Origin of the sequence: Vibrio hangzhouensis (assembly GCF_900107935.1) — a bacterium.
In the GTDB taxonomy this organism is placed as follows: domain Bacteria; phylum Pseudomonadota; class Gammaproteobacteria; order Enterobacterales; family Vibrionaceae; genus Vibrio; species Vibrio hangzhouensis.
The window spans coordinates 115,344-173,014 of sequence record NZ_FNVG01000003.1 but is presented as its reverse complement, the minus strand read 5'-3'; the positions used below and the strand labels follow the sequence as shown (position 1 = coordinate 173,014).

General features: G+C 46.9%; 53 protein-coding genes and 2 tRNA genes (1 of these 55 only partly in view). 12 read left to right on the top strand and 43 right to left on the bottom strand.

All coding sequences use genetic code 11. From position 1 onward, the window contains the following. Positions 1–42: 42 nt before the first annotated feature. The 16 genes from C4S60_RS04425 to rlmE form a co-directional block, all read right to left on the bottom strand. Entirely contained in the window at positions 43–453 is a 411-nt protein-coding gene (locus tag C4S60_RS04425) for a MarR family winged helix-turn-helix transcriptional regulator (RefSeq protein ID WP_103879124.1), read from the bottom strand. A gap of 108 nt (positions 454–561) precedes the next feature. Then, positions 562–1,497, bottom strand: a complete 936-nt coding sequence (nlpI, locus tag C4S60_RS04420; RefSeq protein WP_103879123.1) for a lipoprotein NlpI — start codon at positions 1,495–1,497, stop codon at positions 562–564. A 147-nt stretch (positions 1,498–1,644) separates the two neighbouring features. Continuing rightward, positions 1,645–3,771: a polyribonucleotide nucleotidyltransferase gene (gene pnp / locus C4S60_RS04415; protein WP_103879122.1), complete on the bottom strand. Its 2,127-nt coding sequence runs from the start codon at positions 3,769–3,771 to the stop codon at positions 1,645–1,647. Between the two features lie 311 nt (positions 3,772–4,082). Continuing rightward, a complete protein-coding gene (rpsO, locus tag C4S60_RS04410; RefSeq protein ID WP_005380094.1) occupies positions 4,083–4,352 on the bottom strand; it encodes a 30S ribosomal protein S15 in 270 nt (89 codons plus the stop codon). Between the two features lie 118 nt (positions 4,353–4,470). After that, positions 4,471–5,424: a tRNA pseudouridine(55) synthase TruB gene (gene truB / locus C4S60_RS04405; RefSeq protein WP_103879121.1), complete on the bottom strand. Its 954-nt coding sequence runs from the start codon at positions 5,422–5,424 to the stop codon at positions 4,471–4,473. Next, a complete protein-coding gene (gene rbfA, locus C4S60_RS04400) occupies positions 5,424–5,840 on the bottom strand; it encodes a 30S ribosome-binding factor RbfA (protein WP_103879120.1) in 417 nt (138 codons plus the stop codon). Before rbfA ends, truB begins: the two co-directional genes overlap by 1 nt. A gap of 108 nt (positions 5,841–5,948) precedes the next feature. Further along, the gene (gene infB, locus C4S60_RS04395) at positions 5,949–8,660 is read right to left on the bottom strand and encodes a translation initiation factor IF-2 (RefSeq protein ID WP_103879119.1); all 2,712 of its coding nucleotides are present in this window, start codon (positions 8,658–8,660) and stop codon (positions 5,949–5,951) included. A gap of 22 nt (positions 8,661–8,682) precedes the next feature. Then, complete coding sequence (gene nusA, locus C4S60_RS04390) at positions 8,683–10,170, bottom strand: transcription termination factor NusA (protein ID WP_103879118.1); 1,488 nt, start codon at positions 10,168–10,170, stop codon at positions 8,683–8,685. A gap of 33 nt (positions 10,171–10,203) precedes the next feature. After that, complete coding sequence (gene rimP / locus C4S60_RS04385; RefSeq protein WP_042496578.1) at positions 10,204–10,659, bottom strand: ribosome maturation factor RimP; 456 nt, start codon at positions 10,657–10,659, stop codon at positions 10,204–10,206. A 236-nt stretch (positions 10,660–10,895) separates the two neighbouring features. After that, positions 10,896–10,972, bottom strand: a tRNA-Met gene (locus C4S60_RS04380). Between the two features lie 55 nt (positions 10,973–11,027). Then, positions 11,028–11,111 (bottom strand) — tRNA-Leu (locus C4S60_RS04375). A gap of 34 nt (positions 11,112–11,145) precedes the next feature. Continuing rightward, positions 11,146–11,481 carry a preprotein translocase subunit SecG gene (secG, locus tag C4S60_RS04370; RefSeq protein ID WP_042496574.1) on the bottom strand — a complete coding sequence of 112 codons (336 nt, stop codon included), beginning with the start codon at positions 11,479–11,481 and terminating at the stop codon, positions 11,146–11,148. 279 nt (positions 11,482–11,760) lie between these two features. Beyond that, entirely contained in the window at positions 11,761–13,098 is a 1,338-nt protein-coding gene (gene glmM / locus C4S60_RS04365) for a phosphoglucosamine mutase (RefSeq protein ID WP_103879117.1), read from the bottom strand. A 20-nt stretch (positions 13,099–13,118) separates the two neighbouring features. Continuing rightward, on the bottom strand, positions 13,119–13,949 hold the full coding sequence (folP, locus tag C4S60_RS04360) for a dihydropteroate synthase (RefSeq protein ID WP_103879116.1): 831 nt from the start codon (positions 13,947–13,949) through the stop codon (positions 13,119–13,121). 55 nt (positions 13,950–14,004) lie between these two features. Next, positions 14,005–15,993, bottom strand: coding sequence for an ATP-dependent zinc metalloprotease FtsH (gene ftsH / locus C4S60_RS04355; RefSeq protein ID WP_208623244.1), 1,989 nt, complete (start codon positions 15,991–15,993; stop codon positions 14,005–14,007). 106 nt (positions 15,994–16,099) lie between these two features. Further along, positions 16,100–16,729: a 23S rRNA (uridine(2552)-2'-O)-methyltransferase RlmE gene (rlmE, locus tag C4S60_RS04350; protein WP_103879114.1), complete on the bottom strand. Its 630-nt coding sequence runs from the start codon at positions 16,727–16,729 to the stop codon at positions 16,100–16,102. 112 nt (positions 16,730–16,841) lie between these two features. Between rlmE and yhbY the strand changes: the two genes are divergently transcribed. Then, entirely contained in the window at positions 16,842–17,138 is a 297-nt protein-coding gene (gene yhbY / locus C4S60_RS04345) for a ribosome assembly RNA-binding protein YhbY (RefSeq protein ID WP_103879276.1), read from the top strand. Between the two features lie 147 nt (positions 17,139–17,285). Here yhbY and greA read toward each other — a convergent pair whose 3' ends face one another. Then, positions 17,286–17,759 carry a transcription elongation factor GreA gene (gene greA, locus C4S60_RS04340; RefSeq protein WP_103879113.1) on the bottom strand — a complete coding sequence of 158 codons (474 nt, stop codon included), beginning with the start codon at positions 17,757–17,759 and terminating at the stop codon, positions 17,286–17,288. A 433-nt stretch (positions 17,760–18,192) separates the two neighbouring features. On the opposite strand from greA, the gene dacB reads away from it, so the two are divergent. Continuing rightward, positions 18,193–19,632 carry a serine-type D-Ala-D-Ala carboxypeptidase gene (dacB, locus tag C4S60_RS04335; protein WP_103879112.1) on the top strand — a complete coding sequence of 480 codons (1,440 nt, stop codon included), beginning with the start codon at positions 18,193–18,195 and terminating at the stop codon, positions 19,630–19,632. Positions 19,633–19,654: 22 nt separating this feature from the next. Here the strand turns inward: dacB and C4S60_RS04330 are convergent, their stop codons facing one another. Beyond that, positions 19,655–20,503 carry a magnesium transporter gene (locus C4S60_RS04330; RefSeq protein ID WP_103879111.1) on the bottom strand — a complete coding sequence of 283 codons (849 nt, stop codon included), beginning with the start codon at positions 20,501–20,503 and terminating at the stop codon, positions 19,655–19,657. A 344-nt stretch (positions 20,504–20,847) separates the two neighbouring features. Here C4S60_RS04330 and C4S60_RS04325 point away from each other — a divergent pair, with 344 nt between their 5' ends. Further along, on the top strand, positions 20,848–22,737 hold the full coding sequence (locus C4S60_RS04325; RefSeq protein WP_103879110.1) for a BNR-4 repeat-containing protein: 1,890 nt from the start codon (positions 20,848–20,850) through the stop codon (positions 22,735–22,737). A gap of 40 nt (positions 22,738–22,777) precedes the next feature. Here the strand turns inward: C4S60_RS04325 and ispH are convergent, their stop codons facing one another. The 6 genes from ispH to murJ all read right to left on the bottom strand — a co-directional run bounded on the left by ispH (position 22,778) and on the right by murJ (position 30,411). Then, positions 22,778–23,734, bottom strand: a complete 957-nt coding sequence (ispH, locus tag C4S60_RS04320; protein WP_103879109.1) for a 4-hydroxy-3-methylbut-2-enyl diphosphate reductase — start codon at positions 23,732–23,734, stop codon at positions 22,778–22,780. A 32-nt stretch (positions 23,735–23,766) separates the two neighbouring features. Further along, positions 23,767–24,198, bottom strand: coding sequence for an FKBP-type peptidyl-prolyl cis-trans isomerase (gene fkpB, locus C4S60_RS04315; RefSeq protein ID WP_103879108.1), 432 nt, complete (start codon positions 24,196–24,198; stop codon positions 23,767–23,769). Between the two features lie 120 nt (positions 24,199–24,318). Continuing rightward, positions 24,319–24,822 carry a signal peptidase II gene (gene lspA, locus C4S60_RS04310; protein WP_103879107.1) on the bottom strand — a complete coding sequence of 168 codons (504 nt, stop codon included), beginning with the start codon at positions 24,820–24,822 and terminating at the stop codon, positions 24,319–24,321. Positions 24,823–24,952: 130 nt separating this feature from the next. Beyond that, positions 24,953–27,781: an isoleucine--tRNA ligase gene (gene ileS / locus C4S60_RS04305; protein ID WP_103879106.1), complete on the bottom strand. Its 2,829-nt coding sequence runs from the start codon at positions 27,779–27,781 to the stop codon at positions 24,953–24,955. Positions 27,782–27,843: 62 nt separating this feature from the next. Further along, complete coding sequence (gene ribF, locus C4S60_RS04300) at positions 27,844–28,779, bottom strand: bifunctional riboflavin kinase/FAD synthetase (RefSeq protein ID WP_103879105.1); 936 nt, start codon at positions 28,777–28,779, stop codon at positions 27,844–27,846. A gap of 69 nt (positions 28,780–28,848) precedes the next feature. Next, positions 28,849–30,411, bottom strand: coding sequence for a murein biosynthesis integral membrane protein MurJ (gene murJ, locus C4S60_RS04295; protein ID WP_167390955.1), 1,563 nt, complete (start codon positions 30,409–30,411; stop codon positions 28,849–28,851). Positions 30,412–30,669: 258 nt separating this feature from the next. On the opposite strand from murJ, the gene rpsT reads away from it, so the two are divergent. Further along, positions 30,670–30,930 (top strand): 30S ribosomal protein S20, encoded by a 261-nt coding sequence (gene rpsT, locus C4S60_RS04290; RefSeq protein WP_103879104.1) that lies wholly within the window; start codon positions 30,670–30,672, stop codon positions 30,928–30,930. Between the two features lie 66 nt (positions 30,931–30,996). Here rpsT and C4S60_RS04285 read toward each other — a convergent pair whose 3' ends face one another. Then, the gene (locus tag C4S60_RS04285; protein WP_103879103.1) at positions 30,997–31,296 is read right to left on the bottom strand and encodes an ArsR/SmtB family transcription factor; all 300 of its coding nucleotides are present in this window, start codon (positions 31,294–31,296) and stop codon (positions 30,997–30,999) included. 175 nt (positions 31,297–31,471) lie between these two features. Continuing rightward, positions 31,472–32,365 carry a transcriptional activator NhaR gene (nhaR, locus tag C4S60_RS04280; RefSeq protein WP_103879102.1) on the bottom strand — a complete coding sequence of 298 codons (894 nt, stop codon included), beginning with the start codon at positions 32,363–32,365 and terminating at the stop codon, positions 31,472–31,474. A gap of 408 nt (positions 32,366–32,773) precedes the next feature. Between nhaR and C4S60_RS04275 the strand changes: the two genes are divergently transcribed. After that, positions 32,774–33,919, top strand: coding sequence for a Na/Pi symporter (locus C4S60_RS04275; RefSeq protein ID WP_103879274.1), 1,146 nt, complete (start codon positions 32,774–32,776; stop codon positions 33,917–33,919). A 51-nt stretch (positions 33,920–33,970) separates the two neighbouring features. On the opposite strand, the gene C4S60_RS04270 is transcribed toward C4S60_RS04275, so the two are convergent. Continuing rightward, a complete protein-coding gene (locus tag C4S60_RS04270; protein ID WP_103879101.1) occupies positions 33,971–34,534 on the bottom strand; it encodes a Slp family lipoprotein in 564 nt (187 codons plus the stop codon). Between the two features lie 228 nt (positions 34,535–34,762). On the opposite strand from C4S60_RS04270, the gene C4S60_RS04265 reads away from it, so the two are divergent. Beyond that, the gene (locus C4S60_RS04265; RefSeq protein WP_103879100.1) at positions 34,763–35,083 is read left to right on the top strand and encodes a hypothetical protein; all 321 of its coding nucleotides are present in this window, start codon (positions 34,763–34,765) and stop codon (positions 35,081–35,083) included. A 118-nt stretch (positions 35,084–35,201) separates the two neighbouring features. Next, the gene (locus tag C4S60_RS04260) at positions 35,202–35,942 is read left to right on the top strand and encodes an SDR family NAD(P)-dependent oxidoreductase (RefSeq protein WP_103879099.1); all 741 of its coding nucleotides are present in this window, start codon (positions 35,202–35,204) and stop codon (positions 35,940–35,942) included. 57 nt (positions 35,943–35,999) lie between these two features. On the opposite strand, the gene C4S60_RS04255 is transcribed toward C4S60_RS04260, so the two are convergent. Genes C4S60_RS04255 through rppH form a run of 5 tightly spaced genes read right to left on the bottom strand, consistent with a single transcriptional unit; the run spans position 36,000 to position 41,295 of the window. Further along, positions 36,000–36,851, bottom strand: a complete 852-nt coding sequence (locus tag C4S60_RS04255) for a thymidylate synthase (protein WP_103879098.1) — start codon at positions 36,849–36,851, stop codon at positions 36,000–36,002. 11 nt (positions 36,852–36,862) lie between these two features. Continuing rightward, positions 36,863–37,678: a prolipoprotein diacylglyceryl transferase gene (lgt, locus tag C4S60_RS04250; RefSeq protein ID WP_103879097.1), complete on the bottom strand. Its 816-nt coding sequence runs from the start codon at positions 37,676–37,678 to the stop codon at positions 36,863–36,865. 32 nt (positions 37,679–37,710) lie between these two features. Then, positions 37,711–38,502, bottom strand: coding sequence for a sulfite exporter TauE/SafE family protein (locus C4S60_RS04245; RefSeq protein ID WP_103879096.1), 792 nt, complete (start codon positions 38,500–38,502; stop codon positions 37,711–37,713). Positions 38,503–38,524: 22 nt separating this feature from the next. Then, positions 38,525–40,774, bottom strand: a complete 2,250-nt coding sequence (gene ptsP, locus C4S60_RS04240; protein ID WP_103879095.1) for a phosphoenolpyruvate--protein phosphotransferase — start codon at positions 40,772–40,774, stop codon at positions 38,525–38,527. Positions 40,775–40,776: 2 nt separating this feature from the next. Then, positions 40,777–41,295, bottom strand: a complete 519-nt coding sequence (rppH, locus tag C4S60_RS04235) for an RNA pyrophosphohydrolase (RefSeq protein WP_103879094.1) — start codon at positions 41,293–41,295, stop codon at positions 40,777–40,779. A 626-nt stretch (positions 41,296–41,921) separates the two neighbouring features. Here rppH and mutH point away from each other — a divergent pair. Next, positions 41,922–42,587 (top strand): DNA mismatch repair endonuclease MutH, encoded by a 666-nt coding sequence (gene mutH, locus C4S60_RS04230; RefSeq protein WP_103879273.1) that lies wholly within the window; start codon positions 41,922–41,924, stop codon positions 42,585–42,587. 7 nt (positions 42,588–42,594) lie between these two features. Here mutH and C4S60_RS04225 read toward each other — a convergent pair whose 3' ends face one another. Then, on the bottom strand, positions 42,595–42,900 hold the full coding sequence (locus C4S60_RS04225; RefSeq protein ID WP_103879093.1) for a DUF6482 family protein: 306 nt from the start codon (positions 42,898–42,900) through the stop codon (positions 42,595–42,597). A 154-nt stretch (positions 42,901–43,054) separates the two neighbouring features. On the opposite strand from C4S60_RS04225, the gene C4S60_RS04220 reads away from it, so the two are divergent. Further along, on the top strand, positions 43,055–44,089 hold the full coding sequence (locus tag C4S60_RS04220) for an NADP(H)-dependent aldo-keto reductase (protein WP_103879092.1): 1,035 nt from the start codon (positions 43,055–43,057) through the stop codon (positions 44,087–44,089). Between the two features lie 57 nt (positions 44,090–44,146). On the opposite strand, the gene C4S60_RS04215 is transcribed toward C4S60_RS04220, so the two are convergent. The 8 genes from C4S60_RS04215 to xerD form a co-directional block, all read right to left on the bottom strand. Then, positions 44,147–44,398 (bottom strand): DUF1127 domain-containing protein, encoded by a 252-nt coding sequence (locus C4S60_RS04215; protein ID WP_103879091.1) that lies wholly within the window; start codon positions 44,396–44,398, stop codon positions 44,147–44,149. Between the two features lie 111 nt (positions 44,399–44,509). After that, complete coding sequence (locus tag C4S60_RS23845) at positions 44,510–44,635, bottom strand: hypothetical protein (RefSeq protein WP_279626934.1); 126 nt, start codon at positions 44,633–44,635, stop codon at positions 44,510–44,512. A 335-nt stretch (positions 44,636–44,970) separates the two neighbouring features. Then, positions 44,971–46,299, bottom strand: a complete 1,329-nt coding sequence (locus C4S60_RS04210; RefSeq protein WP_103879090.1) for a sigma-54-dependent transcriptional regulator — start codon at positions 46,297–46,299, stop codon at positions 44,971–44,973. 217 nt (positions 46,300–46,516) lie between these two features. Then, complete coding sequence (gene lysS / locus C4S60_RS04205) at positions 46,517–48,049, bottom strand: lysine--tRNA ligase (protein WP_103879089.1); 1,533 nt, start codon at positions 48,047–48,049, stop codon at positions 46,517–46,519. Positions 48,050–48,084: 35 nt separating this feature from the next. Continuing rightward, positions 48,085–49,183, bottom strand: a protein-coding gene (prfB, locus tag C4S60_RS04200; RefSeq protein WP_103879088.1) for a peptide chain release factor 2 whose coding sequence is annotated in 2 segments (ribosomal slippage) — positions 48,085–49,107 and positions 49,109–49,183 — 1,098 coding nt in all. Because the reading frame shifts where the segments join, the coding sequence is not laid out codon by codon here. A 104-nt stretch (positions 49,184–49,287) separates the two neighbouring features. Then, entirely contained in the window at positions 49,288–51,027 is a 1,740-nt protein-coding gene (gene recJ, locus C4S60_RS04195) for a single-stranded-DNA-specific exonuclease RecJ (RefSeq protein WP_103879272.1), read from the bottom strand. 42 nt (positions 51,028–51,069) lie between these two features. After that, positions 51,070–51,864, bottom strand: coding sequence for a bifunctional protein-disulfide isomerase/oxidoreductase DsbC (dsbC, locus tag C4S60_RS04190; protein ID WP_208623243.1), 795 nt, complete (start codon positions 51,862–51,864; stop codon positions 51,070–51,072). Between the two features lie 31 nt (positions 51,865–51,895). After that, the gene (gene xerD / locus C4S60_RS04185) at positions 51,896–52,810 is read right to left on the bottom strand and encodes a site-specific tyrosine recombinase XerD (RefSeq protein ID WP_425275107.1); all 915 of its coding nucleotides are present in this window, start codon (positions 52,808–52,810) and stop codon (positions 51,896–51,898) included. 240 nt (positions 52,811–53,050) lie between these two features. Here xerD and fldB point away from each other — a divergent pair, with 240 nt between their 5' ends. After that, on the top strand, positions 53,051–53,569 hold the full coding sequence (gene fldB, locus C4S60_RS04180) for a flavodoxin FldB (protein WP_103879271.1): 519 nt from the start codon (positions 53,051–53,053) through the stop codon (positions 53,567–53,569). Positions 53,570–53,632: 63 nt separating this feature from the next. Here fldB and brnQ read toward each other — a convergent pair whose 3' ends face one another. Continuing rightward, positions 53,633–54,943, bottom strand: a complete 1,311-nt coding sequence (gene brnQ, locus C4S60_RS04175; protein WP_103879085.1) for a branched-chain amino acid transport system II carrier protein — start codon at positions 54,941–54,943, stop codon at positions 53,633–53,635. A 297-nt stretch (positions 54,944–55,240) separates the two neighbouring features. Between brnQ and C4S60_RS04170 the strand changes: the two genes are divergently transcribed. Continuing rightward, a complete protein-coding gene (locus C4S60_RS04170) occupies positions 55,241–55,963 on the top strand; it encodes a tRNA1(Val) (adenine(37)-N6)-methyltransferase (RefSeq protein ID WP_103879084.1) in 723 nt (240 codons plus the stop codon). Positions 55,964–56,062: 99 nt separating this feature from the next. Continuing rightward, positions 56,063–57,292 carry an ATP-dependent RNA helicase SrmB gene (srmB, locus tag C4S60_RS04165; protein WP_103879083.1) on the top strand — a complete coding sequence of 410 codons (1,230 nt, stop codon included), beginning with the start codon at positions 56,063–56,065 and terminating at the stop codon, positions 57,290–57,292. A gap of 78 nt (positions 57,293–57,370) precedes the next feature. On the opposite strand, the gene yaaA is transcribed toward srmB, so the two are convergent. Further along, on the bottom strand, positions 57,371–57,671 hold the end of the coding sequence (gene yaaA / locus C4S60_RS04160) for a peroxide stress protein YaaA (protein WP_103879082.1). The gene runs 476 nt beyond the window's last position; the window shows 301 of its 777 coding nt (coding positions 477–777); its start codon lies off the right edge, out of view — the gene reads right to left on this strand; it ends in the stop codon at positions 57,371–57,373.

The following is a 57,671-nucleotide window of genomic DNA, read 5'->3' as shown; positions in this document are numbered from 1 at the left end:
TTGTTTTAGTTATCCTAGCTAACTAAATCCTCAAAAAAAACGTTAACGCAGCGCCTTAGTCAACAGCGTATTCAGTGCGTCAAATTCTTGCTCACTCAGGTGAACTTTAAGCTTTTGTGCAATGATGGTATATATTTCAGACTCCGACTCTAAAGGTGCCCGTGCTTTCTCTGTCAGCATCACACGCTTTGAGCGCGCATCTTCGCTACAGGACACTCTGAGAACTAATCCCTTGCGCTCCAGTCGTTTCACCATATTGGTGGCCGATGGCTTGGTTACTTCCAGTTCTTTGGCAAGATCGGTCAGACGAATCGGCACTCTCGCCGCCTGTATCGCTTTCAGATAGTCATATTCATTGAAGCTCAAGTGACCCAAAGGATCTTCTTTGCTGTAGCTGCGCCACACTTTCGAAGTCAGACGCTCAATTTTCTCTAAATTTGCTTCTATAGACATTCATAACAACTATTAATTAGCCTGGCTAACTATTCTAGAGCAATTACACGCAGAGTTCAAAGCAAAAAAAAACACCAGCTAAAAGCTGGTGTTTCGTTACTCTCTAAGCTATTGCGAGTCTGAGGAGCCTGCCTCTGAATTTTGCTGTTCTTGCTTGGCTTTCTCAGCCTGCTCCGCGCGAACAATTTCAAAGATTTTAGTTAGCTCCAGAAAGGCGTATTTATGCTCTGCGTAATCATACACATTTTGTGCAATGGCCAGCTTGTAAAGTGATACGGCAGCGGGATAATTGCCTTCAATCTGATGACGCTTCGCCAAATAGAAATACACTTCGGTCAATCTTTCTGCCAATACATTGTTGTCTCGACTGCTGGCCAATATAGCCTTAAACGCTTGTTCTTCGGTTACTTTGTCTAACATCAAGGCCACTAGAATCCAACCCCAGTCGTTGTTTCTGGACTGGTAGCGTTTCTCTAATGTAATGGCTGCATCAAGTGGTCCGGCTTCGCGGGAGATAATATAAAGCCAAAGTGCTCGATAAGGGTCGCTAGGGTTTTCCTGATAGTAACGTGTCATGCCTTCGATCGCGAGAGGAATACGGTCACCGTAATACAGTGCGATAGAACGATTTCTCAGTGCATACGAATTAGCAGGGTCCAACTCTAGACTGGAGTCAAAGGCCTCATAAGCCGAATCAAAATCGCCGATTTGCGTGAAGTACTGACCGACCTGGTTAAATACCACTGGCTGTGCGGGGTTCAGTTGTAGAGACTGGTTAAAGTCTAACTGAGCAAGATCTCTCAGTCCCAGGCTGTTGTAATAGGAGCCACGTTCAAAGTGCATTTTTGCTCTGACGTCATTTTCCAGATCGCTGCGCTGAAGAAGCTGAGTCAGTCTCGCCACCTGCACTTCATATTGAACATTCGCTTGCAATGGCACCGCCATTGGAGGATTTAACCATTGTTCTTCTTGAGTCGAGGAGTTGGAAGCACAGCCCGTCACAGCAACCACTATGCTCAATCCTAAAATTCGAAACAACTTCACTATATTATTCTCCTTGCTCCTGCCTATAAGCTTAGCATCGGAACATGCTGTTTTCTGGGCAGGAATTTTCCTTCGCGCATAAAAAAAAGGGGGCATTGCCCCCTCTTTTATAGCACGCTTTTCAACTGAATGGTTCAGAAATGCGAATTATTCTGCGTCTGGTGTAGCTTTTTCTTCCGCAGCTGGTTTTTCCATTGCCTCTTTCATACTTAGACGTACGCGGCCCTGGCGGTCGATTTCAAGTACTTTAACCTGAACTTCCTGACCTTCTTTCAGGTAATCTGTCACTTTCTCAACACGCTCGTGAGCGATTTGAGAGATGTGTACCAGACCATCTTTACCAGGAAGAACCGTTACGAATGCACCGAAGTCTGCCAGACGAGCCACTTTACCAGTGTAGATCTTGCCCACTTCCACTTCAGCAGTGATAGCTTCGATACGAGCGATCGCATCTTTCGCTTGGTCACCGTCAGTCGCAGCGATCTTGATAGTACCATCATCTTCGATCTCGATAGTCGTACCAGTTTCTTCAGTTAGCTGACGGATAACCGCGCCACCTTTACCGATAACGTCTTTGATCTTGTCTGCGCTGATCTTCATTGTGTGGATACGTGGAGCAAATTCAGAGATGTCTTCACGAGCACCAGAAATAGCTTCATCCATTACAGATAGAATGTGCTTACGTGCACCTTGCGCTTGGTTAAGAGCAATTTGCATGATTTCTTTGGTGATACCTTCGATCTTGATGTCCATTTGCAGAGCAGTAATACCTTCATTGGTACCCGCTACCTTAAAGTCCATGTCGCCCAGGTGGTCTTCATCACCAAGGATGTCAGAAAGAACAACGAAATCGTCGCCTTCTTTAACAAGACCCATTGCGATACCAGCAACAGAAGACTTGATTGGTACACCAGCGTCCATAAGAGCTAGAGACGTACCACATACCGAAGCCATTGAAGATGAACCGTTAGATTCTGTGATTTCCGATACTACACGTACTGTGTAAGGGAATTCGTCAACAGAAGGCATTACTGCCGCGATACCACGCTTAGCTAGCTTACCGTGACCGATTTCACGACGCTTAGGAGAACCTACAAAACCAGTCTCACCTACACAGTATGGAGGGAAGTTGTAGTGTAGTAGGAAGTGATCTTTACGCTCACCCGTTAGCTCGTCGATAATTTGAGCATCACGTTGTGTGCCTAGAGTCGCCGTTACGATTGCCTGAGTTTCACCACGAGTAAACAGTGAAGAACCGTGAGTACGTGGAAGAACGCCAGTACGAACGTCTAGTGCACGAACCATGTCTTTTTCACGACCATCAATACGTGGGTTACCAGCAATGATACGGCTACGTACAACGTTCTTCTCTAAAGAGCCTAGCATGCCACGAACTTCACGCTCATCCAGCTCTTCGTCTTCCGCTAATAGAGACTCAACCACTTCGTTCTTAATGGTGCCTACTTGCTCGTAACGCGCCATCTTTTCCGTGATTTGGTAAGCTTCTGTGAAACGAGCTTCTGCCAGTTCAGCAACGCGAGCTTTAAGCTCTGTGTTTACTGCTGGAGCTTCCCATTCCCAAGCAGGAGTCGCTACTTCAGCTGCGAACTCGTTGATCGCTTTAATAACAACTTGCTGTTGGTCGTGGCCGTAAACCACCGCAGATAGCATCTCTTCTTCAGTTAGGTTGTCAGCTTCAGACTCAACCATCAGAACAGCGCCTTCAGTACCTGCAACTACTAGGTCTAGTTTAGAGTTTTCTAGCTCAGTGTTGCTTGGGTTCAGTACAAGTTGACCGTCGATGTGACCAACACGCGCTGCACCGATAGGACCGTTGAACGGAATACCAGAGATAGCAAGAGCAGCTGAAGTGCCGATCATTGTTACCATGTCTGGTTGAACGTTCGGGTTTACAGACATTACTGTCGCGATAACCTGAACTTCGTTTTTGAATGCGTCTGGGAAAAGAGGACGAATTGGACGGTCGATTAGACGTGCAGTCAGTGTTTCGCCTTCAGAAGGACGACCTTCACGTTTGAAGAAACCACCTGGGATTTTACCTGCAGCGTAAGTACGCTCTTGGTAGTTTACTGTTAGCGGGAAGAAGTCTTGACCTTCTACTGCTTCTTTCTTACCAACAACAGAAACGAATACGGCTGTATCGTCCATTGTTACCATTACAGCTGCAGTAGCTTGACGTGCGATAACGCCAGTTTCTAGCGTCACAGTGTGGTTGCCGTATTGGAACGACTTAACAACTGGTTTTTCGAACATTGTATTTCCTTTTTTCTGGAATCATTCCAGATAATTGATTGTGCGCTCAATGCATTACAAATCGCGACTAGTTCAAACAAACTTCACTTGAAAAAAGTAAGTGTGCTTGGAATAGTCGCGACCCTGAGGTCGACTAAATGGACTGTAATGTACTGAACAAATTGTCACTAAACGTACTTGCTCTTCACAACTCAGTTTAGACGGGACGTAGTATAAACTACTTAGTGGAAGTTTTGCTATTAACTAAGAAATTTAGCTAACAAAAAAGGGGCATATAGCCCCTTTTAACAAACTTTCTATGCAGACGCTGATTAGCGACGTAGGCCTAGACGTTTGATTAGGTCTTGGTAGCGAGCTAGGTTTTTACCTTTTAGGTAATCTAGAAGCTTACGACGACGAGAAACCATACGTAGAAGACCACGACGGCTGTGGTGATCGCCTTTGTGTGCTTTGAAGTGACCTTGTAGGTGGTTGATAGAAGCTGTAAGTAGAGCTACTTGAACTTCTGGTGAACCAGTGTCGCCTTCGCCTTGTGCGTATTCTGCAACGATTGCTGCTTTAGTTTCTGCATTCAGAGACATAATTCTCTCCTAATAAGAGTAAGTTTAAAAGTTGTAGCAGCCAATCTCTGATTCAGCCGCTACGCGAAGCGCGAATTATAGGGAATAATTCTAGCTAGAGCAAGGAGTATTCGTGGCTCTATTGAGCACTTTCTTCCTCACGGAAAACAACGAGTCGCTTAGGTGCTAGTTTGCCATCATCATTCATGGCACCAACGCCAATAAACAAGCGATCTTCACCCATGGTCATGCGCACAGGTGCATCGACTGGTAAACCAGGAACCTGCACCGGTTGACCATGCTGAAGCATGTCACCAAGCTCTGGCAGCACATTGACCTCTTCGAGATCTTGCACCGCACTGTCCATAGGCATAAGCAGTGGATCAAGCAGTTCGCGCGGCTGACGCTCTTCGCGTTTTGCTTGCTCAAATAGTTCGTTAAGCTGCTCTAGGGTGACCATGTTCTCATAAGGGTACTTGGCAACCGCAGTACGACGCAGCATAGTTACGTGCGCACCACAACCTAGCATTTCACCGAGATCATCGACGATAGTACGGATGTACGTGCCTTTCGAGCAGTGTACTTCCATCTCTACTTCATCACCTTCAAAGCGATGTAGGACGATTTCATACACGGTGATCTTACGTGCTTCGCGCGGTACTTCGATACCTTGGCGAGCGTACTCATAAAGCGGCTTACCCTGATATTTCAGTGCTGAGAACATTGACGGCACTTGATCAGACTCACCACGGAACTTATCGATGCACTCATCAAGAAGCTCTGGAGTTACGTTGATATCGCGAGTTTCCACGACTTCGCCATCAGAGTCAGAGGTATTGGTGCGCTCACCAAGTTTAGCGATCACGCGGTAGCGCTTGTCTGAATCTAATAGGAATTGCGAGAACTTGGTTGCTTCGCCCAAGCAAATTGGCAGCATGCCCGTTGCTAGCGGGTCAAGAGCACCTGTGTGGCCTGCTTTCTCAGCGAAGTAGATGCGCTTTACTTTTTGCAGAGCATCATTCGATGAGATACCGGTAGGTTTATCTAGAAGGATAACGCCGTTGACTGGACGTCCCTTGCGACGTCTAGCCATTACTGCTCTTCTCCCTCAGCACCATTTTCTTCGCTACGACCTGCTTCGTCTTGCTTGCGCTTGTCTTCGCTAACCACTTCGCTCACTAGATTAGACATACGCATACCTTCAACCAGTGTGTTGTCGTATTGGAAACGTACTTCTGGTGTTAGACGTAGGCGAATGCGCTTGCCTAGCATCATGCGAATGTGCGCTTCGTGCTCACGAAGTGCCGCAATGCTAGATTCCGGGGTTTGCTCACCCACACATAGGAAAGTAACAAATACTTTTGCGTATGCTAGGTCACGAGAGACTTCTACGTCTGAAATCGTCACCATACCTAGACGAGAATCGCGAACTTCGCGTTGAAGGATAAGAGCAAGCTCTTTTTGTAGTTGCTGCGCAACACGTTGTGTGCGGCTAAATTCTTTTGACATTTCTTTTCTCACTATAGAAAGAATGGGGGGATGGTATCAACCAGCCCCCCATGGCGTATTCAACAACCATCAATACTCAAATTAAAAAATGAGTAGCGATTTTGTCAATTAGTCTAGAGTACGTTTGATTTCAACGATTTCAAATACTTCGATTTGGTCGCCAACGCGAACATCGTTGTAGTTCTTAACGCCGATACCACACTCGTAACCGTTCTTAACTTCTTGAACGTCATCTTTGAAGCGGCGTAGAGATTCTAGCTCACCTTCGTAGATTACAACGTTATCACGCAGTACGCGGATAGGGTTGTTACGCTTGATAGTACCTTCTGTCACCATACAACCAGCGATTGCGCCAAGTTTTGGAGACTTAAATACGTCACGTACTTCTGCAAGGCCGATGATTTCTTGCTTGAATTCAGGAGCAAGCATACCGCCCATTGCTTGTTTCACTTCGTCAATCAACTGGTAGATGATTGAGTAGTAGCGTAGGTCTAGGTTTTCAGTATCTACCGTACGGCGAGCAGAAGCATCAGCACGTACGTTGAAGCCTAGGATGATAGCGTTAGAAGCTGCTGCTAGTACTGCATCAGTTTCTGTGATACCACCAACACCAGAACCAACAATGTTCACTTTAACTTCGTCAGTAGACAGTTTTAATAGAGAATCAGAGATTGCTTCTACAGAACCTTGTACGTCCGCTTTCAGTACTACGTTAAGCTCAGCAACGTCACCAGCAGTCATGTTAGAGAACATGTTTTCTAGTTTCGCTTTTTGCTGACGCGCAAGTTTCACGTCACGGAATTTACCTTGACGGTAGTTTGCTACTTCACGAGCTTTACGCTCATCACGTACAACTGTTGCTTCGTCACCTGATGATGGAACACCAGATAGACCTAGGATCTCAACTGGGATAGATGGACCAGCTTCAGTCACTTCTTTACCTAGTTCATCACGCATTGCACGTACACGGCCGTATTCTTGACCACAAAGTACGATGTCGCCTTTGCGTAGCGTACCAGATTGAACCAGTACAGTAGCAACTGGACCACGGCCTTTATCTAGGAATGATTCTACAACCACACCAGATGCCATGCCGTCAGCAACCGCTGTTAGCTCAAGTACTTCTGATTGAAGTAGGATAGCTTCTAGAAGACCGTCGATGTTAGTACCTTGTTTCGCAGAGATGTGAACGAACATGTTCTCACCGCCCCACTCTTCAGGGATAACGTCGTATTGTGCCAGCTCGTTCTTAACGTTGTCTGGGTTCGCGTCTTCTTTATCGATCTTGTTCACTGCAACAATCAGAGGAACGCCCGCCGCTTTCGCGTGTTGGATCGCTTCGATTGTTTGTGGCATTACGCCATCGTCCGCAGCTACAACTAGAACAACGATATCTGTCGCTTGAGCACCACGAGCACGCATTGCGGTAAACGCCGCGTGTCCAGGAGTATCAAGGAAAGTGATCATGCCGTTGTCAGTTTCTACGTGGTATGCACCGATGTGCTGGGTAATACCACCCGCTTCGCCTGATGCAACGTGAGTACGACGGATGTAGTCAAGTGTCGATGTCTTACCGTGGTCAACGTGACCCATGATCGTAACAACAGGAGCACGAGATACTGCTTCTGATGTTTCATCACGGTCAGACAGTACTGCTTCTTCCAGTTCGTTCTCTTTACGTAGAACAACTTTGTGGCCCATTTCTTCAGCAACTAGCTGTGCAGTTTCTTGGTCGATAACTTGGTTGATAGTCGCCATAGCGCCCATCTTCATCATCACCTTGATAACTTCTGTTGCTTTAACAGACATTTTGCTTGCTAGCTCAGAAACAACGATAGTCTCGCCGATAACAACGTCTTGCTTAGCAACTTGAGCTGTCTTATCGAAGCCGTGTTGCATAGACGTTGGCTTAGCCAATTTACCTTTCTTACCACGTTGGTTGCGACCACCACGGTTGTTACCGCGTGAATCGTCACGATCTTGCGTTGACTTCTTCTTACGACGACGAGGAGCTTTCTCTTCTTTACGATCTTGAGCATCTTCTGCTTCACGAGCGTACGAAGACGTTGTCGTGTGGTAATCTGCTTTTTCGTTGTCTTTAGACTTTTTCTCTTCTTCAGACCAGCGTGCGGCATTCTCTTCCGCTAGTTTGCGAGCTTCTTCAGCTAGACGAGCCGCTTCAGCTTCCGCCTTACGTTGCGCCTCTTCTTCTTGACGACGTTTTAGCTCGTCCGCTTCTTTCTTCGCTTCAGCATTCTTTGCGTTCATTTCTTTCTTAGCCTTTTCCGCTTCTGCGCGCTTAGCAGTATTTGCATCAGATTGCTCCGCCTCACGTTTAGCATTTTCCTCTGCTAGACGTTTTTCTTCGGCTTCGCGCTGAGCTTTTTCTTCTGCTTCACGCTGTGCTTTCTCTGCAGCTTCACGTTTGGCTAGCTCTTCGGCTTCACGTTGGGCACGCTCTTCCGCCTCACGATTTGCTGCTTCCTCAGCTTCACGTTTTGCTTGCTCGTCGATCGCACTGCGTTTTACATAAGTGCGCTTCTTGCGCACTTCTACTTGTACATCTTTGCTCTTACCGCCACCGGCAGAAACAGACAGAGTGCTACGAGTTTTACGCTGAAGCGTAAGACGAGTAGGCTCTGACTCACCAGATGTATCACCATGTTCTTTCTTAAGGTGAGTAAGAAGCGTTTGCTTCTCTTCATCATTCACCTGATCGCTTTCTGATTTTTTCAGACCAGCATCAGCAAGTTGTTCAATTAGGCGTTCAACTGGCGTACCAATCTCTTCGCTAAGTGCTTTAACCGTAAGTTTTGTCATGCAACTACCTCCTTGCTGATTATTATTCTTCGTCGCCGAACCAACAGATGTTACGTGCAGCCATGATTAGCTCACCTGCGCGCTCTTCTGTTAGCCCTTCAATGCCCTCTAGCTCATCGACACCTTGATCTGCAAGGTCTTCAAGAGTAGCTACACCTTTTGCAGCCAGTTTAAATGCCATCTCACGCTCTAGACCTTCTAGTGCTAGTAGGTCTTCAGCTGGCTCAACACCTTCGAATGACTCTTCCTGAGCAAGAGCAAGTGTCGTTAGGGCATCTTTTGCACGGCTACGAAGCTCTTCTACAAGCTCTTCGTTTAAGCCGTCGATTTCAAGAAGTTCGTTAACTGGCACGTATGCCACTTCTTCTAGAGTTGAGAAGCCTTCCTCAACAAGCATTTCCGCGAAGTCTTGCTCGATGTCTAGGTGCTTCATAAAGTTTTCGATAGAAGCTGTTGCTTCTTCTTGGTGTTTCTTCTGAAGGTCTGCAACTGTCATTACGTTCAGTTCCCAACCAGTCAGTTGAGACGCTAGACGTACGTTTTGACCGCTACGACCGATAGCTTGCGCTAGGTTGTCAGCTTCAACCGCGATGTCCATAGAGTGTGCATCTTCATCAACGATGATAGAAGCAACGTCTGCTGGCGCCATTGCGTTGATAACGAACTGAGCTGGGTTATCGTCCCAAAGAACGATATCGATACGCTCGCCGCCAAGCTCACCAGAAACCGCTTGTACACGTGCACCACGCATACCCACACACGCACCAACAGGGTCGATACGTTTGTCGTTAGTTTTCACAGCGATCTTCGCGCGAGAACCTGGATCACGTGCTGCGCCTTTCAACTCGATAAGCTCTTCAGCAATCTCTGGCACTTCCACACGGAATAGCTCAGCTAGCATTTCTGGCTTAGAACGAGTAATGAATAGCTGGAAGCCGCGAGCTTCAGGAGCCACTTTGTATAGAAGACCACGTACACGGTCGCCTGGACGGAAGTTTTCACGAGGAAGCTGGTCATCACGTAGGATAACGGCTTCAGCGTTGTTACCAAGGTCTAGGATGATGGTGTCACGGTTAACTTTCTTAACCACACCTGTCACTAGGTCGCCTTCGTTGTCGATGAACTGCTCAACGATTTGCGCGCGCTCAGCTTCACGTACTTTCTGTACGATAACTTGCTTAGCTGTTTGCGTGGTGATGCGGTCAAACGTTACTGACTCGATCTGCTCTTCAACGAAGTCACCTAATTGGATAGACTCGTCGTCGTACTGTGCCGCTTCGATAGAAATTTCTTTCGTTGGGAATTCAACTTCTTCTACTGCCATCCAGCGGCGGAAGGTTTCGAATTCACCTGTTTTGCGGTCAATGGCAACACGTACATCGATTTCGATTTCGTGTTTTTTCTTAGAAGAGGTTGCTAGTGCAATCTCTAGCGCTTCAAAAATACGCTCACGAGGAACAGCTTTCTCGTTAGAAACTGCTTCTACTACCGCTAAAATTTCTTTACTCATTTATCTAGCCTCTAAGCTTTTATTATTAGGGACCTAAAATTTAGGGATAAGGTTAGCTTTGGAAATGTTGCTTAGCGCCATTTCTTCTTCGTTACCATCGGCAAGGATGGTCACTGTCTCGCCATCAATAGATTGGATTACACCTTTCCACTTACGACGGTTGCCGACAGCCATTTTCAACACGATGCTGACCTCGTGACCAATAAACTGTTGGTAATGTGCTGCTTTGAAAAGTGGTCTTTCTAGGCCTGGTGAAGACACCTCTAGGTTATAAGCCACCGTAATTGGGTCTTCGACGTCCATTACTGCACTTACCTGATGACTTACTTCTGCGCAAGCATCAACAGTAATACCATTTTCATGGTCGATATAGATTCGAAGAGTAGAATGCTCACCAGCACGGATGAACTCTAAACCAACAAGCTCGTAGCCAATTGCCTCTACAGGCGCTTCGAGCAATTCTGTAAGTTGTCTTTCTAAACCAGTCATTTAACCACTCCAGAAACAAAAAAAGGGCATATAGCCCAATTTAAATTCCAAGCACTTGTATTTGCTGCCTTTTAAAAAGCGCAAATAACAAAAAACCCCGATAGTCGGGGTTTTTTGTTGCTGGACCCTGATCATCGAGAGAAAATAACACCCTAAAAAGATAGTTGGTGTTTTCTCGATGTGCAGTGATTTTTTCACACTGCTAAACTTGCAATCCATCAACACTTAGAAAGTATTGGTTGCGGGGGCCGGATTTGAACCGACGACCTTCGGGTTATGAGCCCGACGAGCTACCAAGCTGCTCCACCCCGCGTCCGACTTGCTGAGCATTATACGCTCACCAAACTGTATTACAAGTTTATAAATAATGGTGCCGAGAGAGGGACTCGAACCCTCACACCAAAGGCACTAGCACCTCATGCTAGCGTGTCTACCAATTTCACCATCTCGGCATCTAAGCTTTTCGATTCGTTAGAATCGATCGACTTATTGAGGGATCTCGTCGCTGTTTTCAGCAGGGACATCACTCGCTGTATCAGCTGCTTGCTCAATCACTTGACCTTGAGTAGGGTCAACCCATTGAGACTCACCTTTGTGAGTGTACATGTTGCCAAGTACTAAGCTGATAACAAAAAATACGATTGCAAAAATTGCAGTCATTCGGGTTAGGAAATTTCCTGAGCCACTAGCACCAAACACTGTGTTTGAAGCGCCAGCACCGAATGAGGCTCCCATATCTGCGCCTTTACCTTGTTGAATCAACACTAGGCCAATAACACCAAGCGCAGCCAACAGGTAAATCACAAGTAGAACTTGAATCATGTGTCCACCTATGTTCCTAATTGTTGAGCCAGCGCTGCTTTCCTTGCTGTACGCATTGAAAACCTGGCTATGGCCTCCTAAGTGAAGGCGGTGGCAATACTAGCGAATGCCGCACTGACTGACAAGAGAAAAATGACAAAAATCTTTCGCCGAGCAACTGAACGCTCAAAAAAAGGGCAAAAAAACAATTACCGATAAGAATAAGCGAGTAATCATATAAAAAATAAGCAAGAACCAAAAGAACTAATTTGGTTCTTGCTCATACTAAATAGTCGTTACCTAGCAGTTTTCTTTCACGATATCAGCAATATATTGTGCCGACTCGTTCACAAGAGCATCATCCTCACCTTCTACCATCACTCGCAGTAGAGGCTCAGTGCCGGATTTGCGAAGCAGTACACGGCCTTTATCGCCAAGATCAGCCTCTGCTTTCGCAACGGCTTGCTTAACCGCTTCGGCTTCTAGTGGGTTCGCATCACCACTAAAACGAACGTTAATCAGCACCTGAGGGTATAAGGTCATACCGCTAGCAAGCTCATTGAGTGACATTTTGGCGTCAATCACTGAAGCAAGCACTTGCAGCGCGGCGACAATGGCATCACCCGTCGTCACTTTATCCAGCAGAATCACGTGGCCAGAGTTTTCTGCGCCAATACGCCAGTCACGCTCAAGCAATTGTTCCATAACGTAGCGGTCACCTACGGCAGCACGAACAAATGGAATACCAAGCTGCTTAAGGCCGTTTTCCATGCCAAGGTTGGTCATTAGGGTTCCAACAACGCCACCTTTTAGCTCACCACGGCGAAGCGCGTCACGTGCAATAATGTAAGCGATTTGGTCGCCATCCACTTTGTTACCTAAGTGGTCAACCATGATGATGCGGTCGCCGTCACCATCAAAGGCAAGACCCAAATCTGCTTTTTCTGCAACCACTCGGGCCTGCAATGCACGCACGTCTGTCGCACCGACTTCGTCGTTGATGTTGATACCATTTGGCTCAACACCCATAGTAACAATATCTGCACCGAGCTCAGTAAATACCGATGGTGCAATTTTGTAAGTCGCACCGTGTGCACAGTCAAGGACGATCTTCACCCCTTCCAGACTCAGGTCATGGGGGAAGGTGCTTTTACAGAACTCGATGTAACGCCCAGCAGCATCGTTCAATCGGCTCGCCTTGCCCAGTTCGGCAGATTCGACGCATTCAATGTCTTTGTCCAACTCTTCTTCAATCGCCAGCTCAATCGCATCAGGCAGTTTTGTCCCTTCAGAAGAAAAGAACTTAATGCCGTTATCGTAATAGGGATTGTGAGAGGCAGAGATCACGATGCCCGCTTCGGCACGAAATGTCTGTGTCAGGTACGCCACAGCTGGCGTGGGTAAAGGCCCGGTGAAGATCGCCTTCAGACCCGCTGCCGACAAACCAGCTTCAAGCGCCGACTCCAGCATGTAGCCAGAGATACGCGTATCTTTACCGATAATGACTTTTTTCGTGCCTTGCTTTGCCAGTACACGTCCTGCAGCCCAGCCTAGTTTAAGTACAAAATCCGGTGTAATTGGGTACTGGCCCACTTTTCCGCGTACACCGTCAGTACCAAAATAACGTCGTTGTGACATAGTGTTGTCCTAATTTATTTTTATAAATTTGATTGCATCATCTGTACAATTTTCATTGCTTCAACCGTCTCTTTTGCATCATGCACACGGATGATTTGAGCGCCTTTTGCAGCAGCTAGCGTTGCACAAGCCAGACTACCTGCCAGACAGTCTGCCGGCGCTTTATCCAGCAATTTAAATATCATCGACTTTCTCGACATGCCCGCCAATAAGGGCAAACCGAACTGATGAAACTTTTCCAGGTGTGCAAGCAAGTGATAATTGTGTTCAAGAGTTTTACCAAACCCAAATCCCGGGTCAAGGATCAACTGCGTTTTTTTGATTCCAACCGCCTCGCAAGCATCAATTCGCTGCGCGAGAAATTCAGACACATCACTTAACAGGTCATCGTAACTCGGATTGGACTGCATGGTACGCGGCTGCCCCTGCATGTGCATAAGACAAATGGGAACCCCGGCCTGTGCCGCCACTTCCAGTGCACCCGGCTCCTGCAGTGCCCGGACGTCATTGATGATGTCCGCCCCCGCCTCAACCGCCTGCTTCATCACTTCCGCTTTACTGGTGTCCACAGAGATCCACACATCAAAGCGTTCTCGTATTGCCTTAATCACTGGGATCACACGCTTTAGCTCTTCTTCCAGTGCGACATCGGGCGCCCCAGGACGGGTAGATTCACCACCAATATCAATAATGGTCACTCCCGCCTGGATCATAGATTCAACCTGAGATATCGCTGCATCGATAGAAGTAAATTTACCGCCATCAGAAAACGAATCGGGCGTGACATTAACGATCCCCATAACTTGCGGGGTATCGAGAGAGAGGGTTTTATTATTCGCTCGTAAAGTCATAGTTGCCATAAACAAGAAAAGCCCCGAGCAAGACTCGGGGCTTAATTACTGCGTCTTATTCTGAATCTTTTTTCGTCGTTTCAGAATTCACTTTTTCAGTGCTAGTTTCTGAGTCAGCTGCTGCTTGTTCCTCAGTTTTAGGCTCAGGTTGTTCAGCGCTAACCTCTGGCTCTGATGAGCTTTCCGCCTGAGGCTTCGCTTCTTGTTGAGCCTTCGCCTGATCCGTCCAGCCAGCAGGCTCACGAATATCGGTTTTACGCTCCATCAAGTCATCAATCTGACCCGCATCAATGGTTTCATACTTCACCAGCGCATCTTTCATCGCGTGCATGATATCCATGTTCTGTTCCAGGATCTTCTTAGCACGGTCATAGTTGCGGTCGATGATATGGCGAACTTCTTCGTCAATCAGCTTGGCCGTTTCGCCAGACACATGTTTGGTCTGTGTCACACTGCGACCCAGGAATACTTCCCCTTCGTCTTCAGCGTAAAGCAGAGGACCCAACTTTTCTGAGAAGCCCCATTGGGTCACCATTTTACGAGCAATATCAGTCGCACGTTCGATATCATTCGATGCACCTGTTGATACCTTGTCTTTGCCGTAAATAAGCTCTTCAGCTAGACGACCACCATATAGGCTAGAGATCATCGACTCTAGGTGTTGGCGAGACATGCTCACACGGTCTTGCTCAGGCAAATACATCGTCACACCCAGTGCACGACCACGTGGGATGATAGATACCTTATACACCGGATCGTGTTCAGGAACCAAACGACCAACGATTGCGTGACCTGCTTCGTGGTATGCTGTCGACTCTTTGGTTTCTTCTGACAGCACCATAGAGCGGCGTTCTGCACCCATCATGATCTTATCTTTTGCAAGTTCGAACTCAACCATGGATACATTGCGTTTGTTACCGCGTGCAGCAAATAGTGCTGCTTCGTTAACTAGGTTAGCCAGGTCTGCACCAGAGAAGCCCGGTGTACCACGAGCAATCAAAGATGGCTCAACGTCAGATGCTAGAGGCACTTTGCGCATGTGAACCTTCAGGATCTGCTCACGGCCACGAACATCAGGTAAACCAACCACAACTTGACGGTCGAAACGACCAGGACGAAGAAGTGCAGGGTCAAGAACGTCTGGACGGTTAGTTGCTGCGATAACGATGATACCTTCGTTACCCTCAAAGCCATCCATTTCTACCAGCATTTGGTTCAATGTTTGTTCACGTTCATCGTGACCACCACCAACACCAGCGCCACGTTGACGACCGACCGCATCAATCTCATCGATGAAGATAATACAAGGTGCCGCTTTCTTTGCTTGCTCGAACATGTCACGCACACGAGACGCACCAACACCAACGAACATTTCAACGAAGTCCGAACCTGAGATAGTGAAAAACGGTACTTTTGCTTCACCAGCAATGGCTTTCGCAAGTAACGTCTTACCTGTACCTGGAGGACCAACCATGAGAACACCAGTTGGAATCTTACCACCCAGTTTCTGGAATCGGCTTGGGTCACGCAGGTAATCTACAAGCTCTTTTACGTCTTCTTTTGCTTCATCACAACCTGCAACATCAGCAAAGGTTGTTTTGATCTGCTCTTCACCCATCATGCGAGCTTTGCTCTTACCAAACGACATGGCACCTTTACCACCGCCGCCTTGCATTTGACGCATGAAGAAAATCCAAACACCAATAAGAAGAATCATAGGGAACCATGAGATAAAGATAGTGCCCAGCAGGCTTTGTTCTTCTGGTGGTGTCCCTGAAACTTTTACGTTTTGGTTGATTAGGTCATCAAGTAGCTTTTGATCATAAACGGGCATGTAAGTCACAAAGCGACTGCCACCGCCACGGCGAGTGAAGGTTATCTCGCTGTCTTTAAATTGAGCTTCTTGAATCTGGCCATTGCCAACTTCCTGTACGAACGTGGTGTAATCTACCGCTCGACCATTGCTTTCGCCTGGTCCAAAGCTTTGGAATACCGACATCAACACAACGGCGATGACTAACCACAAAATTAAATTCTTTGCCATGTCACTCAAGGTGTCAGCCTCTCGATAACTAATTGTAATTAAAGGTAGGGTACTACAGTTTTCCGGCTGTAGCTACATTGTTAATTTTGTCTTTGTAAACTAATGTTCAGCCATTGAAACCATTAGCCACAATAAACACCTCACGAGAGCGAGCTCTAGATGAGTCTGGTTTACGAATCTTCACCACTTTGAAGGCATCGCGCACCTGTTTTACGTATTCATCAAATCCTTCGCCCTGGAACACTTTCACAACGAAACTGCCGCCAGGTGCCAAAGTTTGATGGCACATATCTAATGCTAGTTCAACAAGATACATTGCTCTAGGCTGATCGACCGATAAGTTTCCAGCCATGTTTGGCGCCATATCAGACATTACTACGTCAACCATATCTGGTTGGATTCGTTCGAGTAACGCATCAAGCACTGCTTCTTCTCTAAAATCTCCTTGTAAAAAACTCACGCCGGAGATCGGATCCATAGGAAGAAGATCACACGCAATCACTTGCCCTTCATCCCCAACCATCTTCGCCGCGTACTGAGACCAACCACCGGGCGCTGCCCCCAAATCCACGACTGTCATACCGGGTTTCAAGAGCTTATCTTTATTTTGAATCTCTTCAATCTTAAAGATAGCACGTGAACGATAGCCTTTTCTTCTGGCTTCATTGGCATATTTATCATCAAAATGCTCTTTTAGCCAACGACCAGAACTGGCCGAATGTTTTTGCTTACTCATTCAAATTCCAACTCAACAAGGGCACGCCCTTAGAATAAAGTATAGTCTTCGTCATTAGATGGCGTTAAAATACGGGTTTTCAACCCTAATAGTAAATAAATTTGGCCGCGTTATGAACCTAAGCACCAAACAAAAGCAGCACCTTAAAGGCCTAGCACACGCACTTAAACCCGTCGTGCTACTAGGCGCAAATGGACTAACAGAGGCTGTTCTAGCGGAAATCGAAATCGCTCTGGACCACCACGAACTTATCAAAGTAAAAGTGGCGTCAGAAGACCGTGAAACTAAGCTACTGATTATCGACGCAATTGTTCGTGAAACAAAAGCAGAGAAAGTTCAGGTTATCGGTAAGACTCTTGTCCTTTACCGTCAGTCAGAGCAAAAGAAGATCGAACTTCCTCGCAAGTAAAATTGCCAGGCGTTCGCGCTGACAGAAACAATTTGTTTCAAAGTGGAGAAGGTCGCATTAGCGGCCTTTTCGTTTTTCTTACAGTCCACGGCGTACCATCGGGTACAAAAAAAGCCGCCTCACGCGACTTTTTTTGACACAAATAGATTAGACGTAATCCACTTTATCGATTTCAAAGTCCTTTTGACCACCCGGAGTCACGATAGTTACTTCGTCACCTTCCATTTTGCCAATCAGACCACGAGCGATCGGAGAGCTAACCGAAATACGACCGGCTTTAATTTCTGCTTCATCATCACCCACGATTTGGTAAGTTTGCTCAGCATCTGTATCAATATCAATCAAAGTGACCGTAGAGCCAAAAATAACTTTTCCGCTATTATCCAGCTTTGTGACATCAATAACCTGAGCTACCGATAGCTTGTATTCAATATCGCGAATTTGCGCTTCACAGATGCCCTGCTCTTCGCGCGCCGCGTGATATTCTGCATTCTCTTTCAGATCGCCCAACTCACGAGCTTCTGCGATTGCTTCAGAAATTTGCGGACGAAGTTTAAGCAGACGATCTAACTCTTCACGCAGCTTTTGCTCGCCACGTACAGTCATTGGAACCTTTTCCATTATAACAACCTCTTTTCCAAAGCACGCTTTGGACAAAAAAACCCTACTCAAGCAAGCCTGAGTACAATTTAATAAAATAATTTGGGATACGCCTAGTGTAATCAAACCGCGGAGAAAATTCATCGAATTTGACACCTTGGTGTCTACAACGATTGTCGGTTTGTGATACGACCGAGATGCGGACACTGGCACGTTGTCCTTTCTAAAGGACAGCAAGACAATATAGCCTACAAATCTTTATCTCTGCAACCTGAACACGCGCTTCTTTGGCGCCCGCCCCACTTTATCATCCCGCTAAGGCAGTACGCACCGCCTGTTTGACATTCGGTGCCGATTTAAACACTCAGTTAAGAGGACGAAATTTAGCACTTTAACTCGACTTAATTGGTTGTTAGCCTAAAGTGAAAATACGTTTACATAATCAATTAGTCATATGATCTCGAAACGCTTGCTTGTCACGGCTCTACTGTTGCCTGCTACCTGTTTTGCCTCCAACATAAAAGCCACTCAGTATTTGCCTGACGGAAGCCGCAGTGCCCTACTCGTTGCCCCGCTAGATACACCTGAGCAAAGCCTGATATCCAAGGATATCGACCAGTTTTTTCCTCCGGCGAGCACTCTGAAGGTCGTCACTGCGTTGGCGGCCAAACTTTCCTTACCAGACAGTTTTCGCTTTGAAACAGTCCTGCTGCGTTCGGGAAATGATGTGATCATTCGCTACTCTGGAGACCCTACCCTAAGCCGACAATCGCTAAAAACCATGCTAAAAGTGGCGAAAAAAGAGTTAGGTGCCAACTGGGATCAAGTTTGGCTGGACAACAGTGTATTCGGTGGCTACTCAAAGGCTGTGGGCTGGCCTTGGGATATTCTCGGTGTCTGTTATAGCGCCCCCTCTACTGCAATAACTCTTGATGGCAACTGTGTTCAAGGGGCTCTCTACACAAATGATGATGGCTCCACACGAATCAATATCCCTGCTCATCAACCAATTCAGGCGACGACCTCAGCCATCACAGTAACTAAAGAACAACAGCAGGAGAGTCACTGTGATTTAGAATTGCAGATCGGCAATGACAACCATTACCAGATTGCGGGCTGTCTGGTGAAACGCTCTTCTCCACTCCCGTTGAAATTTGCCCTGGCTTCACCGGAGTTATTTACTCAACAGGTGATCGAGGCAGAGCTGAAAAGTCTGGGGATCAGTTTAGCTGGCGCTATCAACATCGGGAAACCTGACACATCTATGGAAACAGCCCTTTTTATTCAGCGCTCCAAACCGCTTAGCGAGTTACTTGCGGTGATGTTGCAAGACTCCAACAACCTGTATGCAGACAACATAACCAAAACATTGGGAGCTCACCACTTCCAGCAGGCTGGGTCTTTTCGTAATGGCACGGCCGCCATCAAAGCAATACTGAAATCCGAAGCGAATATTGATATCGATACTGCGGTAATGGAAGACGGTTCTGGTTTGTCCAGAAACAATCGATTTACCGCCCGTCAAATGCGTCAGATCCTTAGTTATATCTATGACAATGATCAATCATTAGATCTTATCAGACTGATGCCTGTCTCTGGTAACAATGGCACCCTGAAATATCGTTCAAGCATGCGAAAAGCGCCCATCAAAGGCGCTCTTATCGCTAAAAGTGGTTCGCTCTTCGGAACATATAATATGGCGGGGTTCGGCCTGAATAACAAAGGGAAACCGGAAAGTGTTTTCGTGCAATTTGTTACCGATTACCACCCAAAGAAAACCGAGGACACAACTCCTACTATTTCGCCTCTGACCCAGTTTGAACAAAACTATTACCGACAGGTTGTGGATTACAGCTATTCACTGGGCCGTTCAAATAACAAAGCGCAGCCTTAGGCTGCGCTTTGTACATGATCCACTATTGTAATCCCAGAAAATGGTTCACAACTGTAAAGTAAATCCACATGCCCGATATGTCGACAATGGACGCCAGTACCGGGCTAACCAACACAGCCGGGTCCATTTTGAATACACGAGCGATGATAGGCAGTACGCCCCCCAAAGTGGTGGATACAGTAACCTGTATAAACAAGGCTACGGCAATGGCCATCGCAATCAAGTTAATATCAAACCCACCCGCAGAGTTCACGTCACCAAAGATCAGAATCCGGCCGACCATTACCAGGGCAACGGCGGCGGCCAGACATACCGCAACTCGGCTCTCTTTCCAGAGCACCTCCAGCCACTGACGCTTTCTTAACTCCCCAGTTGCCAGAGCACGAATCACGAGTGTCGCGGCTTGTGTTCCAGTGTTCCCACCAGCAGCCGCAATAACCGGCATGTACACCGCAAGCAGCACTAACTGGCTTAACGTGTCTTCGTATTGGGCAATAATAAGGCCAGATACGATACCGAGTAGTGCTAGAGTAATGATCCAGCCAATGCGCTGTTTGACGTGCTCAAGTACGCCCGTGGTAAGATAACCACCGGTTGTTTCCGCTTCTGAATGTATCAGTCCCAAATGGTGAGCAAAGTGTCTCGCTCTTTTGTCATGCCCTTGTAAATCAAGCTCTTCGATTAAGAACTGAACCTGACCCAAAGCACAGTGTTGTAATACGCCTACCGCCTCATCAATCGGCATAACCGTGAGCAAGTTTAACTGTTGCTCGTTGTCATATTGCAGGAAGGCTTTGGTTGCAGCACTGATCTCCTCTTCTGAGAAGCGAGGTGCTGTATTTTCAATATATGTATTGCTCATTACCGTCATGGCGAATCTCCCGATTAGCGTTGGTAACGACCATCAAACGTCAAAATTCGACGTGCAGGACTGCGCGCCAATTGATTGACGAAATAGTATAAAGGAGAGAAATAACAGGGAGTTATGAAAGGAAGAAACTCCTACCTCGAAGGTAGGAACGAAGATCGCAAATACCGACGAGAAGTTACTTATCCCCTTTAATACTAGGAGGATGGTCGGTAGTGTTCATAGTTATCTCCGAAAAAGCTATCGATCTGATAGCGGCGGTAGGATACCAAAATAGTTCAATGAGTAAAGCCTATTCTCTCTATTGAAACGTTTTTTTACCTTTCTCAATTTCGATTCGGAAAACCATGAAAATGTCTGTTTCTCGCCCGCTAATTTTATTGACACTGGGTCTGCTCACCCTTATCGGTTGTAATTCACAAGATAAACAAGCCTCAAATCCTGATAAGCCGGAACCTCCAACTGAGGACTGCCAGCTAAACTGGCAACAAACGTTTGAACACCTTAACCGAACCTGGTTAAGGTCCCGTTACGATCACAGCTGTGTGGAACAAGCGGATAACGCTCCAACGATACGTACTAGCAAAGACGCAGCAACGGCGCTTCACTATCAAAATATTTTTGACAGAGAGCGGGAACGCTATGGATATCATCCCCGCTTCATACCAGGACGCCCCTACTTTGATGCCAATAACCTCCCCTGGATGATCGTCAATAATATGAACCAGTTCAATCGCGGAGATGATCAACCGGGTTACCATCAAGATCCTGTGACACTGGCCCGCACCGATAAACCCCTGCATGCACTGACCTACGATGATCGGGTCTACTCATCATTCTACAGTAACGGTGTAGAGTGCACTGACTGCGATTCCTATCTGGTACGTTTAACCGAAAGTGGCGAGTGGGTATCCATCTCACTCAGAGAGTTGGAGCGCGAGTTGGGCTTCCGTCAAAATGACGATGGTCTGGACGGTTATCGCTACCGATACATTGAACAAGTCTATTTTCAGAATAATGGTGATGTCTTTTTCAAGCTGGACCATGGTGTAGTTCGATATCAGGCTTCAAGCCAGTCCTGGCTTGGTTATAGCAAGCATTGGATAGCGCAAACTGAAATGGTTGGCGATGGCGAACATGCACCGCTGTTCGTTCGTGCGAAAAACAGGACTTACACAATTTCCCGCTTAGTCTCTCAGGGTAATGGCGAGTTAATATGGCAAGACGAAGTCGTGCCACTGCCTTTATCGCTAGGATTGTATCGTGGCAGCCACCCTATAGTGTGGCACGGTAATACCCTTCACATCGCTGCCATTAGTTTTGATGCACTAGACCATAATCGCCAGGACTATAACACTGGTCAATACTACGTTCGCTACCAACTAGGCAGTGAAAGTGCCGATGTGATGTTTATGGGTTGGAGCGGTTCGACCTCTGAAGCTACTCCAGATTCGCACAATCAACCGATTATCCACATCGATAGTAAAGACAGGCTCCATTTTCTATCAGGGGCACACAATCATCAGATCTGGCATCGCTACTCCCAGCTTCCGGTCACCGACGAACGTTGGAACAACAACCACCAGCTGTGGGTTGATGGTGAAACAGCAAACGACAAGTTTTCCCCTGGCCCTGACTCGCCAGTCGCACGTTATCCGGGCGATCTGCCTTTAAAGGACGGCGTTAATTATGTTGGACAACCCTATGGCCGATATACCTACGTGCACGGGGTGATCACCGAGGGAGACAACTTATATCTGGCAATGAGAAACACCGCGCCTGACACCGATGCTCCGTCAGGATACCGACTGGAGTGGTTAGAAGGAGAACTGCAGAGCGGTGGCAATTATCAGTGGCAAGATGTGGGGGTAGTTGTAATGCCGAACTGGCAACAATATTCAAACTACACCCAAAAGGTGCATCAGGACAAACTCGGTAATCTCTACCTGCTTTTCACCTATGAAATCCAGAATTTCAACGATGATAGCTGGTTTAATCAAAGTCTGCGTGTCAGTAAGTCCAGTCAGCAAGAGTGTGCTGAGCTGTCGAACAACAGTGACTGTATCCACGTCGTCACCGAGCACTACCGTCGCTGGCCCAATGAGGCACTGGCAGGCTCATCAAGCCGCTATAGTCAGCCCTATCAGCATAACCCGACCCTGCTGATGAGTACCGATAATGGTCAGAATTGGCGCTTGGCAAATACCGAGACTTTCCTGGCGCACCGAATACCTTAGCAAAAAAAAACGCCGCGTGATTCTACGCGGCGTTTTTTAACTAATCGACTTGCTTAATTTGCAACTCTCTCGGCACTTCAAAGAACATATTCTCTTCTCGGCCTAATACTTCTTCAACATCATCTGCGCCTAACGCTTTGATCTTGTCGATGATTTGATTAACCAGCTCTTCTGGCGCTGAGGCCCCAGCGGTCACACCCACCAGCCCCTTGCCTTCAAACCATTCAGCTTCAATCAGATCAGGCGTATCGGTTAAGTATGCTGGCGTGCCCAGCTTTTCAGCCAGTTCTTTCAGGCGTGTCGAGTTGGAAGAGTTAGTTGAGCCTACAACGACCATGACATCCACAGCGCCAGCCAGTTCACGCACCGCGTCCTGACGATTTTGTGTCGCATAACAAATGTCATCTTTGCGCGGCCCCTGGATCTCTGGAAATACTTCTCTAAGCTTTTCAATCACATCGGAAGTTTCGTCCACAGAGAGTGTAGTCTGGCTGACATAATGCAGATTGCTGGGATCCTTCACTTGAAGCAAAGCCACATCTGCCGGTTTTTCGACCAGATACATGCCCCCGGTTTCGCTCGCATACTGCCCCATAGTGCCTTCCACTTCAGGATGACCCGCATGACCAATCAACACCACTTCCATGTTCTTACGGCTGGCACGCGCCACTTCCATATGCACTTTAGTCACCAATGGACAGGTCGCATCAAAAACAGTAAGCGCACGCTGCTTCGCTTCTTTACGCACTGCCTGCGAGACACCATGAGCAGAGAAAATCACGATATTGTCGTCTGGGACTTCACTCAGCTCTTCCACAAAAATGGCACCGCGCTGCTTAAGCCCTTCCACCACAAATCGGTTATGCACCACTTCGTGACGCACGTAAATCGGTGGCTGGTACATTTCCAGAGCACGTTCCACAATGCTAATGGCTCTGTCTACACCGGCACAGAAGCCTCGTGGGTTAGCTAACTTGATCTTCATTTCATTACTCATCGATGAACCGCTTTTACTTACTTGGCTGATGTTTACTCTACTTCCAGAATGTCGACCTCAAAGGTGACGTCTTGTCCGGCTAACGGGTGATTAAAATCTACTGTTACCGAATCACCCGCAATATCAGTGATGATACCGGGAATTTCCATACCGTCAGGACCTGAGAAGGCCATTATTGTACCTACTTCCACCTCAGAGTCACCCACAAACTTAGCTCTGTCCATATGATGAATATTATCCGGATTCGGCAAACCAAACGCATCCTCTGCCTTCAATTCAATGGCTTTACTGTCACCGGACTGCAGTCCTAACAGGCACTGTTCAAAATTATCACTCAGGCTGCCATCACCGATGATCAATTTAGCGGGTTTCCCCATATTATGAGTGCTATCGGCGACGGAACCATCTTTCAGTTTAATGGTAAAATGGAGGGTGACTGCGCTATCCTGGGAAATGGTGCTCACGTTACTGCTTCCTTGTGCTGTTATCGAGTCTATCGACGACTCGTTTATTGTTATGTCTTGTTATATAAAAAAGCGCCGTGCATATCAACGCACAGCGCTTAAGGTTATTCATTATCTACGCTAGTTTTGCTCTTTACTGCGAAAGCTATCGATAATAATCATCGCAGCGCCAATACAAATCGCCATATCGGCCAGATTGAAAGCAGGCCAATGATAACTGCCCCAGTAGAAGTCCAAGTAGTCAACGACAAAACCATGGACAACACGATCAAATACATTGCCTACTGCTCCACCGATGATCATCGCGTAAGCAATGTTGTTCCACTTCTCCTTTGCCGGAAGTCTGCTCATCCAGTAGGTCAGCATGCCCGTTACGACAAACGCAATACCAGTAAACAGCCAGCGCTGCCAACCCGCTTGATCGCTCAAAAAGCTAAATGCTGCGCCATAGTTATGGACATAAAGCAGATTGAAAAAAGGCAAGATCTCAATTCGATTCGCCCAGCCGTAGCCCATGCTATCCATGACCACGAGTTTGATGCTGATATCAGCAATAAAAATCACCACCGCTAGCCACAGCCAACGGACACCTGATTGTCGAAATGTGATTGCTGTTTCGCTCATCTGTTTCCTTTCTCGCTACCTTGAGTAGCAAACACTCAATGAATTATATGTTCAATCAGTTAGCTGATAAAAACAACCCCAGTAAAAACTGGGGCTGTCAAATCTTTGAAAAGTTCCGATTAGCTTACAATTAAGCGAACTTACGAACTTCGCCTTCACCGTCTACGTTCGACACGCAGCGACCACAAATCTTCTCGTGACCCGCAATCGTGCCTACGTCTGGTGTGTGATGCCAGCAGCGGTCACACTTCTCGTTTTCCGTCGCAGCAACTTCAACGAATAGACCCTCTAGTTCGGTCGCCTTCGCCGCATCTGTCTTTTCAGATACTGACTTAACGGTTGCCGCAGACGTTAGCAATACGAAACGCAGCTCATCTTCTAACTTGCCAAGCTTCGCTAGCAGCGCGTCATCAGCGAACAAGGTGATTTCAGCCTGTAATGCACCACCAATGGTCTTCTCACTACGAGCCGCTTCTAGCTGCTTGTTCACTGCATCACGAACGGTTTGTATTTCTGCCCAGAACTCGTTGTTTAGCTCTTCGCCTTCAGCAAGACCGAACAAACCTTCAAACCACTCACCCGAGAATACAAACTTATCACGTTGACCTGGCATTTCGTTCCAGATTTCGTCAGCGGTGAACGACATGATAGGTGCCATCCAGCGAACCAACGCTTCAACGATGTAGTAAAGAGCCGTCTGACAGCTGCGCTGTGCGTGACCGCCCAGTTTTGCAGTGTACTGACGATCTTTAATAACATCTAGGTAGAACGAGCCCATCTCAATAGAGCAGAACTGCATCAGACGTTGAGTCACGCCGTGCGTGTTGTACTCACCGTAAGCTTTCACGATCTCTTCTTGAGCCGCTAGCGCTCTGCCTACAGCCCAGCGATCCAGTGCCACCATTTCTTCTGCTGATACCAGGTCAGTTTCTGGGTTGAAACCGTTCAGGTTTGCCAGGAAGAAACGCGCAGTGTTACGGATACGACGGTAAGCATCTGCGGAACGTTTTAGGATTTCGTCAGAAACCGCAACTTCGCCAGTGTAATCAGTCGATGCAACCCACAGACGCAGGATATCTGCACCCAGCTTGTTAGTCACATCTTTTGGCGCAACAACGTTACCGATAGATTTCGACATCTTGCGACCGTGACCGTCGACCACGAAGCCGTGCGTTAGCACTTGCTTGTAAGGCGCTTCGTCTTTCATCGCAATAGATGAAATAAGTGAAGACTGGAACCAACCACGGTGTTGGTCAGAACCTTCTAGGTATAGGTCGGCACTGTTACCGTTAAACTCTTCACGAGAGTCAACAACAGAGTAGTGCGTCACACCAGAATCGAACCAAACGTCTAGTGTATCCAGAACTTTTTCGTACTGGTCTGCGTCATCACCTAGTAGGTCTGCAATTTCTACATCCCACCAAGCTTGAATGCCTTTTTCTTCAACCAGCTGAGCCACTTTTTCAATCAGCTCTAGCGAGTTTGGATGAAGTTCTGCTGTCTCTTTGTGAACGAACAGAGCGATTGGCACACCCCAGGTACGCTGACGAGAGATACACCACTCAGGGCGACCTTCGATCATACCTTCGATACGGCTTTGGCCCCACTCAGGCATCCACTCAACACCTTTGATCGACTCTAGTGCTTTAGCACGTAGACCCGCTTGATCCATAGACACAAACCACTGAGGTGTGGCACGGAAGATGATTGGCGTCTTATGGCGCCAGCAGTGTGGGTAGCTGTGCTCGTACGCGTGATGGTGAAGTAGCGCACCTTTCTCTTTCAGTACTTCTACAACGGCATCGTTGGCTTTAAACACGTGTTGACCAGCGAATAACTCAGTATCTGGCAGGTAAACGCCGTTTGAGCCAACTGGGTTAGCCACTTCTAGGTCATATTTTTGACCGACAGCGAAGTCTTCTTGACCGTGACCAGGAGCAGTATGAACCACACCAGTACCAGACTCAGTTGTCACGTGATCGCCTAGGATCGCCGGAACGGTGAAGTCGTAGAATGGGTGATTAAATTGGGAAAGCTCTAGATCCGCACCTTTCGCAAAACCAAGGTTGTGGAAGTGCTCGATACCTGCGCGATCCATCACGTCTTTCGCCAGCTCAGAAGCCACGATAATACGCTCTGGGTTGTCGCCTTCCGTTTGGATTAGCACGTACTCCAGATCGTCACGCAGACACACAGCACGGTTTGCTGGCAGTGTCCAAGGCGTCGTAGTCCAGATGATGATAGAAATATTACCCTGACCTTCATGGCCTTCGGTTAGCGAGAACTTAGCCAGCAGAGCGGCCTCATCAGCCGCTTTAAAACGAACATCAATAGACGGGGACACTTTATCTTTGTACTCAACTTCTGCTTCTGCCAATGCAGAGCCACAGTCTGTACACCAGTGTACTGGTTTGAAACCTTTTAGTAGGTGGCCGTTATCCGCGATCTTACCCAGTGCACGGATAATGTTTGCTTCAGTAGCAAAATCCATTGTGCGGTAAGGCTTGTCCCACTCACCAAGAATACCAAGACGCTTGAAGCTCTCTTTCTGACCTTCAACCTGACCTGCCGCGTATTGGCGGCACTTGTCGCGAAACTCAGCCGCCGTCACTTTTTGACCTGGCTTACCGACTTTCTTTTCTACCATCAGTTCGATAGGTAGACCGTGGCAATCCCAGCCAGGAATGTAAGGTGCGTCAAAACCTGAAAGTGTTTTGGATTTAATAATAATGTCTTTAAGAATCTTGTTTAGAGCGTGACCAATATGAATGTCACCGTTCGCGTATGGAGGACCATCGTGCAGAACGAAGGATTTTTTGCCTTTCTTAGCTTTACGGATCTCACCGTAAAGATCTTCTTTATACCAGCGCTTAAGCATTTCTGGCTCACGATTGGCCAGATTACCGCGCATAGGAAACCCTGTTTCAGGTAGGTTCAGGGTATCTTTATACTCACTCATCGATTCTTAATTCCGTTGTATTGGGCGAAAGTTAGACATTATGTTAGCGGTGGAATCTTCCGCTAACCCTCGAACTGACGTAGCCACACCCTTGCTACCTCAGCATCCAATTCTATTTGCTGCTTAAGCAGCTCCAGTGACTCAAACTTTTTCTCATCACGGATCTTATGCAGAAGTGCTACTTCGATCTGCTTACCATAAAGGTTGCCTTCAAAGTCAAAGATATGCACTTCTAAATCTGGTGTCGTTCCCGCTACCGTTGGTTTTTTACCAATATTGGCAATACCTGGCAGCGGTGAACTGTCAACACCCATCACCTGTACCGCATACACACCACGAACAGGTACAACATAGCGTTTTAACGAAATGTTAGCCGTTGGAAAGCCAAAATCACGCGCCAGTTTCTGGCCGTGAGCCACTCTTCCCGACAGGGTATAGTGGCGCCCTAACATTTCCGCACTCGCATCCAATTCATCATTGGCCAGAGCCTGACGAATAGCTGTGCTGCTGACACGAGTTTGCTCCACACAAAAGCTTGCGGTGTTCACGACCTTAAAGCCGAACTCTTCGCCCGCCTGCTTGAGCATGTTGAAGTTTCCTTCGCGCCCTTTGCCAAAGCGAAAATCATCGCCAACGACAAGGAACTTAACACCCAATTTATTTACCAACAAGTCTCGGATAAAAGACTCAGGTGACAAACTGGCAAAACGTTGATTGAAATTAACACATAGCAAGCGATCTAGCTGCATTTCCTCAAGCAGTTCATATTTATCGCGCAAGCGAGTCAGTCGGGCTGGGGCTTTATCTTTAGCAAAAAGCTCCATCGGCTGAGGCTCGAACGTCATGACGACGGCAGGTAATCCTAAAGCCATTGCTTTCTGCTTGACTTGCTCCAGAACACGTTGATGTCCCAAGTGCACGCCATCGAAATTACCAATGGTTAATACGCAGCCATGGTGCTGATCTTTAAGGTTATGTATGCCTCGAATGAGTTCCATGAAACGACTAAACCACCTGCTTGAGTAAATTATACTTGTGTGAAACCGACGGATTATAACCAATCATTGTTAATCTGTCGCTGCTTTTAAGTCTTTGACTCGAATTCCCAATAAAAGCAGAGTAAGCAGATAACTAACGCCCCCCAAAACGATGAGTCCCGTAAGGGTGAAGACACGCTCAGACAGCCCCCAGCTTAGCCATTGTTGCATATCCTGAAGTTGCCATTGTATAACGGCCACCATCACCGCCGCACCAAGTATTAAGCGAACAACAAATCCAATGGTTTGTCGGGTCACCTGATACACCTGCTGCAGGTGCAGGCCTCGATACAGTAACGCCATATTTATAAAGGCAGACAAAGCCGTCGCCATTGCCAGTCCGACGTATCCATAGAAATAAGCAAAGATCGCATTGAATACCATGTTAGACACCATGGCTACAATACCGTACTTCACGGGTGTTTTCGTATCCTGACGAGAGTAGTAACCAGGCGCAAGCACCTTAATCAGCATAAAGTTAAGCAGACCCGACGCATAAGCCAACAAAGACAGTGACGCCTGCTCCACGTCATGCGGCGTAAACTCTCCTCGCATAAACAACACCATCAGCATCGGTTTCGCCAACACCATCAGCCCCAACATGGCCGGTAAGCCCAACAGGATCACCATGCGTACTCCCCAGTCCATCGTATGGGCAAACCCTTCGTTGTGAGCATCAACGTGTTTACGTGATAGCGCAGGCAAAATGACCGTAGCAATCGCGATACCAAACAGGCCCAGAGGAAACTCCAGTAAACGATCTGAATAGTAAAGCCAACTGATGGAGCCCGTAGCAAGAAAACTGGCAATAAAGGTATCAAACAGTAAGTTGATTTGACTCACAGAGACGCCAAAGAGAGCCGGAATCATTAAGGTTCTGATCTTTACGACACCCGGGTCACGCCAGCCCCACTTAGGCTTAACCAGGACCCCCTCTTTAATAAGGAAAGGAATCTGGAAAGCGAACTGAACAAAACCACCTAAAAACACCCCAATAGCCAGGCCGATTTCTGGTTGATTCAGGTTCGGTGAAATAAACCAGGCGCTGGCAATGATCATCACATTAAGAAACACCGGGGTAAAAGAAGAGACGGCAAATTTCCCCAGCGTATTCAGAATAGCCCCCGACAGGGCGACAAAAGTAATAAACCAAAGATAAGGAAAGGTGATTTTAAGCATCAGACTGGCCAGTTCGAACTTAGGCGCTGCCGGACCGCCGTTCAACCAGTCAAGAAACCAGCCAAAGCCAAATAGGGCCGTCACCACGCTTGAACCGATAATACCCAGTAGTGTGACTATAGTGACGATCACCCCCAGGGTTCCTGATGCTTTGGCAATTAACTCTCGGGTTTTGTCTTTATCGCCCGAAGCATGATACTCGGTTAGAACAGGAATAAATGCTTGCGAAAATGCACCTTCAGCGAAGAGTCGGCGCAGAAAATTGGGGATTTTGTTGGCAAAGAAAAACACATCCGCGCTTGCCCCTGCTCCCATAAGGTTGGCAACCACTACGTCTCGTACTAGTCCTAGAACTCGAGACACCAACGTCATGGCACTAACAATCATGCCTGACTTTAAAAGGCGTTTACTCACAATAACCTCGGAAATACCTAGCCAATGCCTGCTATTTATCGGTTTCAATAGCCTTTGTTATTGAAGAGAGGATTAGTATTAGCATTGGTCGAAAAATACTGTTAGAATCCCCGCCATCTTAACCGCGATAGCCCACAGATATCAAAAATTGTTTTATATCGTCGGGTTTTTGCACAAATCATTTGACAATTAAGCGCAAATGAGGGATATTCCTCGCCCTTAAATTGTCACCGAACTAAGTTTTTGGGAGTTAGACCCTTGGCAAACAGTAAATCTGCTAAGAAGCGCGCTATCCAAGCTGAGAAACGTCGTCAGCACAACGCTAGCCGTCGCTCTATGATGCGCACTTACATGAAGAAAACAATCGCAGCTATCGAAGCTGGCGACAAAGAAGCAGCAACTTCTGCATTTGCAGCAGTTACTCCAATCCTTGACCGTATGGCGACTAAAGGCCTTATTCACAAGAATAAAGCAGCTCGTCACAAGGCTCGCTTCACTGCGGCAATCAAAGCTCTATAATATAGACTTTGTATTGTGTTAAAAAACCGGCTTAAGCCGGTTTTTTTGTTTCTGCAAAACATTAAATCAATCTGTGCTGCAGTATAAGCCATGTAGCAGTTCAATCATTTGACGAACTTCTTTGCTGCTCAACGTATAGTAGACCGTTTGAGCCTCTTTTCTTGTAGACACTAACCCATCACGGCGCAACCACGCTAAATGCTGCGATAATGCAGATTGGCTCAACTCTAATCGAGCACACAACTCCCCCACTGATAGCTCCGTGTTGTGGAGCATACACAGAATTTGCAGGCGTCTCTCGTTTGCCATCGCTTTAAGGAGAACTACCGCTTGTGATGCGTTTTTTTCCATCTCCTGCAAGTTCATATTCTACCTCTATTTCTTCATCGACCTTTCGTGCCGTTCATGCCTGAGCAAGCAAGCATGTTCTAAGCAATAAATCCGTACCTTTGCTCACATTTTACATGGATAAAATCATGTGAATAGCGCTTTGTTTAAATTAGTGTGCGGATCTTTATTAATTTGTTACCTGAATCCAAACTCAGAATGCCAGTAAATCGGTAAAATCCGCCTCACACACACTTTTCACCGCTGGATGCTGAATCATGCGCTCAGCAAAAATTACGTAGTACTCTTCTTTGATGTCTTCAATATCGCCAATCAACTGCAGATTACGCTTATCTCTCATCTCAGACATATAAATGCTAGGTGCCAGGAAAATCACATCCTCTTTATACATAGAGAATGCTTTCATTAATGCGACGTCATCAAACTCTCCAAGAATATTGGGCTGAATACCCTGTTGATCGAACCACTGCAGAACTTTACGCCCCATAGAGGTACGGCTCCCTGGAATAAGCAGTCGCCTGTGCTCCAGAATTTCCGGGAAGCTGACGTTGTCCAGATAACCAGAGGTGAAAAAACTCATTCGACTTTCCCCTAGTTTTTTACTAAAGAGACCCGGGCTTTGGCTGGAATCGACAGGGCAATCAGACAAGATCATATCCAGTTTATGTTGTGAAAGTTGTTCAAGCAGCATTTCATGGGTTGACTCAAAACAACGAAGATGGATGCTGTTGTCTTCTGGGATCGTGGTCATTAAAATTTTACTTACCAAACGCTTGGACAGAGCATCCGCAACACCGACATCAAACAGCACGTTGGAGCGCTGACTGTAGTTGACGATATCCAGCATTTCATAGCTTAAACCAAACATGCGATCCGCGTATTTATACACCAACTGCCCAAGCTCTGTCGGCTCTACACTGCGCCCATTTCGTTTGGTGAGCTTTCCATCCATTCTTTCTTCGAGCGCTTTGATCTGCCCGGTCACGGTCTGCGGGGTGAGAAAAAGTGCATCCGCAGCCTTAGTAACCGAACCTTGTTTGCAGACCATCCAAAAATAATAGAGATGGTTATAGTTAAGATGTGACATGCTATACCGCCTAAAAGTAATGAGCGTCTTTTATAACAAAATCCACTCCAACCAACAATCTTCGATAAAACCTTATCTTTATAGAATTATAACTACAAATACCGAACTTTCCATTGTCACAAAGCACCACTAATTGTCATATAAAACTTAGAGTTAGGCTCTGAAATCGAAATAATTCATCAATGACTTCAAATTAATCTCTTTTTCTCCTGAATAATAGAATTCATATAATTCAATGACTTAACCATCAAAATCAAACACCAACTGTGCAAAAAACGGTCAAAAGTCGCAGATGATGCATGAAGAAATACAAACGTCATATTTCTGTAATATTTGAGCTCTACTATCGCCTCAGATTCAACAACAGGCCAATCAATGAAAGACACAGGCCAAATGGAGAAAACTATGATGAACCAAGCAACAACAGCTGCGACTCCAATGTCGAGTACGACTCGCTGGCTACGCTGGGCTAACTTGGCATTCATGCTTTACTTACTACTACTTGCCGTTTCTATGGTAGGCAGTGGCTTTAAAATGGCGACAGGCGAACATGCGAAAGTTCTGTTTGAGTTTGCCTCTCACCCAGTAGCGGGCCTGATGATTGGTCTGGTTGCTACCGCTCTCATTCAGTCTTCTAGTACTGTGACGTCAATTATCGTTGGTCTGGTAGCGGGTGGCCTTCCTGTCACTACAGCAATCCCAATGATTATGGGTGCCAATATTGGTACAACCGTCACTAACACGCTGGTGAGCCTTGGTCACGTTCGTTGCAACACCGAATTTAAACGCGCTTTTGCCAGTGCAACGATTCACGACTTCTTTAATTTGCTCGCTGTCGCAATTTTCCTACCTCTGGAAATGATGTTTGGCATCCTTGAGAAAATTTCAAACTGGTTGGTTTCGCCAATGATGTCTACTGGCGACATGAGCATGAAGGGTCTTAACTTCATCAAGCCAATCACGAAACCAGTTGTGAGCGCTATCCAGGAGCCATTAAGCTCATTTGGCAGCGTAACCGGCGGTGTGTTGCTGATTGTTCTGGGCATCGCAACGATCTTTGTCGCTATCACTGTGATGGGTAAACTGATGAAGAGCCTAATGGTCGGTCGTGCACGTGAAATTCTTAAGAATGCTATCGGTCGTGGTCCACTACACGGTATCGCATCAGGCTCTATCGTCACTATTCTGGTACAGTCTTCATCGACAACTACCAGTCTGATGGTCCCACTTGTCGGCTCTGGTACTCTGAAGGTTCGTGATGTGTATCCATTTACTCTGGGCGCAAACATCGGTACCTGTATTACAGGTTTGCTTGCAGCGACAGCGGTATCGGGTGAGTTTGCAGTCTTCGCATTGCAAATTGCACTGGTGCATCTGATCTTCAATGTGATGGCAACTATCTTAATCTTTGGTATTCCATTCCTGCGTGAACTGCCAGTCAAAGGGGCAGACTATATCTCGGATATGGCTATCAAAAACAAAGCGGTTGTTGCAGGTTATCTGGTCTCTATCTTCGTGGTCATTCCTGGTTCTATCTTAGCAATGACAGCGTAATCACAAGCCCAATCTGAAAAAGCCCAACTGCATGCAGTTGGGCTTTTTTTATCAGAAATCACCATAGTCATAGGCATCATAGTGGTCGATAATGTCTACGTCATCCACATAGTCCCAATAATAGTAGCGGTCATAGTAATAGTCATAATAGGGATCACCCACATAGTAGGTTTTTATCTTATTGTCCTCTGTCCATAAGTAATAGTTAACGGCTTTTATTACAGGCACTGTCAGCGTCTGCTCTCCCACCTCAATCACTTCAGCGCCCTCAATCTCACCAACAAAAGTCATCGGTTTGCCTTGCACAAAGACGCTGGGATCCAAAAAACGTTCGACCTTCACCACAAAGCGACTTGAGCCCTGCAAAGTTTCATCTGGACGATGCTTAGAATCCAGTTCAAACTGACTGATTTGCAGTTCACTGCTGTTGGATGTCGGGTTAGTGAGTTTTGCAATAATCCCCCCCCAACGTGCGGACTGTCCGGCATAGGCCGATGGATTGCTTTTTGCCATAGAGTAACCCACCAGCAAACTTTCATCCGCCACTTTCACTTCATCAGGGCCACTACTGCAACCTGCAAGCATCACCACCAATACTCCTATCAATATGCGCATACCACATTCCTCAATCGGCTTTCCTTCATTATGGAATACTCTTCTTCGGCTTCGCAAGTTCACTTCATGCAAGCGCGAATACGATACCCCAAGGTTAACGTTTCGCCGTACCAATAGACCACAACAATAAACATACTCAAAAATGACCTAAGCCTAACACCTTGTTACTTAAATAAAATCTTACCTTTGTTTAGGCTATAGCTCTCTCTAACCCATTGGAATCATGACATGAAACACTGCCTTCTCGCCCTAACATTGATTATTGCCTCTCCCAGCTATGCCTACTATTGTGACCAGACAGCGGAAGGTGCGATTGATGGTGCCGTGGATGGTGCGATTACTGGCGCTGTTGTTGGCGGCATCGTTGACGGCGGATCGGGTGCAGCGGCAGGCGCAGCCATTGGCGGTGGCGCCGGAGCCGTAGCAGGCACCATTGACGGTGCATACGATGAGGAAGCCTGTGAAGTAGCAACAGATGTGATTGAGGAAGACATTGTTGAGGAAGAAGTGGTCGAAGAAGAAATCATCGAGGACGCTTATTACGACTGATAGTTTGCGGCAAACCAAGTCCGAAAAGTAACCTCAGAGTAACATCCCCTTTGTTACTCACTATTTGTTTTGCCTATCGCTAGACTGACCTGAATGAAGTTCATCATAAGGGTCAGTTATGCAGAAAATCGCGTTAGTTACCGGAGCCTTTCAGGGAATAGGCTTAGCCACTTCTGAGCTACTAATGGAGCAAGGGTTTCATGTCATCATGGCAGACATTCAATCCTGTGCTTCTCTGGCTAATGACTTCAGACAGAAGGGTTATCTGGCCTCACACCTGAAAATTGACCTTGCGATGTCATCTATGTTTCCGGCCATCGCCAACAAGATTGAAGAGCAGTTTGGTCGGCTGGATGTATTGGTGAACAACGCCTCGATTCTGGTGGACTTTGGCTTGCACCCTTCACTGATAGACGAAGACACCTACCGCCGAGTTATCGAGGTAAATCAAATCGGCCCGTTCTTACTGACTCGCTCGCTGACACCATTGCTTAAAAAGTCAGATAACGCCCGTATCGTTAATGTCTCCAGTCAGGCGGCCCAGCTGTCACAACTGTCCGATATGGCCTCCCCAATCAAAGACGATATCTGTGCCGCATATCAGTCTTCGAAGATAGGTGTCAACGCCAATACGGTATTGTTCGCCAAAGAGCTCGAGCCTTATGGCATCAAAGTCAATTCCTATTGCCCGGGCTGGGTCGACTCGGGAATGAACCTCGACGAACTTCCCGATTACGGTGATAACATCAAACTGAAATCCCCGAAAGAAGGGGCAGATACCGCTATTTGGCTTGCAACGTTGGAAGAAGATGGCCCAACGGCAGGCTTCTTTACCGAACGAGAAGCTATCAGCTGGTAAATAGCACAACGCCGAGCAGACCGCTCGGCGTTTTAGTTATCTTATCGAAAGACAGAGTTATACAGAGAAAGGATAGCGGATTGGTTCATGACACTCATAGCCTTCCACCTCGAAGTCATCGAGTGTCACCCAGGTTTCCAGATCTTCAAGAGATTTAATCTCAGGGTTAATGTGGAAGGTCGGCGCTGCCAGTGGCTCGCGTTTCAACTGCACATCTCGCATTAACTCAAGCTGGTCTTCATAAATATGCGCATTAACAATCTTATGATAGGCCTGACCGGGTTTCTTACCCGTGATCTGGGCCATGATGGCAAGAAAGGCATACACCTGAACCATATTGAAGTTGAGTCCCAGCGGCACATCACAAGAGCGCTGAGTGCTATTGAGGTAAAGCGTATCACCCAAAAGTGAAAAGTGATGACTGTACATGCATGGGCGTAAGCACCCCATATGAAACTCACCCGGATTGTAGAAGTTCAGGATTTCACCACGATCATCGACACCCTTCTTCAGGTCATCCACTATCTTGCGCAGTTGATCAATATGACCACCGTCCGGCTTAGCCCACGCTCGGCCCTGAACACCATAAACACGCCCCATGTCATCCTCACCTTTACGATAAGGGTTGTTCAACCAAGCCTCATTCAGGTTCGCATTCGCATCCCAGGTTTTGGTGCCCAGTTTACGAAAGTCCTCTGCATTATCGTAGCCACGAATATAACCCAGTAGTTCCGCTACCGCTGCCTTCCAGAAGCTCTTTCGTGTCGTTACAAGAGGGAAAGCATTGTTCGCAACATCATACGTCAGATCGGCGTTGATGACCGTCAGGCAGCGTTTTCCTGTACGTTCATTCTCAATCCAAACGCCTTCGTCAACAATGCGCTGGCACAAGTCTAAATACTGCTTCACGACAATTCCTATTATTTTGATACTTTGTTTGTGTGGCGTCCGTTGACTTTATAAGCCCAAACCACCATCAGTGAACCGATAATCACCATAGGTAACGACAGGATCTGCCCCATTGAGATATACCCGCCAAACAAGCCTAAATGAGCATCTGGCTCACGTACGTATTCCACCAAGAACCTAAATGTACCATACCCGAGCAAGAATAACCCTGATACCGCTCCTTCCGGGCGGGGTCTGCGAATGAACCAATTCAGGATAAAGAACAACACCACACCTTCAAGCGCAAACTCATACAGTTGTGAAGGATGGCGAGGCAGTGGCCCCCCGTTTGGAAAAACAATCGCCCAAGGGACATCTGTTACACGTCCCCAAAGCTCACTGTTCATGAAATTCCCAAGTCGTCCCATGCCGAGGCCAAATGGCACCAACGGTGCAATAAAGTCTGCAACATTGAAGAAGGTGCGTCCATTTTTTCTGGCATACCAGAACATAGCAGTAATCACACCAAGTAAGCCTCCATGGAATGACATGCCACCAGTCCACACTTTAAACAGGTATAAAGGGTCACGAATCAACTCGTCAAAGCCATAGAAAAGCACATAGCCCACCCGGCCACCAATAACGACCCCTAGAAAACCCGCAAACAACAAATCGGACACCTGCTCACGAGTCCAGCCTGAATTCGGCTTATCGGCACGACGGTTCGCCAACCACATGGCAAAGGCAAAACCAACGAGATACATCAAGCCGTACCATCGAATCGAGAGGGGACCGAGTTCAAAAAGAACTGGGTCTATATTAGGAAACTGAATATATCCCTGAGACATAAATCGCTCACTTAATCTGGTTTAATATCGAACTAAAACATCATTGAAAATGATACAAACAATAGAAAGACTGCAAAAATCTTTTTAAGTTTCGGAGTTGGCATACTTGTGGCGAGTCTTGCACCAAAACGCGTTGTTAGCATGGACGTGGCGGCAATGGCAATCAGTGCGGGTAAATACACGTAACCGATGCTGTATGGCGGCAGCTCTTCAACACTCGCGCCATGCATAATAAATCCAACCATCCCCGACATCGCAATTACACAACCGCAAACTGAAGAAGAGCCTACCGCTTTTCGCATCTCAACGCCATGTTTACTGAGAAATGGCACTGACATTGAGCCACCACCAATTCCAGCCAAACTGGAAATCATACCAATCCCGGCACCGTAAAAAGTGGTTTTAAATGGAGATGGCAACTGACGGGTTGACTGATATTTTAACGACAGAAACATCTGAACCGCCAATGCCAGTACAATCAACGCAAATACCCGTGGCAAATACTGAGATGGGATCCATTCAGCAAAATTAGATCCCGCAAACCCACCAATCACAACGCCAGGCATCAGCCACTTAATGACAAACAGATCGACATTGCCCAGTTTCAAATGATTGAGCGCTGACGAGCCTGAAGTAATGATGATGGATGCAAGAGAAGTCGCAAGGGCAATTTGCATCACCAAATCACCGGAAATATCAAACTTGGGCAAAAGAAACGCCAGAGCCGGGACGACGATCAAGCCTCCGCCAATACCAAGCAGGCCAGACATAGTGCCAACGACTGCGCCCAAAGCCAGCAGCAGCAAAATTAATTCATAATTCACACAGTTACCAAAGACATTTTAGTTAAGATTTGCCTGCTCGAATAAAGCCTGCTAAGCCTTTATCTTCAAAATAATCACGCATCTGATTATATATGGTTTCCCCATAAGGCTGTATCAATGCTCTGTCAGCAAGTTGTTGCAACTCTTTGAGCGAACATTGTCTGAGCAGGTATTTCACTTTTGCTACGTTAGAGGTGTTCATACTGAGCGCATCATATCCCAACCCCACCAGCAAAAGCGCCCCAATGGGGTCCCCTGCCAACTCACCACAAATACATACGGGTAAATTATGCGCCTGACAGGTTTCAAATATATGTTTCATCGCAGCCAATACGGATGGATGCAAGGTTTCATAAATGTCAGCCACCTGCGCGTTGTTGCGATCAACGGCCAACAGGTACTGGGTCAGATCGTTGGTGCCCACAGATACGAAGTCCATTTTATGGGCCATAAAAGGCAACAGATAGAGCATCGACGGCACTTCGATCATCACACCAATTTGTGGTTTTTCCAGTTGCGGATACTGCTCCGAAACCTCATAAAAAGCCTGATCGATCAGATCAATAGCGCCATCTAACTCCTGTACAGAAGAGACCATGGGTAACAAGATGCTCAGATTATTCAGCCCGATACTGGCACGCAACATCGCCCGAAGCTGAATCAGGAAGATGTCTGGGTGATCGAGAGTAAATCGTATTCCACGCCAACCCAAAAATGGGTTGTCTTCATCGATTGGGAGATAAGGCAACGCTTTGTCCCCACCAATATCGAGGGTGCGCATCACCACACGCTTTGTCGGATAGGATGCCAACACAGAGCGATACTGCTGAACCTGCTCTTCTTCGGAAGGAAACTGCTGTTGAAGCAAAAACGATATTTCAGTCCGGTACAGGCCGACACCATCGACATCCTTGTTAATCGAAATACTGGTATCTGCACTCAGGCCGGCATTGAGCATCACCTGAATGCGCTTACCATCCTGGGTACTGGCCTCGAGATTGACTGTCTGCTCTACCATGTGTGACAGTTCCGATTCTTCGGTCACCAGTTCACGGTATTCCAGTAACAACTCATTACTCGGATCGGGGAAGATCTCACCACTGTACCCATCGACAATACCTAACTTGCCACTGAGCCTTTCTGGGTTGGTATTTACCCCCATCACCGCAGGGATCCCCATCGCGCGCGACAAAATTGCTGCATGAGAGTTGGCCGCTCCCTCTAACGACACCACTGCAAGCAGTTGTTCTTTCGGTACCGATGCCAAGATAGAAGCCGTTAACTCACGAACCACTAAAATCACTGGCTCGCTAAACTCATGCAAAGGCTGCTCGGTATTGTGCAGAAAGAACAGTAATCGCTGCCCGAGCTCTTTGACATCCTGAGCTCGCTCACGCATATAAACATCAGACATTTTAGCGAAACGATTAGCGTAGCTTTCTACGACCTGCCTGAGTGCCCAATCCGCTCTGTCGCCCTTTTGAATCTGGGCCTTGAGATCGTTGCGCAGCATGGGGTCATTCAACAAGTGAGTGAAGAGGTCAAAAATCGCCAGTGCGTCCTTGTTCAACTCATGGTCGAGCTTTTTACGCATACGCTTAAAATCAGCAAGCGCATCTTCAATGGCCACCGACAAAATTTCATGTTCTCGGACGACATCCAGTGTTGACGCTGGAAAAACATTGTTCAAATCTGGTTGCGTGTTGTCCCACCAAATCGGACCGATAGCGACACCGGATGAAGCACCGATGCCTTTAATGACCTGAGTTTTATTGTCATCAAAGAATCCATGTCCCTGCGCCGTAGCATGGGCAATCAGTACCGCTATTTGTGCCGAGAGCGTCACCAGAAACGACTCTTCCATTTCACTAAATTGACGCGAAGATTTCTGCTGGATCACCAGTACACCCAATACCTGCTTTCTATGGATAATGGGAGTGCCAAGAAAAGAATGATAAACATCCTCCCCCAGTTCAGGGAAGAATTTGAAGGCAGGATGATTAGCGGCTTCTGCCAGGTTAATGGGTTCAGCGGTTCGTTTCACCAACCCAACCAGACCCTCATCGAAGCCAATATGGATAGTATCGCCTTTGAATGTCAGCCCCTGAGTTGCCATTAGCTCCAGACGCTGCTTATCTTCATTAGCAAGATAAATCGTGCAGCACTCTGTGTTCATGGCTGCACATGTTTGTTGTACAAGGATCTCGAGGGCGGCGTGCACGTCTTCTACTTTTGATACGTGCTCAACTATGTCCCTTAGTTGCGATAGCATACTTACCCTCTTCGGTGCTTTCTCTTACCTTTAAATTTGCGTTCCTTAAATGGCATCGCTAAAGACGCAAACTCCTTCATTGCACGCCTGTAAACGTCTCGCTTAAACGACACAACTTGCCTCACCGGATACCAATAACTTACCCAACGCCAACCATCAAACTCAGGGGAATTACCACGCTGCATATTGATTTTTGATTCATCGCAATCCAAACGCAGTAAAAACCATTTCTGTTTTTGTCCGATACAAACAGGTTTCGAATCCCAACGCACCAAGCGCTTAGGGAGCTTATACCTTAGCCAGTGGCGACTCACTGCAACGATTTTGACATCGTTTTTGGTCAATCCCACTTCTTCATATAATTCTCGATACATGGCCTGTTCAGGGGATTCACCTTCGTCAATACCACCCTGAGGAAATTGCCATGAGTGTTGTCCGTATCGTTTAGCCCAGAAGACCTGACCATGGTTGTTACAGATCACAATACCAACATTGAGTCGGTAACCATCGCCATCTATCACTGGCCAACCTCAATTAAATTTTCGTTACTGTGATTTTTCCACATATCCCCATGTTGAGCAAACATAGAGACCCGTAAATTTGAACAATTCCCATTAAATAGATGCTCACTGGATAAGTTTCGTACTTCACCTCACTTATCAACACGACAATGAGACCTAGCCCACATTTATTCACCTTTTCTGTGAATAACCATGTGAAGAATCTATGATCTTAGTGACTTTTTGAACAGCAACAGAACCCGAAATTAGAATAAAGACAAAACAAATTAATAAATTATCATTAATTTTCAGGCAATTAAAAACAAACCAAAGGCCAAGTTCATTTTTCAACAACCAATATCTGCTCAACAAATCAGATCGGTTAAAGATCCATCACTCCGGGTTTTATCCACATGCGATAGATAAGCTTCCGAGTATTTTGCGATTTTTCAAGCGTTAATTTACTAAAAACACCTGTTTATTCATACAGATTGTCGTATTTATCTAATTTGCAGCCCTACATCTGTGGATAACTCAGTAATAGATCAATTTTGCGCCAGGCTGATCTTTTTTTGTTCGCGGAAAAACGTCCCCGCCATGATAGAATGACGCTACTCCAGTCACTGCTTGAACCATCAGATAATACGATGAAATCCACTCCTACTTCAGAAACTGAACTGTTACAACGCGCGCGAGACATCGCTGGCATGACGTTTGGCGAATTAGCCCGACAAGCGAACATGATCGTACCGGAGAATCTTAAACGAGATAAAGGCTGGGTAGGTCAGTTGCTCGAATGGCATCTGGGGGCGAAAGCAGGCAGCAAACCGGTTCAGGATTTTCCGGAGATTGGTGTGGAACTCAAAAGTATTCCAATCAGTTACAGTGGCAAACCTCTCGAGTCCACCTTTGTCTGTGTCGCCCCACTGACGGGCGTCACAGGGCTGACTTGGGAAACTAGCCATATCCGTAATAAGCTTTCTCGCGTGCTTTGGTTACCCGTAGAAGGGGAGCGTGAAATACCCGTCGCTGAGCGCCATGTCGGTTCTCCACTCATTTGGAGTCCCTCTGAAGAAGAGGAAACCATGCTAAAAAACGACTGGGAAGAACTGATGGAGTTGATCACGCTCGGACAGGTCAATCAGATCACGGCACACAGTGGTGAGGTATTGCAAATTCGCCCCAAAGCTGCGAACAGCCGCGTCAAAACCGAAGCCTACGGAGCCTCAGGGCAGCCCATTAAAACCTTGCCCCGCGGCTTTTACCTAAGAGCAAGTTTCACTGGATACATTTTAAAACGTTACTTTGTCTAATGGCCACTCAATGTAAGTTGAGCTCAATATCGCAATACCGGTTCATCTCCGCACTGCCGCATTCATCATAAGCGTTATGCAGTCGAAGGTAGGCTTTTTCTACCCCCAGACGATAGAGTGCTTCTTTTACTGAGTCTAAAGAGTCAAAATGAATCGGTTCATCATCCTCTTTGATTGGCTCAAGCTTATGCTTGTATTCCACTGCTAACAGATAGTGTGAAATATCAGCGCAACCTATCACAAAGACTTTAGGCGGTTTATAAGTGTCTTTATGATGTCCGTGTAACCACCGATCGAGCTGATGCTTTTGCATATTCCACCTCCTTCCTAATACCGTGGATAATGCGTTACTGATACACTCCAGTTTAGTCAAAATAACGCCCTTGCGTACTATTTGAACAGATATTTTGCTAAATGAGGATGACTTCGGTATATAGTGGATAAAAACGACAACTAAGGAAGGCTCAATGGAATATCATAAGCTCCCGCATTCTTCACTCGAAGTCAGTAAGATTTGCCTCGGGACCATGACTTATGGTGAGCAAAACACCAGACAGGACGCATTCGATCAGCTCGACTTTGCTGTTGAGCGGGGCATCAACTTTATCGATACGGCGGAAATGTACCCTGTCCCGCCTAATGGAAAAAGTCAGGGGTTAACCGAAGAGTACATCGGTGACTGGCTGAAGCATTCTGATAAACGTCAGAAAGTCATCGTTGCGACAAAAGTCGCGGGCCCAAGAAATGTCCCCTATATTCGAGAGAATATGAGTTTGGATCGCCGTAATATTCATCAGGCGATCGACGACAGTCTGACCCGATTAAAAACTGATTATATCGATCTTTATCAACTGCATTGGCCACAACGAAGAACCAACTGTTTTGGTCAGTTAAATTACCCTTATCCGGAAGGCAATGAAGAAATCACGTTAATAGAAACATTAGAGGCATTAAATGAACTTATTAACGCTGGGAAAATTCGCTATATCGGAGTCTCTAACGAAACACCCTGGGGAGTAATGACTCTGCTGAAGTTGGCAGAGAAACACAATTTACCTCGTATCGTTTCCATTCAGAATCCCTATAACTTGCTGAATCGTAGCTTTGAAATCGGACTGTCTGAAATTAGCCACCATGAAGGCGTTGAACTGCTCGCATATTCGCCTCTTGCTTTTGGTTGCCTCAGTGGTAAATATCTCAACAACCAACGACCTGAGGGCGCCAGGTGTAGCCTGTTCGAACGTTTTGTTCGCTATTTTACCCCACAGGGTATTGAGGCTACTCAGGCCTATGTCGACCTGGCTAAGGAGCACGGTTTGGATCCGGCTCAAATGGCTCTGGCCTTTGTAAATCAGCGCCCATTTGTTGCCTCCAATATTATTGGCGCCACCACCCTTGAGCAACTGAAAAGTAATATTGAAAGTCTTGATGTTGTTCTGACTGAAGAGCTGCTGGAGCAGCTTCATGAAATAGGGGCGAAGTATTCTAATCCTTGCCCCTAGTTTTCGGTTTGAATTGATTTTTGTGGGCGGAAGGTTATCAGGCCTTCCGCCCTTTGGTTACGTCGCTATTCTAGAATGCAACTCTCGACGAAGGTGACGAGTTTTGCGTTTCGCGACTACGTGTGGAGGAGCTACATGACCAAGAGGACGACCTTCTGTGTCCAGACCGATGTCTCGTAGTAAGTGCTCGCTGTACAGAGGTAGCTCATGGGCATTGCGACGGTAGCGTCGTTTCCATTCACGTTCTTCCTTATGGATGTCTGCTTTGATTAACCAAGTTGCCACTGTTAAATAAATTGATGTACGCATGATAATCTCCTGAATTTTAATATTCAGAGGAGCAGAAATAGCGTCAGAGGATAATATTGGGTTTGCCTCATGTGACTGCTAATTCCGCAGCCTCTTGAGGTTACGGATTAATTAAGCTTTTGCTGATGTCGCAGCGGGTTTATCTGCCACCATTACGGTAGATAGATCTGACCACTTGCGATCTGCATGAGTAAATCGATCAGCACAAATATTGATAAAAGAAATACGTTTCATCATTTTCTGTGCCTCCATACTCACTTAATAATCCGAAAAATTTGAAAGGTTGAGCGCCTTGCTCACGGTCAATTCTTATGCAATATGATGATAAGTTCAACAGAAATGTTACAAAGAATGTCAAAACAAAGTAATGTTCCAATATAGTTACAATGAATCGCTCACCACCTCAATATATACTCAATATCACTCAATGTTTGGTGGATCATTTTACATACAAATAAAACAACCAAAGATTGTATGACTCTGTCGTAACGCGAGTGGCTTCACAAAATAATTGTAATCTGAGTGGTATTTGTCAACGGATATAAAAAAAGACGCATGAGCGCCTTTTTCTATTACATCGTTTCTTCCGTTATCAGGTTATGCTTATTTAACAGCCTGTACATAGTCGCTCGGGAAATTCCCAACTCTTTAGCCGCCAGCGTTACCTGTCCATTGTGGCTGTCCAGCACCAAAATTAACGCATCTCGCTCAGAACGCTCACGGATACTCTTAAGACTTCGTTTGCCAGAGAAAGTCCCCGGCAACTCAAAGTGTTTCTTACTCAAAACCTCTTCCTCTGCCATGAGTACAGCACGCTTGACCTGATTCAGCAGCTCTTTGACATTACCCGGCCAGTGATAATAGGTTAATGACTTCAAGGCATCATCGTCAATAGACTTCACAGGAGAATTAAACTCCTTTGCGAACTGACTGATGTAGTGACCTACGAGCAATCCGATATCCGTTGCACGCTCTTTAAGACTCGGCACATTAATGCGTAACACATTAATACAGTGGAACAACTCTTCGTTGAACATACCATCACCCAATGCCTTCTCAATATCGGATGAATCGGCCGCTAAAATGCGCACATCAAATTCTTTGATGCCATATTCAGTTTCTATCTGACCATCTTGATAAAACTTCAGTAAATTGAGTTGCTGCTTTGGAGGTAAGGTAAAAATGTCATTCAACAGGATCGTTCCGCCTGATGCCTGATCGATAAGCGACGGTTGATCGCTCCCGTGCATACCAAAGAACTCATTTTCGAAACGGGCATCAGAAAACGCACGACAATTCACGGCAATAAAGGGCTTTTGCGACCGAGATGAACAGCGATGAATCGCTTTCGCGACGGACTCTTTGCCTGAACCCACCTCACCATGAATCATGATGCTCACGTCCGTAGGACCAATGCGTCTGATTTGATCTCGCAAACGTCTCACAGGCAACGATTGGCCAACCAATCCCAGATCACTGTCTTTACTGTTATGCGGCCACACTCGCTGCTCCAGCTTGAGCATTCCAAGTTGGTGGCCGATTGTACTCATCAGTCGTGAGTCAGGAATTGGCGTCGTAAAGAAGTCGATACAGAAATTCACAATAAACTGGCAGATAGTGTCCGAGCTGAGTTGTGATTCTCGAATAAAGGCAATCCAGCGCACTTGTTTGTGTGTACTCACCAGCTTGGCAATACCATTGAGACTGAAATCATCTCTGGTTAGGTCGACGATACCAATACACGGGCCTATCTCTGAAAACAACGCGTCCGCTTTACGCAGATCGGAACATTGTGTGCAACGCCATCCGGCCTGCTCTAACACAGATAGCCATGGCTCGTAGGTTCCCCCCACTACAACGAGTGAGCCGGGGATAGAATCCATTCGAAATTCACTTCCCATCACATAATTCCTTATTATTGTTTTTAGATTCAACTTATTAATTCTATTGAATTCACCCTAGCTATCAAATAGAGCTATCGCAAGAAACACAACCACAACTGTCTCAGAATTAAGACTAGTGCACGATTTCTGACTTTTCTACTTATGTGACTGATTATTTGGCATGAAAAAAGCCTCTCCTAGGAGAGGCTTTGTCAGATTCAATAACCGCTTGGAATTACTGTTGAGGACGCATTGCCGGGAACAGAATCACGTCGCGAATCGTGTGCGTGTTGGTAAACAGCATCGCAAGACGGTCGATACCAATACCTTGACCCGCTGTTGGTGGTAGACCGTGCTCAAGTGCAGTAATGTAGTCTGCATCGTAGTACATCGCTTCGTCATCACCCGCGTCTTTCGCATCAACCTGCGCTTTGAAGCGTGCGTCTTGGTCTTCTGCATCGTTAAGCTCAGAGAAACCGTTCGCTACTTCACGACCACCGATGAAGAACTCGAAGCGGTCAGTGAAGAATGGGTTGTCATCGCTACGACGCGCCAGTGGAGAGATATCCGCTGGGTAGCCAGTGATGAACGTTGGTTGGATAAGCTGAGGCTCAGCCGTCTCACCAAAGATCTCTTCCAGAAGCTGACCGCAGGTCCAGAAAGATTCAACTTCAACGTGAACCGATTTCGCGATAGCAACCATCTTGTCACGGTTAGTTAGGTCTTCTTCTGTTAGTGCTTGGATTTCAACGTGATCCGGGTTGTAGTGTTTGATCGCTTCAAACATGCTCATACGAGCGTAAGTGCCACCAAACTCAACCGTTTCATCGCCGTAAGGCATTGACGTTGAACCTAGAACATCCATCGCTACCGTGCTTAGCATCTCTTCCGTCAGATCCATCAGATCTTTGTAGTCAGCGTACGCTTGGTAGAACTCCATCATAGTGAATTCTGGGTTGTGACGTGGCGATAGGCCTTCGTTACGGAAGTTACGGTTGATCTCGAATACGCGATCAAAGCCACCGACTACCAGACGTTTTAGGTAAAGCTCTGGTGCAACACGTAGGTACATGTCGATATCAAGCGCGTTGTGGTGGGTGATAAATGGACGTGCAGTCGCGCCGCCAGGGATCACGTGCATCATTGGCGTTTCAACTTCCAGATAGCCTTTTGAGCTCATGAAGTTGCGGATAGATGACACCAGCTTAGAACGAATGATGAATGCGTGACGAGAGTCTTCGTTAACGATTAGGTCAACGTAACGCTGACGGTAACGCATCTCTTGGTCAGTCAGACCGTGGAACTTCTCTGGTAGTGGACGAAGTGCTTTAGTTAGCAACTCGTACTCTTCCATGTTGACGTATAGGTCGCCTTTACCAGATTTGTGCAGCGCACCTTTCACACCGATGATGTCACCGATATCAAGACCTTGGTATTTTTCTTTCAGCTCTTTTTGAACATCTTTTGCTGCGTATGCTTGGATACGGCCAGAGGTTTCTTGAATCGCTAGGAATGGACCACGCTTAGCCATAACACGACCCGCGATAGCCACTACGTGGTTTAGCTCTTCTAGCTCTTCTTTTGTCTTTTCACCAAATTCCGCTTGAAGGTCGCCTGCAAGGTGCTCACGACGGAAATCATTTGGGTGGCCGTTAGCTTTGCAGCTTTTACGGATGTGATCCAGCTTGCTACGACGCTCAGCGATCAGCTTGTTCTCTTCAGGTGAATAGGCTTCTTGTGCGTTTTCGTTTTGAACAGCATCAGTCATTTTCGATGTATCCTGTTTTAAAAGTGGTGAAAAGCTTACAGGCCTGATTTTAGGCTAGCTTCGATAAATTTGTCCAAGTCGCCATCAAGAACCGCTTGAGTGTTGCGGTTTTCAATGCCAGTACGCAAGTCTTTAATGCGTGAATCATCAAGTACGTAAGAGCGAATTTGGCTGCCCCAACCGATGTCAGATTTCGCATCTTCGTTCGCTTGCTTCTCTGCGTTTTGCTTCTGCAGTTCATGCTCGAACAGTTTTGCACGAAGCTGTTTCATCGCTTGGTCTTTGTTTTTATGCTGAGAACGATCGTTCTGGCACTGAACCACAATGTTAGTAGGAACGTGGGTAATACGAACCGCAGATTCCGTGGTGTTAACGTGCTGACCACCCGCACCAGAAGCGCGGTAGACGTCGATACGAAGATCAGATGGGTTGATCTCGATATCAATGTTGTCATCAATCTCTGGATAAACAAACGCAGAAGCAAATGAAGTGTGACGACGGCCGCTTGAGTCAAATGGTGACTTACGAACCAGACGGTGAACACCCGTTTCTGTGCGTAGCCAGCCGTAAGCATACTCGCCCGATACCTTCACTGTTGCGCCTTTAAGGCCTGCAACTTCACCTTCTGATACTTCGATAATCTCGGTCTTGAAGCCTTTCGCTTCTGCCCAACGTAGATACATGCGTAGCATCATGTTGGTCCAGTCTTGCGCTTCTGTACCGCCCGAGCCCGATTGCAAGTCGATGTAGCAATCTGATGCATCGTGGTCACCGGCGAACATTCGGCGGAACTCAAGCGTTTCTAGCTTGGCTTCCAGCTCAGCAAGTTCTGGTTCAATTTCATCGAACGTTTCTTGGTCTTCTTCTTCCACCGCAAGCTCTAGAAGACCGTCTACGTCTTCTACACCTTGGTCAAGAAGGTCGATGGTTTCAACAACCGCTTCCAGTGAGGCACGCTCTTTACCCAGTGCTTGTGCACGGTCAGGTTCGTTCCAGACATCCGGTTGTTCAAGTTCTGCGTTGACTTCTTCTAGACGCTCTTTCTTAGCGTCATAGTCAAAGATACCCCCTCAGGATATTTGTGCGTTCAGACACATCCTGTAGGCGGTTTTTGATAGGATTGATTTCAAACATATTTGCTCAGCATTTATGAGTAGAATTTAACCGCAGAATTCTACTCAAAAATGTGACGAAGATACAGGAAAATATCGATTTTCCTTGACCTATTTCATGAGCCTCTAGCGAGGCTCAATATGGTCGACCATCAGTTGTAGTGACTGGTTTCCACGAAACTCGTTGATATCCAGTTTATAGGCTAGGGTCACCGTTTTTACTGACGCATCTGGCCAGCGTCGCAGATCGACATTAAAAGCGATGGCATCCAGCATAATGTTACTGCCAAAGCCCTTATGCATCGGCTCAACCATTAGCTTCAGGTGTTTTTCCCCTACCAGCTTTTGATGCAGTACTTTAAACTCACCGTCAAAAACGGGATCAGGGAAGGCCTGTCCCCAGGGTCCACCGGCTCGCAATTGCTCTGCCGTATGCATAGAAAACTCTTCCGGTTTCAGTTCTCCGTCTGACAGAATAATCCCTTTCAGGGCCGTGTCACCCAGTTCATCGCGAACTACCCCATCGAATAGACGGCTAAAGCGCTCAAAGTCCTTTTCCATAATCGTCAGACCCGCAGCCATCGCATGACCGCCAAACTTAGCAATGAGTCCAGGATTCTGCGTATCAATTTTATCCAGAGCATCGCGCATGTGTAGCCCCTGAATCGAACGACAACTGCCTTTGATCGTGCCTTCACCACCATCTGCAAATGCGATAACCGGTCGATGAAACTTGTCTTTAATTCGTGATGCCAGAATGCCAATGACCCCCTGATGCCAGTCTCTTTGGAACAATGCCAGACCATAAGGCAACTCTGTTTTGTCGCTGAATTGCAAGCGCTCACAAAAGGCCAGCGCCTCTTGTTTCATACCCTCTTCAATATCCTTACGCGTCTGGTTCAGGCCATCAAGTTCGCTGGCCATGCGGCGCGCAGCATGAATATTGTCGGACATCAGCAACTCAACGCCAAATGACATGTCATCAAGACGACCTGCAGCATTAATACGCGGTCCTAATGCAAACCCAAAATCTGCTGCGACGAGTTTTCGGGCATCGCGTTTAGCAATTTCAATCAGCGCCTGAATCCCCGGACGAGCTTTACCAGCACGAATTCGCTGCAAGCCCTGATGCACCAGAATCCGGTTATTTTCATCCAGCGGCACCACATCCGCTACCGTGCCCAGTGCAACCAGATCAATCAGCTCCATCAGCTTCGGCTCCGCCATCCCCTGACGAGCAAACCAACCAAGCTTTCGCATGTGCACACAAAGCGCCATCATTAGATAAAATGCGACACCCACTCCTGCCAGGGCTTTTGATGGAAAGCCACATTCATTCAGGTTAGGGTTGACCATTGCATCCACATTGGGCAACTCGGAGCCAGGCAAGTGATGGTCCGTCACCAGCACTTTAATGCCATTCTCTTTCGCGTATTGCACGCCGGCGATTGAGGAAACCCCATTGTCTACCGTCATGATCACTTCAGCACCGATTTCAATCGCCTGATCGACCACTTCTGGACTCAGTCCATAGCCATCTTCAAAACGATTAGGGACCAGATAGTCGACATTGCGACTACCCAACATGCGTAAAGCCAATACCGACAGCGCTGAACTGGTTGCACCGTCTGCATCAAAATCACCAACGACGATGATACGTTGTTGCTGCTCAATCGCCGCAAACAGCAGCTCGACTGCGGAATCGATACCCGCCAGCTGTTGAAAGGAATGTAACCCTTTGGCCGCTTTTTCCAATTGAGCCACATCACTCACGCCACGGCTAATGTACAGACGGCGTAGTAAAGCAGGAATAGAGTCAGGAAGTATCGAAATATCGACTTCAGGACGACGTTGGATTTCTATCATAGAGTAAACCGGGCCCGTCATAACGGGCCCATATCCTAATAATTATTTGATTTGTTCTAGACGTTTGATCAGATCAGCCGGAGGAAGATAACCACCAACCATTTCTCCATTTGGCAGGAAGATGGCCGGAGTACCGCTGATGCCCATTTCACGCCCTAAGTTATAGTGTTGCGTGACCGTTTCCTGGCACTGAGTCAGATCACCGTCAAATACGGCTTCTTTACGATTCACCTTGGCATCATGCATGGCAGCGGCAGGATCGGCAGAACACCAAATCTTCGCCATTTGCTCGGCAACCGAACCATTGGCCCCCTGACGCGGGTAAGCCAGATAGCGGACTGTAATGCCAAGATCATTGTATCCCTGCATCTGGCTGTGAAGTCGCACACAATATCCACACGTAATATCAGTAAAAATCGACACCACATATTTCTCATCGGCTGACTTGAACTCAATCATGCTATCGCTAAACTGGGCAATTTTTTCTGCATTCAGTGGCGCCTGTCTCTCGGCAATCACATCTTTATAGTTGCCATTGTCGTCGAGCGAATACAGCGTACCGGCAATAAAGTGATCGCCGTTAGGGGAAGCAAACAAAACGCCTCCAGCGGTGCGTACTTCCACCAGACCCTGAATATCTGATGGCACTACCTCTGAAATTTCGATACCAATTTTGGCGAATCTGGCTCTGATCGCCGATTCGTCGGCTTGTGTAGACACTTCGGCTGCAACTGCAGCGGCAGGCTGAGTAGCCGGAGTAGTTTGAGACTCTTCTGCCCCGCAAGCGGTCACAAAAAGAGGTAGGGAAAGTAGAGTCAAACGGCGCAATACGCTCATTAATATCACCTTTGTATCTGAATAGGTTAAATCAAGCCCTTGGATGATGCTGGCTGTGAATGTTTTTCAAACGTTCTGTTGCTACATGAGTATAAATTTGTGTCGTGGATAAGTCACTATGCCCCAACAACATCTGTACGACACGCAAGTCCGCGCCATAGTTCAGAAGATGGGTTGCAAATGCATGTCGCAGTACGTGAGGAGACAGCAATTCCGTATCGATATCCGCTAGTACCGCGTAAAACTTGATGCGGTGCCAGAACGTTTGTCTGGTCATTTGTCTGGCCCTTTTACTAGGAAAGACCACATCTGAGCTTTTGTCACCCAGTAGTGCTGGACGGCCTTTCTCAATAAACTCAGCGATCCAGTCGACGGCATTCTCTCCCATAGGCACTAACCGTTCTTTGTTACCTTTACCCACGACACGAACTACCCCTTGCCTGAGACTGATATTTTCCATGGTCAGACTCACCAACTCGGTCACACGCAGCCCGGTCGCATATAATAACTCCAGCATGGCTTTATCTCGTAACTCGATCGGATCATTCGGGTCCGGCGCTTCCAACAATGCCGTGACCTGCTCTTCGGTGAGATCTTTAGGCAGACGCTTAGGGAGTTTGGGACTGACCAACAGTGCCGTCGGATCGTCTGAACGAAGCTTTTCCCGATGGAGATACTGGAACAGTCTTCGAATGGCTGACAACATGCGTGCCCGAGAGCTTTGTTGATAGTTCTGGTCAGTCAGCCAGGTCTGATATTGCTGCAATCCCGACAAACTGATGAAGCCTAAGCGGTAATTGTGCTCATTCATCCACGTTAATAGCTTAAACAGATCGTTGCGATAAGAAGCCAGAGTATTTTCCGATAACCCTCGCTCCATCCACATGGAGTCGAGAAATTGCTCTACTAAACCCTGATCTTGAAGATTGATATCGCTCACAACCACCTCTTGGATGTTTATACAGTACTTTTAACAGAGTATGCGAGAAGAAATGAGAATGCTATAAAAATCAGCATGAAGATGAACAAGCGCTGCAAAGATGGGCAGGTCTACCTTGGAGTTGGGCGATCACTGCCTTCTGAACTCATGCCAGTTCAGACCATGATACGTTCACTCTCACTTGAGGTCTGCTGGGAAGAAAGAGTAGAATCTCGCTCATTCCATGGAAAATTGGCACGAAGAGTTATGAAAATAGGTTTGTTTTACGGTTCGTCAACCTGCTACACCGAAATGGCAGCGGAGAAAATCCGCGAAATCATCGGCCCGGACATCGTCGATATACATAACGTAAAAGAGACGCCAATTTCTCAAATGAGTGAATACGACTTCTTAATCCTGGGAATTTCCACCTGGGACTTTGGTGAATTGCAAGAAGATTGGGGAGCCCTGTGGGATCAACTCTCAGGCTTGCCCCTTAACAACAAAGTCGTGGCCTTATTTGGTCTGGGGGATCAGGAAGGCTATGGCGAGTGGTATCTGGACGCTATGGGTATGCTTCACGATGAACTTAAACCGGGTGGGGTTAACTTCATTGGTTACTGGCCGAATATCGGCTATGAGTTTGAAGCCTCCAAAGCGCTAACCGAAGATGGCAGCCAGTTTGTAGGGCTTGCTCTGGATGAAGATTCTCAATATGAATTAACTGAGGAGCGAATTGCCACCTGGTGTGAACAGATACTGGTGGAGTACCAACAAACGCTCTAGTCCACAAAAAAACGGCGCTAAAAGCGCCGTTTTTTTTATGTCAGTTGCATGGAGAGCTGAGCATTAAGCGGTCTCTTCAGCCAACTCATTGTCTGCACGCCCAATGAAGCACATGCACACGATAGTAGCAAATGTTGGCATTACCCAACCCATGCCCACGCTAAACAAAGGTAGTGCGTTAAACGCTGACACATCAATTCCTGCTACCTTAGCCGCATCAATCATTGCGAACGCCAAAGACACCAGAATCACCACACGGTAAGCCAGTTTCGGGCTCGCCAGCTGTTTGCGCACAAATGTCAGAGCCACAAGCGCAATTGCAACTGGATAAAGAGCAAACAATACTGGCACTGACAGCGAAATCAATTGAGCCAGACCAATATTTGCTACAGTCGCGCAAGCAACACCAATGATCAGTACCCATTTTTGATAACTGACAGACGTCAAAGAGCTGAAGTAATCAGAACAGGCTGAAATCAAACCAATTGCGGTCGTTAGACAGGCTAACAGAACAATCACTGACAAAACGACCTGACCGTAAGGTCCAAATAGCGCCTGTACATATTGACTCAGGATAGCACCGCCGTTGTCGGCACCTACAGCTACCGTCGCGCTGGTAGCACCCAGATAGAACAGGGAAATATAAACAAACGCCAGTCCTGCCGCAGCAATACATGCCGCGTTGATTAAGTACTTCGTCGTTGCGGCCTGTTCGGTGATGCCTTTCTTACGCAGAGCATCCACGATAAGCATACCAAACATCAACGAACCGAATGTATCCATGGTGTTGTAACCTTCCAGGAAGCCTTTCGTCAGCGGTTGTGATAAGTACTCACCCACAGGTGCGATCATGTCCCCCTGAGGATCGATGAACACCGCGCCAGCCAGAATGATAAGACCAACAAACAAAACCGGTGTCAGTACCTTACCAATAACATCGATCAGCTTACCCTGCGACCATGCAAAAGACATAGCGATTGCAAAGAACAGGATAGAGAAAACCGTCAGGTGCATTTGAGCCGCATCAGCAATAAACGGACGCACCGCCATTTCATAAGCCACTAAACCTGTACGAGGTGCCGCAAATGCAGGGCCAATGATAATAAAGATAAGCACGGCAATAAGAGTCGCTGCACGCTTTGGAAGATCTTTAGTCAGGTGCTCCCAAGAGCCCCCAGCCACTGCTACGGCAATAATGGTAATAAGAGGAAGACCGACTGCAGTGATTAGGAAACCTGTCATTGCTGGTAACAGGTTGTCACCTGCTAGCTGACCCGCGAGAGGTGGGAAAATAATGTTGCCCGCACCAAGGAAAAAAGCAAACAGCATGAAGCCGACTGCTATAATATCTGTTGTTTTCAACGTCTGTTTCACAGATATACCCTTACTTGTTATGTTGTGTGTTTATCGAAGGAATCATCGTTCCTCCGTAAAAATAAGGCCGGCATAATGACGAATCACTAGTCAATAAGCAATAGACTTAGAAATAAACACTATATTAATTTGTCCAACAAACTGAAAGGCAGTGATAATCACTACTTTTGAAAATAAAATTAAATTATTATACCGATCATTTCACAGAACAATTTAATTACACACAGCACATATCACTACTCATTTATTTAACATTAGTGATAATTACTTAAAAGCAAACGATTAACAAGATAAAGCATGACCTGTAGCACACCAAAAACCAAAGGCTTTCAATGTAAGCAGTTTACGATACATGATGGAAACTCAGGAATGCCTGTCAGTACCGACGGTATATTATTGGGTGCCTGGGCCAACTTTTCGATGCCCGAACATCTGTTAGATATTGGCTGCGGTACCGGGTTACTCTCATTAATGCTTGCGCAGCGCTTTCCCAATGCGACGATCCAGGCCGTAGATATTGATCCTGTGGCCATCAAAGACGCCTCTTATAACGTTGCTCACTCTCCCTGGCAGCATCGTATTGATGTCACTCACGGCGATATCACCTGTATTACAAATAACCTTAAATACTCGGGGATTATCTGTAACCCCCCATATTTCAATAGCGGCGAACAGTCAGCCAATCAACGACGCGCCACTGCGCGCCATACGGACTCGTTGACCCATGAGCAATTGCTTGACGCCTGTTGGCAATTACTCTGCGAACTGGGTGAAGCGTGTTTTGTACTACCAAAAGTCGAGGGGGAGCAGTTTATACAACAGGCCCTGAAAAAGGGCTGGTATCTGCATCGGATTTGCCGGATTCAGGCGACCAACAATAAGGCGTGTAACCGATTGTTGTTTGCCATTGGAAAGCAGTCACGCGAACCGTCTGAAAGCGTGCTGGTCATCCATTCAGAGGGCGGCGGCTACTCCCGTGACTTTATTGCCCTTACCCGGGAGTTTTACCTTAAAATGTAAGTGCGCTTAGCGTTCGTTTGAGTATAATAGCCGCCCTACTTTTCCCCTGCTTGATGTTTTTTTGTCCAGGGTTAACTTACGTCTTGTGGAGACATCATAGTGATCAGAACATTCGCCGAACTAGATTTAGATCCTACCCTTTTAGAAGCGATTGAAGAAATGGGCTTTAGCCGCCCGACTGAAGTTCAGGCTCAAGCGATCCCACAAGCACTGGACGCCAAAGATATCCTTGCATCGGCTCCCACAGGAACGGGGAAAACCGCATCATTTGCGATCCCGGCGATCCAGTACTTACTGGACTTCCCGCGCAAGAAAGCCGGCCCGGCACGTATCCTTGTACTAACGCCAACACGTGAACTGGCCATGCAGGTTGCGGAGCAGACCAGAGCTCTGGCTAAGTACTCACGTCTAAAAGTGGCCACGATTACGGGTGGCGTAACTTACGACAGCCACGCTGAAACATTAGCGCAAACTCAGGATATCGTTGTAGCGACCCCCGGTCGTCTGATGGAATATATCGAGTCAGAACGCTTTGACTGCAGAGCGATCGAATGGTTAGTACTGGACGAAGCTGATCGTATGCTGGATATGGGTTTTGGCCCTACCGTCGACCGCCTCTCGGCAGAATGTCGCTGGCGTAAACAGACCCTGCTATTTTCAGCCACACTTGAAGGTCGTGGCGTCGAAGGTTTTACAGCAGATCTGCTAAACGAACCGGCAGAGATCGATGCCGAACCTTCCCTGCGTGAACGTAAGAAAATCACTCAGTGGTATCATCGTGCGGACAGTGCTGAGCACAAGCTGGCCTTGCTGAAACACATTCTCAGCGAGCAGGCGCAACGCACCATTGTATTTGTCAAAACCCGTGAACGTCTGGCTGAGCTTCGTCAACAACTCGACAGCGCTCAAATTCCTTGTTCATGGATCCAGGGGGAGATGCCTCAGGATCGTCGCAATAACGCCATCAGTCGTTTCCGTGAAGGTAGCGTGAATATCTTATTGGCAACAGATATCGCGGCACGCGGTATTGATTTGCCGGACGTATCACACGTAATCAACTACGACTTACCACGCAGTGCTGACGTTTATCTGCATCGTATCGGGCGTACTGCTCGCGCCGGTAAAAAAGGCATTGCGATCTCTTTAGTGGAAGCGCACGATCAACCAATGATGGATCGTGTGGGTCGTTACACAAAAGAACTGATCAAAGAAAGATTTATTGAGGGTATGCGCCCAACTCACAAAAAGCCTGTGTTTAAGAAAAAGAAAAAGGCCAAAAAAGACGACAAAAAGAAAGTAACTAAAAAGAAAGGCGCTAAGAAAAAATAGCCAGTTGTCGCCCGCCAAGGCTTCATTAACAAAGCGCCATTGTCGTGGAAATGACAATGGCGCTTTGTCTATTGGGTGCTATTGTTGCTCTTCACGCTTGAAAACTAATTCCGTAGCTGTAGATTCTTCCTCTGCAAAATAATACCCCGCCACATCAAACTTCGTCAGCTTCTCAATCGAATCCACTCGGTTATCAATGATATAGCGTGCCATCATGCCTCGAGCCTTCTTGGCGTAAAAGCTGATGACCTTATACTGACCATTCTTACAATCTTTGAAAATTGGGGTAATTACCTGACCATCAAGTTGCTTTGTCTTTACTGATTTAAAGTACTCATTCGATGCCAGATTGATCAGGACATTATCCTCCTGAGCATGT

Bases quoted from the DNA above. Each gene is read 5' to 3' on its own strand.
- C4S60_RS04210 (WP_103879090.1), bottom strand. From the start codon at position 46,299: ATGGGAAGTGAATTTCGAATGGATTCTATCCCCGGCTCACTCGTTGTA.
- infB (WP_103879119.1), bottom strand. From the start codon at position 8,660: ATGACAAAACTTACGGTTAAAGCACTTAGCGAAGAGATTGGTACGCCA.
- glmM (WP_103879117.1), bottom strand. From the start codon at position 13,098: ATGTCACAACGACGTTATTTTGGTACTGACGGTGTACGCGGAAAAGTG.
- yhbY (WP_103879276.1), top strand. From the start codon at position 16,842: ATGAACCTAAGCACCAAACAAAAGCAGCACCTTAAAGGCCTAGCACAC.
- C4S60_RS04270 (WP_103879101.1), bottom strand. From the start codon at position 34,534: ATGCGCATATTGATAGGAGTATTGGTGGTGATGCTTGCAGGTTGCAGT.
- secG (WP_042496574.1), bottom strand. From the start codon at position 11,481: ATGATTCAAGTTCTACTTGTGATTTACCTGTTGGCTGCGCTTGGTGTT.
- recJ (WP_103879272.1), bottom strand. From the start codon at position 51,027: ATGATAGAAATCCAACGTCGTCCTGAAGTCGATATTTCGATACTTCCT.
- nhaR (WP_103879102.1), bottom strand. From the start codon at position 32,365: ATGTCACATCTTAACTATAACCATCTCTATTATTTTTGGATGGTCTGC.
- rimP (WP_042496578.1), bottom strand. From the start codon at position 10,659: ATGACTGGTTTAGAAAGACAACTTACAGAATTGCTCGAAGCGCCTGTA.
- ftsH (WP_208623244.1), bottom strand. From the start codon at position 15,993: ATGGCAAAGAATTTAATTTTGTGGTTAGTCATCGCCGTTGTGTTGATG.
- ribF (WP_103879105.1), bottom strand. From the start codon at position 28,779: ATGGAACTCATTCGAGGCATACATAACCTTAAAGATCAGCACCATGGC.
- fldB (WP_103879271.1), top strand. From the start codon at position 53,051: ATGAAAATAGGTTTGTTTTACGGTTCGTCAACCTGCTACACCGAAATG.
- rpsO (WP_005380094.1), bottom strand. From the start codon at position 4,352: ATGTCTCTGAATGCAGAAACTAAAGCAGCAATCGTTGCAGAATACGCA.
- C4S60_RS04425 (WP_103879124.1), bottom strand. From the start codon at position 453: ATGTCTATAGAAGCAAATTTAGAGAAAATTGAGCGTCTGACTTCGAAA.
- C4S60_RS04265 (WP_103879100.1), top strand. From the start codon at position 34,763: ATGAAACACTGCCTTCTCGCCCTAACATTGATTATTGCCTCTCCCAGC.
- C4S60_RS04275 (WP_103879274.1), top strand. From the start codon at position 32,774: ATGAACCAAGCAACAACAGCTGCGACTCCAATGTCGAGTACGACTCGC.
- truB (WP_103879121.1), bottom strand. From the start codon at position 5,424: ATGGCTAGACGTCGCAAGGGACGTCCAGTCAACGGCGTTATCCTTCTA.
- C4S60_RS04220 (WP_103879092.1), top strand. From the start codon at position 43,055: ATGGAATATCATAAGCTCCCGCATTCTTCACTCGAAGTCAGTAAGATT.
- folP (WP_103879116.1), bottom strand. From the start codon at position 13,949: ATGACTTTACGAGCGAATAATAAAACCCTCTCTCTCGATACCCCGCAA.
- lspA (WP_103879107.1), bottom strand. From the start codon at position 24,822: ATGAGCGAAACAGCAATCACATTTCGACAATCAGGTGTCCGTTGGCTG.
- C4S60_RS04215 (WP_103879091.1), bottom strand. From the start codon at position 44,398: ATGCGTACATCAATTTATTTAACAGTGGCAACTTGGTTAATCAAAGCA.
- ptsP (WP_103879095.1), bottom strand. From the start codon at position 40,774: ATGCTATCGCAACTAAGGGACATAGTTGAGCACGTATCAAAAGTAGAA.
- C4S60_RS04170 (WP_103879084.1), top strand. From the start codon at position 55,241: ATGACCTGTAGCACACCAAAAACCAAAGGCTTTCAATGTAAGCAGTTT.
- lysS (WP_103879089.1), bottom strand. From the start codon at position 48,049: ATGACTGATGCTGTTCAAAACGAAAACGCACAAGAAGCCTATTCACCT.
- greA (WP_103879113.1), bottom strand. From the start codon at position 17,759: ATGGAAAAGGTTCCAATGACTGTACGTGGCGAGCAAAAGCTGCGTGAA.
- pnp (WP_103879122.1), bottom strand. From the start codon at position 3,771: ATGTTCGAAAAACCAGTTGTTAAGTCGTTCCAATACGGCAACCACACT.
- rlmE (WP_103879114.1), bottom strand. From the start codon at position 16,729: ATGAGTAAGCAAAAACATTCGGCCAGTTCTGGTCGTTGGCTAAAAGAG.
- ileS (WP_103879106.1), bottom strand. From the start codon at position 27,781: ATGAGTGAGTATAAAGATACCCTGAACCTACCTGAAACAGGGTTTCCT.
- ispH (WP_103879109.1), bottom strand. From the start codon at position 23,734: ATGAGTAATGAAATGAAGATCAAGTTAGCTAACCCACGAGGCTTCTGT.
- nusA (WP_103879118.1), bottom strand. From the start codon at position 10,170: ATGAGTAAAGAAATTTTAGCGGTAGTAGAAGCAGTTTCTAACGAGAAA.
- C4S60_RS04260 (WP_103879099.1), top strand. From the start codon at position 35,202: ATGCAGAAAATCGCGTTAGTTACCGGAGCCTTTCAGGGAATAGGCTTA.
- C4S60_RS04285 (WP_103879103.1), bottom strand. From the start codon at position 31,296: ATGAACTTGCAGGAGATGGAAAAAAACGCATCACAAGCGGTAGTTCTC.
- lgt (WP_103879097.1), bottom strand. From the start codon at position 37,678: ATGTCTCAGGGATATATTCAGTTTCCTAATATAGACCCAGTTCTTTTT.
- dsbC (WP_208623243.1), bottom strand. From the start codon at position 51,864: ATGAGCGTATTGCGCCGTTTGACTCTACTTTCCCTACCTCTTTTTGTG.
- C4S60_RS23845 (WP_279626934.1), bottom strand. From the start codon at position 44,635: ATGATGAAACGTATTTCTTTTATCAATATTTGTGCTGATCGATTTACT.
- dacB (WP_103879112.1), top strand. From the start codon at position 18,193: ATGATCTCGAAACGCTTGCTTGTCACGGCTCTACTGTTGCCTGCTACC.
- C4S60_RS04325 (WP_103879110.1), top strand. From the start codon at position 20,848: ATGAAAATGTCTGTTTCTCGCCCGCTAATTTTATTGACACTGGGTCTG.
- rbfA (WP_103879120.1), bottom strand. From the start codon at position 5,840: ATGTCAAAAGAATTTAGCCGCACACAACGTGTTGCGCAGCAACTACAA.
- C4S60_RS04225 (WP_103879093.1), bottom strand. From the start codon at position 42,900: ATGCAAAAGCATCAGCTCGATCGGTGGTTACACGGACATCATAAAGAC.
- mutH (WP_103879273.1), top strand. From the start codon at position 41,922: ATGAAATCCACTCCTACTTCAGAAACTGAACTGTTACAACGCGCGCGA.
- C4S60_RS04330 (WP_103879111.1), bottom strand. From the start codon at position 20,503: ATGACGGTAATGAGCAATACATATATTGAAAATACAGCACCTCGCTTC.